We start from the raw sequence: 56,545 nt of genomic DNA, 5'->3' as shown, positions 1-56,545 counted from the left end.
CCTCGTTGTGGAAGATGTGGGCCAGCTCGGCGTTGCGCAGCAGTGCCTTGGACGGGATGCAGCCCACGTTCAGGCAGACGCCTCCCCAGTATTTCTCCTCGACGACCGCGGTGCGCAGCCCGAGCTGGGCGGCGCGGACCGCGGCCGTGTATCCTCCCGGACCCGCGCCGAGAACGACGACGTCATAGTGAGTGCTCATGAGTCGGACCATACCGTCCGTCCGAACTCTCCTCTTCGCTAGACCTCCACCTTGTACGACAGGGTGAGCTCATCAGCGGGAACACCGCGAATTCCCCAGTTGACCTTGGGCATCTCGATGATGGTGAGCTCCAGGTCCTCGGGGTCGTGCGGCCACTTGTCGTAGAGCGCCCGGATCAGCGCCCGCTTGGCGTCGTCGGTGCGCCCGGTGAAGCAGACCACCTCGACGATCAGATAGCGATCGCTCCGCTGGGGGCACACGAAGTCGTCGGCGTCCAGCAGCAGGAACCGGTGGAACCGCTTGTCCTCCGGCAAACCCCACGCGCTCACCAGGCACGACTGCACCAGGTCCGAAATCTCCCGCTGCCGCCCGGACCACACGTCCCTGCGGCCGTACATCTTCACCTGAGCCATGTCGGCCACTATAGAGCTGTGATCCGTATTCTCCTCGCCGACGACGAAGCCATGATCCGCGCCGGGGTGCGCGCGATCCTCGCGACCGATCCATCGCTGGACGTGGTCGCCGAGGCGGGCGACGGCAGGCAGGCCGTCGACCTGGCCATCAGCCATCGACCGGACGTGGCGCTGCTCGACATCCGCATGCCGAGGCTCGACGGGCTGGGCGCGGCCGCCGAGATCCGCAGGGTCGCGCCGGAGACGGCCGTGGTGATGCTCACCACGTTCGGGGAGGACGACTACATCGCCAAGGCGCTCGACGTCGGGGCCGCGGGCTTCCTGCTGAAGTCGGGCGACCCGCGCGAGCTGATCGCCGGGATCCACGCGGTGGCCGACGGCGCGGCCTACCTGTCGCCCAAGGTCGCGCAGAGGGTCATCGCCCAGCTCGCCGACGGCAGGATGGCCAGGGGCGCGCAGGCCCGCGACCGCATCCAGGCGCTCACCCAGCGCGAACGTGACGTGCTCGCCCTGCTCGGCGCCGGACTGTCCAACGCCGAGATCGCGGCCAGGATGCACATTGTGGAGGGCACGGTGAAGGCGTACGTGAGCGCCATCCTCACCCGGCTCGACGTACGCAACCGCGTACAGGCCGCGATCATCGCCCACGAGGCAGGGTTGGTAGCCTGACCCGTGATGTATCGCCTCGTGTTCACGCAGGTCTTGCGACGTTTCGACGCCGAGGCCGTGCACCATCTGACGGTGAGCGCCCTCGCGCTCCTCGCGCGGTTGCCGCTGGTCAAGCGGTTGCTGCATCGCGCGCTCGCGCCGCACGACCCCGTTCTGCGCGTGAGCGCGTTCGGCGTGCACTTCCCCGGCCCGCTGGGGCTGGCCGCCGGGTTCGACAAGGACGCCGCCTGCGCGGAGGCGATCGCGGCGCTCGGCTTCGGGCACGTCGAGGTCGGCACCATCACGGCGCACGCCCAGCCCGGCAATCCGCGCCCGCGCCTGTTCCGCCTCACCAAAGAGCACGCGCTGATCAACAGGATGGGCTTCAACAACGCCGGCGCCGCGGCCGCCGCCCGCCGGCTGCGCCGCGCCCGCGGCGTGCCCGTCGTGGTCGGGGTGAACATCGGCAAGACCAAGGTCGTGCCCGAGTCCGAGGCCGCAGCCGACTACGTGACCAGTGCCAAGGCACTGGCCCCGCTGGCCGACTACCTCGTGGTCAACGTCAGCTCGCCCAACACGCCCGGGCTGCGCAACCTGCAGGCCGTCTCGTTGCTGCGGCCGCTGCTCACCGCGGTCAAGGAGGTCGCGGACAACACGCCCCGCCGCACCCCGCTGCTGGTCAAGATCGCCCCCGATCTGGCCGACGAGGACGTGGACGCGGTCGCCGACCTGGCGCTCGAGCTGGGCCTGGACGGGATCATCGCGACCAACACCACGATCAAGCACACCGGCGAGACCGGCGGACTGTCCGGCCGTCCGCTCAAGGGCCGCTCGCTGGAGGTGCTGCGCCGGCTGCGCGCGAGGGTCGGCGACCGCCTCACGCTGGTGTCGGCCGGCGGGGTCGAGGACGAGGACGACGTCTGGGAGCGCCTCCTTGCCGGCGCGACGCTCGTCCAGGGCTACACGGGCTGGATCTACGGCGGCCCGCTCTGGGCCGCGCGCATCCACCGCCGGCTGGCCAGGCGCGCACGCCGTCACGGCCTGAAGTCGATCACGGAGGCCATCGGCCGCACCGCCTGACGCACTATCGTGGCATGGTGATCGAAGCGGTGGCACTCACAGACGACGTCGTCATGCGCCCGGCCACAGAGGGCGACGCCGCGGCCTTGCTCCGGGCCTACGTCCGCAACCGCGACCACCTGCGGCCGTGGGAGCCCCGCAGGCCCGAGGAGTTCTACACGCTGCGCGGGCAGGCCCGCCGGCTCCAGGACGTGCTGGAGCAGCAGGCCGCGGGCCGGGCGGTGCCGTGGGTCCTGGCCGACGGCGAGGAGATCGTCGGGCGCATGACGCTCAACACCATCGTCCGCGGGCCGTGGCTCAGCGCCGACCTCGGCTACTGGACGGACGCCCGCTACACCGGCCGCGGCCTGGCCTCCAAAGCCGTCGAGGAGGTGTGCCGGATGGCCGACCAGGAGGTGGGCCTGCACAGGATCGCGGCCGGCACACTCCTCCACAACGTCGCCTCGCAGAGGGTCCTGCTCAAGTGCGGCTTCGAGCCGTACGGCGTCGCCCCGCTCTACCTGGAGATCGACGGCAAGTGGCAGGACCACCGGCTGTTCCAGCGCATACTCAACGACCGCCCGGCTTTTTGACGGGCTACATGCTCGGCCGGGTGGACTCCGGGTCGTGCGTCATGGCCTCGATGCGAGCCATCACGTCCGCCACCCGGACGCCGCTCGGACGGTGCGGCCGCCGACGCTGCCACGGGTGCGGCCCCGCGAGCGGGCGATACTCCACCCCGATCGCGTCCAGCCGCCCCAGGTGCTCCTCCAGCCGCCCGGCGAAGCCCTCCTGCCCGGTGCCCGACCAGGCCACCTCGGCGAGCGCGCAAGCCCGCGGCCACATGCGGTAGTCCAGCGTGCGGGCGTCCGGCACCCGCTCGGTCCACAGCTGCGCCTGCGCCCCCACGACCCGCGCGCGCTCCTCGTCGGTCCACGTCTCGGGCGCCGGCTGGAACGCGGCCACGTCCTCGACCGTGATCGCGTCCCCGATGGCCATAGGTTCGTCGGCCGAGGCCGCCTCGGCGTAGTCGAAGTACAGCGGGAACACCGGCGTGGCCACCACGTCGTGCCCGGCGGCCGCGGCACGCCGGCCCACACCCATGCCGCGCCACGGCATCACGACGGTGTCCTGCCGCAACCCGCCGCTGACGAACGCCTCGTCCCACACCACGGCCCGCGCCCCGCGCTCGGCCAGCGCGTCCGCCAGCCGCCGCAGGAACCACGCCTGCAGGTCGTTGGTGGTGGCCAGCCCCAGCGACTCGCGGTACGCCGTGATCTCCGCCGAGCCGGCCCAGTGGTCGAGCACCACCTCGTCGCCGCCGATGTGCACGTAGGGCGTCTCGCCCAGCGCCCCCATCAGCTCGTCGAAGATCGTGATCAGGAACTCCACGGTCGGCGGCAGCGGCGACAGGATCGCGGGCGAGATGCCCCACCGGTCCAGCACGTCGTGCCGCTCCCCGGTGGCACCGAACGCCGGGTAGGCCGCCAGGATCGCCGACGCGTGCCCCGGCACGTCGATCTCGGGCACGACCGTGACGCAGCGCGCCCGGGCGTAGGCCCCGATCTCCGCCAGGTCGTCGAATGTGTAGTAGCCGCCGTGCGGGACGTCGTCGTACGCCTCCGGCTCCCGGTAGTAGTTGATCGCCGTACGCGCGCGGTGCGCGGCGACCTCGTGCAGCAGCGGGTACGCCCGGCTCTCCACCCGCCACCCCTGGTCGTCCACCAGGTGCAGGTGGAGCCGGTTGAGCTTGTGCATCGCCATCAGGTCCACCAGGCGCAGGATCTCCCGCTTGGGGAAGAAATGCCGGGCCACGTCCAGGTGCAACCCCCGCCAGGAGAACCGCGGGGCGTCGTCGATCCGGACCCCGGGCACCAGCCACGAATCCTGTGCGGAGGAACGGTAGGTGGCGTGGGGCAACAACTGGTGCAGCGACTGCGCCGCGTAGAACGCGCCGGCGCGCCCGCCCGCCACGATCTCAATGCCCCGCGAGCCGACCGTCAGCCGGTACGCCTCCTCGCCCAGTGCGGGATCCCGGCGGACGTCGATCTCACCGGAGTCGCCTGGACGCAGGTCCAGCACGGGCAGCGCCAGCCGTACGGCGTCCACGAGGTCGCCGGACACGGTCGCGCCCGCGGTCAGTTCGTAGGAGGCGGACAGGTGGGTGAGCAGCTCAGGGCGAGGAATCATGCTTCGAGATAGTGCTGCAATCCGTTCGCCAGCGCCACTGCGATCCGCTGCCGGAACTTCGGGTCCTGGAACTTGGCCGCCTCGACCGCGTTCCTCATGTTGCCGGACTCGATGAAAATCTTCGGCACCGTCGAGAGGTTGAGCCCGCCCAGGTCGTTGCGGTAGCTCAGGGCATCGCGGCCGATGTAGGTCGAGTACGGCAGGCCGGTGCCCTTCGCGAAGGCGTCGCGTACGGCCAGGCCGAGCCTGTCGGACTTGCCCACGACCTTGTCCACGGGCCCGTTGATCTTCTTGGGGATGATGACGTGGAAGCCGCGGTTGCCCGGGGCCGAGCCGTCGGCGTGCACGGAGATCGCGGCGTCCGCATTGGCCTTGTTGCCGATCGCGGCCCGCTCGGTGATGCACGGGCCGACGCCGTCATTGCTGTCCCTGGTCAGCTTGACCGTGGCGCCGCGGCTCTTGAGGATCTTGGCGAGGCGGGTGGAGACGTCCCACGTGAAGGCGGCCTCGCTGTAGCCGTTGTTCGTGGCGGTGCCCGTCGTGTCGCAGGGCTTCCACTTGGTCAGCACGTTGACCTTGCGGTTGACGGCCGCCGGATCGCGGCGGTTGCCGCCGTTGTGGCCGGGGTCGATGACGACGACCTTGCCGTCCAGCGGTTTGCTCTCCGACGCTCCGTCCTTCGCCGTGGCCTGCCTCTGTGCAGGCGCCTGCTGCTGCACGGCGGTCGCGGGAGCGGCCTGACCCGCCGCGGCGCCACCGGAGCCGGTGCCGCCGCACGCGGAGGCGATCAGGCCGCAGACGGCGAGTACTGACGCTGGTAGAGCACGCATGGGCTCCAACTTACGTCAAACCCGAAACTCGAACCGTCCTTTACGAGAACCCCGGTGCCCCGACCTCCTGACGATCCAGCAGGGCGGCCAGCTCCCGCGCGTCCTCGGCGTCGAGACCGAGAACGACGCGGGGGCGGCCCCACGGGTGGTCGAGGGAGTGGGCGACGTAGCTGGCGACGGATTCGGCGCCGGCGTCGACGCCCCGCCCCCTGCCCGCGCGCCAGTGCCCCCAGGCGCGCTCGAGCTCGGCCGCCGCGCGCTGGGCGCAGGACACCAGTTCCGGATCACGCATGACTGTTCCCCCGGATCAGATCGTGACCGGATGGATCCGGCCACAAATAGCATGACCCTGTCGAGTAAACCGCCGCGCGGCCGCCACGCCACGCTGCTTGACTCAGCCTTGGCGGTTCCCGAACAAGAAACCTGCTCTAGCAGGCTCCCGTACCGGCAGCCTGCTTTGCAGTTTGGTCATTCTCCGAATAAGAAACCTGCCTCGGCGGACTGCCGCCCTACCGTCGTGCGCGGGGTCCGCGCCGTAGCGGCAGCCCACCCCGCAGGTTTCTCATTCCGCTTTTCCGGTGCTGCGGCGGACGATCAGCTCGGGGCGGACCTCGCGCATGCGGGCGACCTTGGCGGGGTCTCCGATTCTGTCGCTCAGCAGTGCGGCGGCCGACCTGCCCATCGCGCGGCGGGGCTGGTCGACCGAGGTCAGCGAGATGTGCCGGGAGGCCGACAGATGCGTGTTGTCGTACCCGACCACGGAGAGGTCTTCCGGCACGCGCAGGCCCAGTTCGTCGGCGGCGGACAGAACGCCGAGCGCGACCACGTCATTGGCGGCGAAGATCGCCGTGGGCCTGGGATCGCGGGTCAGCAGCGCCATCGCCGCCGCCCGGCCGCCGTCCTCGGAGGAGTCCGCGGCCTCGACCATGATGTAGGGCGCCAGCGAGTGCCTGCGCATCGCCACGAGGTAGCCCTCGCAGCGCGACGAGCGCGGCCCCTCGATGTGCGCGATGCGCTTGTGACCGAGCTCGACCAGGTGGTCGATGGCCAGACGGGCGCCGAGCTGGTCGTCGTCGACCACGATGTCGACGCTGTCGAGCTCGATGTCACGTTCCCCTACGACGACGGTCGGCGTGTAGGCGGTGGCCTCGATCAGCGTCTCGCTGGTCGGCGCTATGCCCAGCAGGACCAGCCCGTCGACGCGGAGCTCGAGGAAGGCCTCGACGGCCTCGTCCTCGAACGCCGGGTCCCACTGGCTGTTCCCGATCAGCATGCGCAGGCCGTCGCCGTGCAGGCTCTCCTGCAGGCCGTCGAGGAACTCGGCGTAGAACGGGTTGTGCAGGTCGGCCACGAGCGCGCCGACGAGATGGGTACGTCCTTCCACCAGGCTGCGCGCGACCGCGTTCGGCCGGTAGCCGAGCTCGCGGGCGGCTTGCAGCACCGCCTGGCGCCGGTGCTCACTCACGTGCGGGGATCCGCGCAGCACGAGAGAGACCAGCGATTTCGAGACGCCGGCTCGCTCGGCGACATTGCGGATGGTCGGTCTGGGCCGAGGCAGGGCATCTACCTCTCTGAGCTCAGTAATGGTTGAAGTGTTGACGGGCGGTCCTGACATGTGTCTCCCCCGCGAGGCGGATACGGGCACCTGTCTGACCAAACGATCGAGTTAGCCGCAGGGTACGGCCTCCGTCACTGATTGACGCACGGATGCCGATATTGACCGGATATTCACACGTCAGCCATTCGATACTGTGCAGATGTGACAAGCGGGAAGTCAGCCGAGACGGCACGGCCGGCACGGCGCAGGCTCAGCGTGGACCGCCGTCGCGAGGAGCTCATGGCGGCAGCTCTGGAGCTGTTCAGCACCCGCGACGCGGAGGACGTCTCGATCGACGACGTGGCATCGGCGGCAGGCGCCTCTCGGGCCTTGGTCTACCACTACTTCGGTGGCAAGCAGGAGCTCTACGTGGCCGCGCTGACGAGCGCGGCGGAGCAGCTGGAGTCCCGGTTGCGTCCGCAGAACGGCGGCCGGCCGCTGGACGAGCTGGCCTCCGGGCTCAAGCGTTATTTCGACTTCGTCGAGGAGCACGCGGCCGGATTCGCGGCACTGCTGCGCGGCGGCCCCGCCAACAGGACGGGCGAGGTCGGCGAGATCGTGGACGGCGTGCGGCGGCGGCTTTTCCGCCTCATCCAGAAGCAAATGGGCGTCGAGGAGCCGAGCCCGGTGCTGCGCACGACGCTGCGGTCGTGGATCGCCTCCGTGGAGACGGCGGGTCTCGACTGGCTGGAGCATCGCGACATCGAACGTCCGATGCTCGAACGCATGCTCGTCGAGCACATGGTGGCGCTGCTGGGGGTCGCCGCAACCCATGACAGAGACGTGGCCGCCCTGATGGAGCGCCTGGGGTAGAGGGAACCGGAAGGATGGCGCCGGGCGGGCGGCGCCACACTCTCCGACCGTGGTGGACCGGGCCCAGTCTCAGCCTGGTCCACCCCTCAACCCCCCTGAGGTTCGTGAGTGACGACCCTCCGGTTACTCCGAGCGCTGCTGCGGAATCCCCGCGAGCAGTGCCCGAACCTCGGTCTCCCGGTAACGCCGATGACCGCCCAGGGTGCGAATCGACGTCAACTTGCCCGCCTTGGCCCACCGCGTGACGGTCTTGGGGTCGACCCTGAACATGGTGGCGACCTCAGCGGGCGTAAGCAGTGGCTCGGCCTCGGGTGTACGAGCTGACATTTGTGCGGCCTCTCCTCCGTGTGGACCGGCTTCGCGATCCTGTGACTGCCTTTTGCGCGTGTCACGGATGTCCACCTACGGCCCAGAGCGTGCGGCTTTTCTGAGCCATATGCGGTATCACCCGATGTGACCATACCGCCACGCAGAGCGATTGGCGAGCCCTTCTTTGACCCAACTGCCCGCCCCCGTGGCCATGTCACGCTCGGTGATTCTAGCGACACGGTTCGTGGTATCGCAGTGAAAACGGCAAACTACTCAGTTCGCAGAAGAGAGCAGCCGTGAGACGTGACCTACTCATGCAGGTCAGACGGTCGTATTGGGGTTCAGTTGGCAGATTCCAGCTGTTGCATTGACTTCCACCGGAGGATCACCCTCTGGTACATGGCGTAGGCAAGTTCTTCTTGACCTGTGTCCAGGCCCGTCAGAGCCGCCGAGAGCTCCGCCACCGACTGGTCGGCCTGCAGCGCGTCGTCGTCCATGAGGTGCACGAGGCCGCCGTAGTCGAGCTCGACCAGCGAATGCGGGTGGAACTCCTCCAGCCACCGCGCGATGTCCTCCACGTCGAAGTTGGCAGACACGTCCCCCAGATGCCTGCGCAGCACGTTGAGCGCCCGAGCGGCCCGCCTCCTGGCCTGCGCCATGGAAGTGACGTAAATGAGGTTGCGTCCCGTCGCCGTGGTCTTCACGTCCTGTCCAGGAGTGGCGGAGCCGAGCACCAGCCAGCGCTCGTTCCCATCAAACGGCACGAACCACGATGGCGGCACATGCCACGCCGTAGTGCGGATGTGCGTGCGCAACGCGGACGAGCCGGCCTGCCGCTTGAACCGGTCGAAGTCGTCGGCGATCTGCTCGGCGACGCCCTTGGGCACCAAACGGTCCATCAGCTTCGCGGGAGTGGTCCCGCGCAGCCTTGAGAACGCCAGCCATGAGCGCAGCCGGGTCTGCCAAGGACAGACATAGAGACGGTCTTCAACGCGCCGGAGATAGGCGTTGGGGCTCTCCTGAGCGGGAACGGGTTGAGGGGGCATGCCGAGCAGGCGCATGACCGACTCGCTGTGCTCCGCATTGAGCGCGTTCGCGCGGCGCGGGCGGTCACGTGAGTCGGCATAGTCGGCCCACACCTTGCGCTCGGACTCGGCGAACGCGGTCAGTGGCTCATAGACGCGGAGGTAGGCGGCATAGGGCAGCACGGAGGCATCGTGTCACGAAGCGACCCTGCGTGCACCGTCGTGGCTTACTACGCTGTGAGGTGATCTCCGCCGCAACGGTGCGGCGGACCGGACAGGGAGTCACTACCGTGACCGACGTCTTCGGCTCGTCCCACAAGGACGTCCACGAGCAGGTCGTGTTCTGCGCCGACGAGCAGAGCGGCCTGCGTGCCATCATCGCGATCCACAACACCGCACTCGGGCCGGCACTGGGAGGCACCCGGTTCTACCCGTACGAGAGCGAGCACGCGGCCCTCGCCGACGTGCTCAACCTGGCCAAGGGCATGGCGTACAAGAACGCGCTGGCCGGCCTGGACCTGGGCGGCGGCAAGGCCGTCATCATCGGCGACCCGGCCCAGGACAAGAACGAGGCGCTGCTGCGCGCGTACGGCAGGTTCGTCGAGTCGCTCGGCGGGCGCTACATCACCGCCTGCGACGTCGGCACCTACAGCGAGGACATGGACATCGTCGCCCGGGAGTCGCGTTTCGTGACCGGTCGCACGCTGGCGAACGGCGGCGCGGGGGATTCGTCCATCCTCACGGCGTTCGGCGTGTTCCAGGGCATGCGTGCTTCGGCCGAGCGGGTCTACGGCACACCGTCATTGCACGGCAAGCGGGTCGGCGTCGAAGGGGTCGGCAAGGTGGGTCACCGCCTGGTCGAGCTCCTGCGCGAAGACGGCGCCGAGGTCGTGATCTGTGACGTCAGCCCCAAGGCGATCGAACGTGTCCGCCTGCGGCACCCCGAGGTCGACGTGGTGCCCGACGCCAGGGCTCTGACGTCGGCCGACATCGACGTGTTCGCGCCCTGCGCGCTGGGCGGCGCGCTCGGCGACGACACCGTGGCTCGGTTGAAAGCGAAAATCGTTTGCGGTGCGGCCAACAATCAACTCGCGCACCCCGGTGTCGAGAAGCAACTCGCCGAACGCGGGATCCTGTACGCGCCGGACTACGTCGTCAATTCCGGCGGGGTGATCCAGGTCGCCGACGAGATCAAGGGCTTCAACATGGAACGGGCCAGATCCAAGGCCGCCCAGATCTATGACACGACTCTGAAGATCTTCCGAATCGCGGCTGATGAGGGCGTTCCTCCCGCGGTCGCAGCAGATAGGCTAGCTGAGCGCAGAATGTCGGAAGTCGGGCGTATTAGGGCTATTTGGCTGGGCCACTGACGCCCCACGCCCATACGGCGTACCGAGCTGGGCACAAAACAGGTACGGTAATAGGCGAACGATAGGCTGACGCCCAAAGTCAGGTGGCGTCAGTGTGTGGTGCGTTAGCGACGAGGGGTCGGGGACGACCCCACACGAGGGGGTCGAGCCAATGGGGCGCGGCCGAGCAAAGGCCAAGCAGGTCAAGGTTGCTCGCCAGCTGAAGTACAACAGCGGTGGCACGGATCTTGACCGTCTTCGCGATGAACTCGGGGTCGGAGACTCCAGCCGCAATGACGACGCCGACGACCTCAACGATGAGCTGGCGGATCGCTATGCCGATTACGCCGATGACTATGACACCGGAGACGACGACAGTCGTCCGTCCGGCCGTCGATAGCCACACTCCTGGTTGACGTGGCCGAGGGCCCGGCCGCTCTTCGGCGCGCCGGATCCTCGCTCTCGTTCGTCGGACCTCAGCTCGGATGCGGCCAGGAGCTGCTCGCCGGCAAAGCCCCACGGGCAACCGTGGGGCTTTCGTCACGCTTGCCGGGCAAGAAAGCCGGCGATGAGCGGGGCGATCTCTGGAAGCTTCTCCTCCAGGGCGAAGTGCCCGGTGTCCAACACGTGCACCTCGGCCTCGGGCACGTCGCGCTGGTACGCGTATGCGCCGGGCTCGATGAAGATCGCATCTCCGCCTCCCCAGAGCACCAGCGTGGGCGGGCGGTGCCGGCGCAGCCATGCCTGCCAGGCGGGATAAAGCTCCAGGTTCGACCGGTAGTCGAGCGCGAGCGCCAGCTGTGCTTCCTTGCGTCCGGGCAGGTCGAGGAAGTGCTGGTCGAGCGTCCATCCGTCAGGCGCGATCAGTGACGGGTCCGTGGCGCCGTCCTCGTACTGACTCCGTGTGACCGGCAACGTGAACAGGTCCTCGGCGGGGTCGGCGATGACCTGGCGCGCGATGTCGGACAGGCCCTCGTCGTAGGCGTTGGCGTTCTGCACGATCAAGGCGGCGATCCACTCGGGATGCCGGGTGGCGACCCGGAAGCCCACCGGCCCGCCGAAGTCGAACGCGTACCAGACGAACCGCTCCAGGCCGATCGCCCGTACGAACCCCTCGACCACGTCGGCGAGCCGGTCGAAGGAGTAGACGAAGCCGTCCGGCGCTCGCGTGTGCCCGAAACCGGGGTAGTCCGGCGCGATCAGCCGGTAGCGGTCGCCCAGCGCGTCCATCAACCGCCTGTACTGGTGCGAAGCGGACGGGAAGCCGTGAAGAAGCAGCACCGGCAGCGCGTCTCGCGGCCCCGCCTCCCGATAGAACACCTGAACGCCGTCCACGTCCACGAACCCGTGCCGCACCTGGGGAATGCCCATGACTAATGCCTCTTTCGGTGGATTATGCATTAGTTATAGCGAGAGGCCTCTAATGGGTCAACCCCAAGATGTACCATTAGTCTCCATGGACCTCCTGATCGGTGAGCCGCTCGCGCTGGACCTGGTCAACACCCGCGCCCGCGACTTCGACGCCCTCGACGCGGCCGGGGACTTCCAGACGTGGCTCGCCCGCCAGGCCGACCGGCTCACGCCACCGTCCGCCCCGCTCACGGCCGCCGGGCTGGCCGCCGTCCGCCGCCTGCGCGGCCATGTGGAGTCGGCGCTGAACGCCGTACGCGACGGCGCCGTGCCGCCGGACGCGGCCATCGCCGCGCTCAATGAGGCTGCCCGCGCCGCACCGCCCTACCGGGTGCTGGAGTGGCGGGACGGCAGTTTCCGCACGGGTACGGACCGGGACGGCGACGACCTGGCCCGCCTGCTCGCCCAGCTCGCCGAGGCGGCGGCCGACCTGCTCACCGACTCGGCCGTCGGCCGGATCCGGGGCTGCGAGGGTCCCGACTGCCGCATGGTCTTCCTCCCCGCCCACCCCCGCCGGCGCTGGTGCTCACCCGACCTGTGCGGCAACCGCGTTCGCGTGGCCCGCTACTACCAGCGCCACAAGCCCACCTGACGGGCCGCACCTGAGGCCGGTCTCGCCGAGGGCGGGCACACGCCACCGGCCACGCGGTCAGCGGCCTCCCTGTGGTGCTCTCGCGGTGCCATGCCCGGCCGCCGCGCCGGCAGGCGGGGCGGCATGGACACCGCGGCAGCGCGGGCGGCACGGCCGGCGCGTCAGTAGGCGGGCGGGAGGGGCACCGCGGCAGCGCGGGCGGCACGGCCGGCGCGTCAGTAGGCGGGCGGGAGGGGGCCGGTCAGCGGTAGCGGGCCTGGCCCGTGCCGGGGACGACCTCGCCCAGGACCCACGCCTGCAGGCCGCGCTCACCCAGCAGGCGGATGGCGGCGTCCGCGGAGTCAGCGGCGACGACGGCCGCCATGCCGACCCCCAGGTTGAAGGTGCGGTCCATGTCCTTCTGGGCCACCCGCCCGTGACCGGCCAGCACGCCGAAGATCGGCGGAGGCGTCCACGAGGACCGGTCGAGCAGGGCGTCCAGGTGACCGGGAAGCGAGCGCGACAGATTGCCTTCGATCCCGCCCCCCGTGATGTGCGCGAAAGCGTGCACCCCGGCCGTGCTGCGGGCCAGTTCCAGGCAGTCGAGGGAGTAGATGCGGGTCGGCTCCAGGAGCTCCTCACCCAGCGGCCGCCCCAGCTCGGGAAGCACCGCGTCGAGGGACAACGACGCCTCACGCAGGATGTGGCGGACCAGCGAGTAGCCGTTGGAGTGCACCCCGGAGGAGGCGAGCCCCAGCACCACGTCGCCTTCCTGGACGAGGGCGGGCCCGAGCATGGCGGACGCCTCCACGACCCCCGTGCCGGCCCCCGCGAGGTCGTATTCGTCCGGACCCATCGCCCCCGGGTGCTCGGCCGTCTCGCCGCCCACGAGTGCGGCCCCGGCCAGGCGGCAGCCCTCGGCGACGCCGCCGACGATCTCGGCGACGCGCTCGGGCACCACCTTGCCGCAGGCGATGTAGTCGGTCATGAACAGCGGCTCGGCCCCGCACACCACCAGGTCGTCCAGGACCATGCCGACCAGGTCGATGCCGATGGTGTCGTGCTTGCCGTACTGCTGGGCGATCATGACCTTGGTGCCCACGCCGTCGGTGGAGGTGGCCAGCAGCGGCCGCTCGTAACGCAGCAGGGCAGAGGCGTCGAACAGGCCCGCGAAACCGCTGGCGTCGTCGACCACCTCGGGGCGACGGGACCGCGCCACCTTGTTCTTCATCAGGTCGACGGCCCGCTCACCGGCCGCGATGTCAACGCCGGCGGCCTCGTACGTATTCACGCTTTGGTCTCCAACACGAACTTGCCGACGTTGTCCTGGTCGATGGGGATGGGGTAGGAGCCGTCGAAGCAGGCTCTGCAGAGGCGATCGGCCGGAAGCGTGGTGGCCTTGGTCAGCCCCTCCAGGGAGATGTAGCCGAGCGAGTCCGCGCCGAGCGAGGCACGGATCTCCTCCACCGTCAGCGAGCCCGCGATCAGCTCGGCCCTGGTGGCGAAGTCGATGCCGTAGAAGCACGGCCAGGCCACGGGCGGCGAGGAGATGCGTACGTGCACCTCGCGCGCTCCCGCCTCGCGCAACATCTTGACGATGGCCCGCTGGGTGTTGCCCCGCACGATCGAGTCGTCCACGACCACCAGCCGCTTGCCCTCGACGACCTCGCGCAGCGGGTTGAGCTTGAGTCGGATGCCGAGCTGGCGGATGGTCTGGGAGGGCTGGATGAAGGTGCGGCCCACGTAGGAGTTTTTGACCAGGCCCTGCCCGTAGGGGATCCCGCTCTCCTGCGCGTAGCCGACGGCGGCCGGGGTGCCGGACTCCGGCGTGGGGATGACCAGGTCGGCCTCCACGGGGTGCTCGCGGGCCAGCACGCGGCCGACCTCGACCCTGGTGACCTGGACGCCGCGGCCCGCGATGGTGGTGTCGGGGCGGGCGAGGTAGACGTACTCGAACAGGCAGCCCTTCGGCTCGGCCAGCGCGAAGCGGCGCGATCGCACGCCGCGCTCGTCGATGGTGAGCAGCTCGCCCGGCTCGATCTCGCGGACGACCGTGGCGCCCACGATGTCGAGCGCGGCCGTCTCCGAGGCCACCACCCAGCCGCGCTCGAGGCGGCCGAGCACCAGCGGGCGGATGCCCTGCGGGTCACGGGCCGCGTAAAGCGTCTTCTCGTCCATGAACACGAGCGAGTAGGCGCCCTTGACCTGTGGGAGCAGCTCGGCGGCGGCATCCTCGACGGAGCGGGTGCGGTCCTGGGCCAGCAGCGTGGTCAGGACCTCGGTGTCGGTCGTGGCCCTGGTCGACCCCGGGGCGAGGCGCTGGGCCAGCTCCGGGGTGTTGATCAGGTTGCCGTTGTGCGCGAGCGCGAGGCCACCGACGTCGGTGGAGCTCAGCGTGGGTTGCGCGTTCTCCCACACGCTCGATCCGGTCGTGGAGTAGCGGCAGTGGCCGATGGCCAGGTGGCCGCGGAGGGTGCCGAGCACAGACTCGTCGAAGACCTGGGCGACGAGGCCCATGTCCTTGTAGACGAGAATGCGGCTGCCCTCGCTGACTGCGATGCCCGCGGACTCCTGGCCGCGGTGCTGCAACGCGTACAGCCCGTAGTAGGTCAGTTTTGAGACTTCCTCGCCCGGAGCCCAGACGCCGAAGACGCCACAGGCGTCTTTAGGAGCGCGGTCATGGGGGTCCAGGTCATGGCCGAGCCGGCCGTCGCCCTTCAGCACATGCCTCAGTCTAGGTCGGCCGAATCTGTGCTCGCACCCCGGGGCAATATCACAGTGCGTGGGATGACCTGCCCGCATTGGACCCGTCACGTACGAACTCCCCGGTGACGTTGCGGTTGGCGGCGGAGCCGAGGAAGACGATCAGTGCGGCCAGGTCGTCGGCGGTGGACAGGCGGCGGCTTGGCGTGCGGGCGGCGATCTCGTCGAGGACCGGCTGGGGGATGGGGCGGGAGACGCCGGTGATCGTGAGGCCGGCGACGGCCACGTTCACCAGGATGCCGTCCCTGCCGGCCTCCCAGGCCAGGGCGCGGGCCATGCCGTGCAGGGCCATCTTCGCGGTGCCGTACGGGCCGGGGCCCGGCATGCCCTCCTCGGCCGCCCCCGACGACACGAACACGATCCTGCCGAACTTCCGCCGCCGCATCTCGCGCAGCACGGCCTGGGCGAGCAGGGCGTTGCCGACGACGTTGGCGTGCAGGGCGGCCGTCCACTCCGCGGCCGGCACGTCCTCGAAGGGAACACTGTTGGGCATGATCGTGCCCCAGCGGACGGCGTTCGCGACGAGCGCGTCCACCGGGCCGGCCTCGGCGACGGCGGGCGCGATCGTCGTGTGGTCCTCCAGGTCCAGATGGACGGCCGCCGCTTCGCCGCCTTCCTCCTCGATCCGCTTGACGACCTCGGCCGCCCGGTCCGCGCCGGACTTGTACGTGATCGTGACGCGTGCCCCCGTCTTGGCGTACGCGAGCGCGGTCGCCGCGCCGATGCCCGACGAGCCACCGGTAATGAGCACATGCATGGCAAAATCCCTTCAAAATCTGAATTAGCCGACTAATTAGCCAGCGAACTAGACGCGAGGATCGCCGCGCAAGGGCAGTTCGCTGGCGGTGAAAAGAGCTAGGTCTGCTTGGCGCGGACGAGACGGGCGAGCAGATCGCGCTCGGCGTCGCCGAGGCCGCGCTGAAGGTCCTCGTCCAGCCTGTTCCAGATCTCCTCCACCGGCTCGCGGAGCGCCTTGCCCGCGTCGGTGAGGTGCACCCGGCCCACCCGCGGCCGGCCGGGATCGGGCGCCCGGTAGACGAACCCGGCCCGCTCCAGCCGCTGCAGCGTCTTCGTCACGGTCGGCGGCTCCACGCCCAGTCTGGCGATGAGCTCGCCCTGCGTCAGCCCGTCCTCGCGCCACAGCTGGTTGAGCAGCATCTCCTGTCCCACGTGCAGGCCCAGCGGCGCCAGGGCGGCGGCCAGCTGGTTGCGCTGCGCCTTCATGAGCTTGATCAGTGCGTACGACAGGGTCTCGTCCAGCATGCCCTCATCTTGCCCGCCGCCTCCTGCTTTGGTGCATGGTGACCCAAGTATGGGCGGCCTCTTACCGTGTCGTGTGGTTTAGCCGACGTCCTCCGCGCAAGGGTGAAGTATCCGGCATGCAAACCCGTCGGGAGACGCAGACGTGACCACATCTGGGGATCCGAACGAGCCCCGCCCGGGCAAGGACCCGCGCGAGGAACGTCCGGAAGAGGGCGAGCACGCGACCGAGTGGTGGCGCGAGGGCGGCGCCGCGGAGGACGAGCGTCCAGGGCAGGAGGAACGTCCAGGGCAGGAGGAACGTCCGTCCATGCCCGGACCTCACGAGCCCAGGCCGTACGAGCCGGGGCCGACGGGCGGCGACGAGACCCCGCCTGATTGGTCGTCGGCCGGCCCGCCCGGCGCCGGCCCCACGGGCGGTGTCGTGCCCGAGGAGGAACCGCCGGGCACACCTGACTCTGAGCCCAAGCCGCCGCCCCCTCCCGAGGTGGAGCCCGAGCCGCCGGCACGCGAGGGGGAGGAGCCGATCGCGCCGGCGCCGCCCGTGGTGCCGCGCCCTGACGTGCCGTCCACGCACGAGCCGCGCCCGGCCCACGAGCCCCGGCACCCCGACCTGCCCACCGCGCCCGAGACGCCGGAGCCGGCGGGCGGCGACGACGCCGAGGCGACCCAGGCGTTCCCGATCCCGGGCGCCACCCCGTCATATCCCGGCTGGGAGGGGCCGCCGCCGGAAGAGCCGCCGGGCAGGCCGGCGCCGTCCCGGTACGAACAGGGCGCACAGAGCGGCGGGCCGCCCGTCTCCCCGTACGGGCAGTACGGCGCCCCTTCGCAAGAGCCGCCCAGCGTGCCGGGCACCACCCCGTCCAGCCCGTACGGCGGCCCGCCGGGTTACGGCCCTCCGCATGCGGCCGGACCCCCGTACGGCCGGCCGGGCCCGCCCTACCCGGGGCAGGAGGACAGAACCGGCCAGGGCCTGGCCACGGCCGCGCTGGTCCTCGGTGTGGCCAGCCCCTTCCTGGTGTTCGTCTGCTTCACCGGTTTGATCACGGCGATCCTGTCGATCGTCTTCGGCTGCGTGGCACTCGCCAAGCAGGCGGGCAAGGGCCGCGCCATCGCGGGCATCGTGATCAGCGTCCTCTCCCTGGTCCTCTTCGCGATCGTGGCGCTCTGGTTCTGGAACGTGGTCCAGGACTGTACCGATCCACTCGGCCGGGTCTCCGAGCGCTGCTTCGAGGAGAAGTTTCCCTGGATAAGCGGGACCCGCTAACGCAGCGGCAGATGGGCTGACAGATCGGCGCGGGATCCGCTGGCGGAGACCGCGCCTTTCGCCATGGCCTCCTCCCACGTCAGCCGCCCCAGCGCGAGCTCGATCCAGGTGCGCCCGTCGGTCTCGACCACGTTCGGCGGCGTGCCCCGGGTGTGCCGGGGCCCGGCGACGGCCTGGACGGCGGCGTACGGCGGGACGCGTACCTCGACCGTCCTGCCGGGCGCGGCGGTGGCCAGCTTGTCGAGCAGGTAACGCACCGCCTGCCTGGCCGCGTCACGTTCCGGCCGCAACCCCCGGTCATAGGCGGCCAGCACGGCCGCGACGAGCGCGTCGGGCAGCGCGGACGCCGGCCCGTCGTAGGGAGGCTCGTCGAGGGCGACCAATTGGTCATCGAGGGCCGATTTCAGCTTTTCAGGATCCATCTTGCGTGCCGCCACCTCACTATTGTCTCCCGGGCAGCGTTCATCGAGACGGAGGTCTTCGTTCACCTTCGGTTTCAGCGGCGACCGTAGCCTCCGCGGCGTACAACCGCGCACATATCTGGAGGACCTGTGGCGAACCTCATGGGGGGACGGCAGCCGCTGCCGCTGCTTTCCACCCCGCACAAAGGTGGCCGATCCGCGCTGACCTGTCAGTTCCGCTGCGGCAACGCGTGCGCGCACGACGTCGGCAACACCTCTGACAACGCTTATTTCGGCGATGTGGTGAAGGAGGCGCTGTCGCGCCGCGGCGTGCTGCGCGCCGGAGCCCTGGGCGCTCTGGTGGCGGGCGTGGGCGTGGCCGGGGCGTCCCCCGCGCTGGCCGATGACCCTGAGGCCGCTGCCACCGCTCATGGCCCGTCCGGGAGCGACCTGCGTTTCACCCCTGTGGCGCCGAACAAGGAAGACGCGTTGCGCGTGCCTGACGGCTACAGCTCCTCCGTGGTGGTGCGCTGGGGCGACCCGGTGCTGCCCGACGCGCCGGCCTTCGACTTCGAGAAGCAGACCGCCGACGCCCAGAACAAGCAGTTCGGCTACAACTGCGACTATGTGACGCTGTTCCCGATGGGCCGCGACCGCGCGCTGCTCTGGGTGAACCACGAGTACAGCGACGAGAAGCTGATGTTCCGCGGGTACGCGAGTGGCGCCACCGCGACCGAGGAGCAGATCAAGATCGGGCTGGCCGCGCACGGCGGTTCGGTCGTGGAGATCGAGCGCGAGGGCGCCGGCCAGTGGAAGCTGGTCACCAACGGCCGTCGCCGCTACAACCGCCGCATCACCGCCCAGACCCCGATGAAGTTCAGCGGTCCGGCGGCGGGCAGCGCCCTCCTGAAGACGGCCGCCGACCCCCAGGGGCTCAAGCCGGTCGGCATGCTGAACAACTGCGCCGGCGGCACCACCCCGTGGGGCACGGTGCTGACCGCCGAGGAGAACTTCGACCAGTACTTCGTCAACGCCGACAAGGTCCCCGCGGAGCAGAAGCAGTACGCCACCCGCTACACGCTCACCACCGGCACCCCGTCGAGCAGCCGCCGGTTCGACCGTGTCGAAGAGCGCTTCGACCTGGCCAAGCACCCGAACGAGGCCAACAGGTTCGGCTGGATCGTGGAGATCGACCCGTTCGACCCCGACTCCACGCCGATCAAGCGCACCGCGCTCGGCCGCTTCAAGCACGAGGCCGCGACCACCACGATCGCCAAGGACGGCCGCCTGGTCGCGTACATGGGCGATGACGCGCGCTTCGAGTACGTCTACAAGTTCGTCTCCAAGGACCGCTACATCCCCGGATTCGACCGCCACAACCGGACGTTGCTGGACGAGGGCACCCTGTACGTGGCCAAGTTCACCGGCGACAGCCCGGCGTCCGAGATCGACGGCACGGGCAAGCTGCCCGCCGACGGCCTCTTCGACGGCTCCGGCGAGTGGATCCCGCTGGTCTCGGGCGACAAGTCGTTCGTGGACGGCATGACCGCCGAGCAGGTCCTGGTCTACACCCGCGTGGCCGCCGACAAGGTGGGCGCGACCAAGATGGACCGCCCGGAGGACGTCGAGCGCAACCCGGTCACCGGCGCCGTCTACGTGGCGCTGACCAACAACAGCAACCGCACCGCGGCCCAGGTGGACGAGGCCAACCCGCGTCCCTCCAACAAGCACGGCCACGTGCTGGAGATCGTCGAGCAGCGCAACGACGCCGGCGCGACGAAGTTCGCCTGGTCGCTGCCGCTGGTCTGCGGCGATCCGAACGACGCCGCGACCTACTTCGCCGGCTTCGACAAGTCGAAGGTCTCGCCGATCTCGTGCCCGGACAACCTGGCGTTCGACCGTGACGGCAACCTGTGGATCTCCACGGACGGCAACCAGCTCGGCTCCAACGACGGCCTGTTCGTGATGCCCGTACGCGGCAAGGAGCGCGGCTACCTGCGCCAGTTCCTCACGGTCCCCATCGGCGGCGAGACCTGCGGCCCGATGATCACCCAGGACCAGCGCAGCGTGTTCGTGGCCGTGCAGCACCCGGGCGAGACCGACGGCGCGAGCCCGGAGAGCCCGAGCAGCCGCTGGCCCGACGGCGACCAGCCGCGCCCGTCGGTCGCCGTGGTCTGGCACAACAAGGGCAAGAAGATCGGCGCTTGACCTCAACTTAACTTGAGGAACTAGATTTCCATGCCATGAGCATGGAAATGACCGCTTGGCACCAGCTGTATTCGATGAACAACCGGCCGGAGCGTCGCCCGCTGTCCAGGGCGACGCTCCGTCGCATTGCCGGCTTCGCCCGCCCGCACCGCCGGAGACTGGCACTGTTTCTGCTGCTCAGCGTGGTGCTGTCGGGCCTGGCAGTGGCCGCTCCGCTGCTCGCGGGACGTGTGGTGGACGCGATCTTCAACGCGGAGCCGCTGGACGTGGTCGTCGTGGTGGCCGTGGCGATCGCGGGCCTGGCCCTCGCTGAGGCGGGCCTGGGGCTGGTCAACAGGTGGCTGTCGGCGGGCATCGGCGAGGATCTGATCCTCGACCTGCGTACGGCGGTCTTCGACCACGTGCAGCGCATGCCGATCGCGTTCTTCACCAGGACGCGCACCGGCGCGCTGGTCAGCCGGCTCAACAACGACGTGATCGGGGCGCAGCGGGCGTTCACCGACACCCTGTCCGGCGTGGTCGGCAACCTGGTGACGCTCGCGCTGACGCTCACCGCGATGATCGGCATCTCCTGGCAGATCACGCTGCTCGCACTGCTGCTCCTGCCCGTCTTCGTGCTGCCCGCCCGGCGGATGGGCGTCAGGATCGCCCGCCTGCGCCGCGAGGCCGCCGACCACAACGCGGCCATGGGCACCCAGATGACCGAACGTTTCTCCGCGCCGGGCGCGACGCTGGTGAAGTTGTTCGGCCGGCCCGCGCACGAGTCGGCCGAGTTCGCGGGGCGGGCCAGGCGGGTGCGGGACATCGGCGTGCGCTCGGCCATGACCCAGTCGGTCTTCGTCACCGCGCTGACCCTGGTCTCGGCGCTCGCCCTGGCGCTTGTGTACGGTCTCGGCGGCTTCTACGCGTTGCGCGCTGAGCTGGCGCCCGGCGCGGTCGTGTCGATGGCCATGCTGCTCACCCGCCTGTACGCCCCGCTGACCGCGCTGGCCAGCGCCCGCGTGGACGTGATGAGCGCGGTCGTCAGCTTCGAGCGGGTCTTCGAGGTGCTCGACCTGAAGCCGCTCATCCAGGAGCGGCCGGACGCGAGGAAGGTCCCTGACGGGCCGGTCGCGGTCGAGTTCGAGGACGTGCGGTTCGCGTACCCGTCGGCCGACAAGGTCTCGCTCGCCTCGCTGGAGGAGGTCGCCGCCCTCGACTCGCGAGGCGGTGTCGAGGTGCTGCACGGCGTCTCGTTCCGGGCCGAGCCCGGCCAGATGGTGGCGCTGGTCGGCTCGTCGGGGGCCGGCAAGTCCACGATCGCGCAGCTCCTGCCCCGCCTGTACGACGTCGACTCCGGCGCGGTCCGGCTCGGCGGCGTGGACGTGCGCGACCTGACCTTCGACTCCATCCGCGACACGCTCGGCATGGTCACCCAGGACGGCCACCTGTTCCACGACTCGATCCGGGCCAACCTGCTGCTGGCGCGCCCGGAGGCGACCGAGGAGGAGCTCTGGGACGCCCTCACCAGGGCCAGGCTGGCGACCCTGATCCAGTCGTTGCCCGACGGGCTCGACACCGTGGTCGGTGAGCGCGGCTACCGCCTCTCCGGCGGCGAGCGCCAGCGTCTCACGATTGCCAGGCTGCTGCTGGCCAGGCCCAGGGTGGTGATCCTGGACGAGGCCACGGCGGCGCTCGACTCGACCTCGGAGGCGGCCGTGCAGGCGGCGCTCGGCGAGGCGCTCGCGGGCCGGACCGCCGTGGTGATCGCCCACCGGCTCTCCACGATCCGCGCGGCCGACCTCATCCTGGTGATCGAGGACGGCCGCGTGGTGGAGCGCGGCACGCACACCGAGCTGCTCGCCGCCGGCGGCCGCTACGAGGAGCTCTACCGCACTCAGTTCGAGGACCCCACAGTGGCCGGTGCCGCCGCCTGAGGTTCGTCCGTGTCCGTCCTTCCCCGCAGGGAGTAGAACGCGACCGGGATCGCCGTCAGCACCACCACCGCCGCGATCACCAGCGTGAACTGGTAGGCGTCGAGGAAGGCCGGCAGCGGCGGCAGGTCGCTGCCGCTCTGCCTGGAGGCCAGGATCGCCCCCAGCACGGTGATGCCGAGCAGCCCGAACACCTCGCGTGAGACGTTCAGCATGCCCGAGGCCACGCCTGAGCGGTCCTTGGGCATCCCGCTGAGGATGGTGGCGGTCAGCGGCACCAGCAGGCCGCCGCCGAGCCCGTACAGGATGAACCAGGGGGCCACGTCGGCGTAGTCGCCGTCGGCGCCGACGCCGGAGAGCAGATAGATGGCCGCGCCCATGAGCGCCATCCCGAGCGCCACCGTCGGGCCGATGCCGAGCCGCGCGCTCACCCGCTGGGACAGGATCGCCACTACGGCCATGACCAGGGCCATCGGCACGAACGAGGCACCCGCCTCGGTCGGGGAGAAGCCGAGCACGTTCTGCAGCCAGAGCGCGCTGAAGAAGTAGATCCCGAACACGCCGAACGACCAGATCCCGCTGGTGAGCAGCCCGCCGGTGAACGTCCGGGACATGAACAGCGACATCACGATCATCGGCTCCGCGGCCCGCGCCTCAGCCAGCACGAACGCCACCGCCGCGGCCGCGAACACGCCGAACGCGGCCAGGATCTCCGGCGAGGTCCAGCCGGCCCGCTCGCCCTCGATGAGCGCGTACGTCAGCGCGAACAACGCCAGCGCCGACGTGACCAGCCCGGGCAGGTCGAGGCTGTGGCGCAGCCGTGCGAACGTGGGCCGGACCACCCACAGCGCGAGCCCGAACGTCACCAGCCCGATCGGCACGTTGATCAGGTAGATCCAGCTCCAGTGCAGGTTCTCGCTGATGAAGCCGCCCGTCACCGGGCCGAGCGCCATGGAGAGCGCCCCCGAGGCGCTCCAGATGCCCACTGCCCGGCCGCGCTCGCCGGGCTCGGGGAAGATCTGCCCGATCAGCGCCAGCGCGGTGGGCGTGAGCAGTGCCGCCCCCACCCCCTGCACGGCTCGCGCCGCGATGAGCGCGCCTCCGCTGGTGGCGAGTCCGGCCGCCAGCGACGCCACCGTGAAGACCGCGAGCCCGCCGAGGAACACCCTGCGGGCTCCGAACACGTCCGCGAGCCGCCCGCCGGCCAGCATGAGCCCGGCGAAGACCAGGATGTACGAGCTCACGATCCACTCCAGCCCCGAGATCGTGAGCCCGAGCTCCCGCTGGATGGTCGGCAAAGCGACATTGCCCACGTTGTTGTCGAGATAAGTCATGAAGGTGCCCAAGGTCACCGCGACCAGCGCCCACCAGCGCATGACAAACGCCTCCTATACGCTGTACTTGTACGGCGTACAGTTCAACTTGTACGGCGTATAGTTGTCAACCGTGATGGGAAAACTGACCGCGCAGGCGATCGCGGAGCGCGCCCTGGAGATCGGCGACGCCGAGGGACTCGACGCCGTGACGATCAGGCGTCTCGCCACGGACCTGGGCGTGACGCCGATGGCCCTCTACTGGCACTACAAGAACAAGGAGCAGCTGCTCGTCGGCATGGCCGACCACCTGATCGCCGGCTTCGCGCCCAAGCCGGCCGACGAGCGCCCGTGGCAGGAGCAGCTGCGCGACCTCATGGTGGGCCTGGTCGGGACGCTGCGCGTGCACCCGTGCGCCAAGCACGTGTTCGAGCAGGTCGACGTGATCGCGGTGCCGAACTTCCTGGCCGTCTGGGACCAGGCCCTCCGGCTGGCCCGCACGGCGGGGTTCGGCGTGGAGGAGAGCTGCCTGATCAGCAAATACCTGCTGCAGAGCGCCATCGCCATCGCCGACGCCCCCGTGCACGTCCGGCCCGGTGAGGAGTACATCGTCCGCGCCAAGCGGGCCGGCCTGGAGTCGTTGCCCGTCGAGAAGTACCCGTACCTGGTGGAGATGGCCGGTCCTATGGTCGATGGAATGGACGCGGGGCTGTACGACACGTTCGGCGTCGACCTGGTCCTGAGCGGCATCGAGGCGCTCGCGGCCAGACGCTAGAGTCGTGATCGTGACCTTCGAGCTGATCTGCGAGATCGAACCTCCGACCAAGCCCGATCTGAAGCGCGTCAGGCACCAGATCGGCACGCTCAGCACCATCGCCCACTCGTTCCTCATCCCGGACAACCACATCGGCCGCGCGACCGTGTCGAGCGTCGCCGTGGCGCACGAGGTCCAGGCGATGGGCGGGCGCGGCATCGCCTGCCTCAACTCCCGCGACCGCAACCTGCTGGGCTTCCGCCGCGACCTGCTGACGGCGGCGGCGTACGGGGTGGACCAGTTCCTCTTCGTCTACGGTGACAAGCCGACGAGCGGCAACCGGACCAGCGACCTGACCGTCCGCTCGATGCTCGAGGAAGCCAGGAAGTTCTCGCCCGATTTCCGGCTCGGCGCGGCCGCCGGGCTGCGCCCGCTGCCGGCCTGGAAGCGTACGGCCGACTTCCTGTTCGCTCAGGTCAGCTTCTCGCTGGAGGCCCAGCTGCGCTGGCGCGAGGCCCACCCGGTGGACAAGCCGGTCTACGCCGGCGTGATGGTGCTGGCGAGCGAGCGCCACGCCCGCACCCTCGCCGCCGCGATCCCGGACATCGCCATCCCCGAGGACCTGGTCGAGCGGGTGGCCGCGGACCGCATGGCGGGGGTGGAGGCCGCCTGCGAGCAGGTCCTGGCCCTGCGCGAGTCCGGCGCCTTCGCCGGCGTGCACCTCATCCCGGTCACGCGCTACCGCGACGTGGAGTCGAGGCTGGCCACCGCCCTCTGAGGCCGGGCCAGGGCGGCCATCAGCGTGCCTGCCAGGGCCACCGCGAACAACACCGCGTACGCGTGCTGGAACCCGTCCATCAGCTGCCCCACCGCCACCGGCGACAGCTCGGACAGCGTGCCCGCGTACACCTGGGCCCGCAACCCAGGCCCCACGCTGCTGGTCAGCACGCTGAGCGACACGCCCACGCTGAGCACGACCCCGATGTTCATGACCATGACGCGGAAGCCGTTCACCACACCCAGGCTCTCCTGCGGCAGCGACCGCATGACCTGAGTGGTGTTGCTGGTGAGGAACGTCCCGCTGCCGCAGCCCGCCACGAAAAGCCCGATCCCGATCATCCAGTACGGCGTCCCGGGATCGGCCGTGAGCATCAGCGTGCCGAGCCCGGCGGCGCTCAGCATGGCCCCGCCGATGGACAGCACGTAAGGCGACACGCTCCGGCCCAGCATCCCCACGATGGGCGAGGCCAGCCCGATCCCGGCGGGCACCGGCAACACGCTCAGCCCCGCCTCGAAGGCGTCCAGCCCTCTGGCCGCCTGGAAGTACAGCGCCACCACCAGGATCAACGCCGAGCGTGCCAGCGCGTTGCAGAACGAGGCCAGGTTCGCGTACGCCAGCAACCGCCCGCCGAACAGCCGCATGTCCAGCACCGGATTGGCGGAACGCCGCTCGGCCAGGACGATGGCCGGCAGCAGCAGCGCGAACACCGCCGCCCCGGTCAGCACGACCGGGCTGGACAGCCCGCGGGAACCCGCCTCCGACAGTGCCAGCAGGAGCGCCGACAGCGCCGCGAACAGCAGCACGTTGCCCAGCGCGTCCACCGGCTCCCGCGGCCGCCTGGGCATCTTACGTAAGATCAACGCACCCCAGCCGAGCGCGATCAATCCGGCCGGCACGTTGACCCAGAAGATCCACTGCCAGCCGGCCGCTTTCGCGATCAGCCCGCCCAGCGTGGGCCCGGCCAGCTGCGCCACCGACAACGTGGCCATGTAGACACCCATGCCCTGGCTGAGCCGCTCCGGCGGGAACGCGTCCGTGATGATCACGGTGCCGTTCGCGAGGATCATCGCCGCGCCGATCGCCTGCAGCACCCGCATCCCGACCAGGAACCACACCTCCGGTGAGAACCCGGCGAGCAGCGAGGCCAGGGTGAACAGGGCGAACCCGCTCAGGTACACCTCGCGCCGGCCGAGCAGGTCGGCCACCCGGCCGAAGAACACCAGGCTGGCCGTGTTGACCAGCAGGAACGCCAGCAGGATCCACCCCGACTCCAGCGGGCCGGCGTGGAAGTGCCGCACCACCGTGGGCAACGCGACGTTCAGCGTGCTGCCGGCGATGCCGATGAGGACGAGCCCGAGGCTGGTGACCGAGCACACCCGCCAGGCGTAACGAAGGCGGCTGTCGTCTTGGGGGGTGACCGCGACCATGCCCTCCACTATGACGTACGACGTACGTCCGCTTTGTTGAAGGGCACTGTGTGAGGGAGGCTACCGAGCCCGTTTCTTGAGCCCGTCGAGGTCGTGGATCACCACGCGCCGCCGGCCGGTCTCGATGAGGCCGCGGTCACGCAGGGTGCGCAGGGCCTTGCTGACGGCCTCGCGGGAGGCGCCGGTCCATCCCGCCAGCTCGTCCTGTGACAGCGGCAACGCCACGCGGACACCGCTGTTGGTCTTCTCGCCATAGCGCTCGGCCAGCTCGATCAGCCGGGTCGCCACCCGTCCCGTGGTGTCGAACGCGCCGTACTCGATCCGCTTGCGGTCCGAGTCCCGCAGCCGCTCGGTGACGAGCTTCATGAGCAGCACCGCGATCCGCCCGTGAGTCTCCAGGAACGCCGGGAAGTCGCGCACCACGATCCCGGTGATCGGCTCCAGCGCGGTCACCGTGGCCGAGCGCGGGGAGCCGTCGATGGCCGACATGTCGCCGAGCAGCCCACCGGGGCCGCGCACGGCGAGCACGACCTCGGTCCCGCTGCTCGTGTGCGAGGAGACCTTCACCCGGCCTTCGAGCAGGACGAGCACCCAGTCGGACGTGTCGCCTTCGCTCATCACCGCCGTGCCGCGGTCCCAGCGCCGGATACGGCCGGCCGCGCGCAGGGCTTGTGCTTCCTCGTCGGTGAGCATGGACAGGAACTCACCGGGGTCTGGATTCATGCGCCCGATTATGTCGGTACGTGGGTCCGCTCTTCTACGACAATTCCGTCAGAACGTAGGCGGCCACAGGCTCTTCCTTGCCCTTGAGACTGAGACGCCCCAGCGGATTCACCTTCGCGCCGCGGCCCAGCTGCTTGAGCGTCGTCTCCCCGATGACCACGGTGCCGGGCTCGGCGATGCCCTCGAGCCTGGCGGCCACGTTCACGCAGTCGCCCATCGCGTTGAACCCGCGCAGTTCGGGACTGCCGATGTTGCCGACCAGGGCCGGACCGGTGTTGACGCCGATCCGGAACGTCGGCCACGGGACGTCGTCCACGCGCTTCCACGCCATCTCCTCGGCCACCTCGGCCGCGGCCCGCTGCATCTCCAGCGCGGCCTTGCAGGCGGCCCTGGCGTGCCCGGGCTGCGTGGCGGGGGCGTTGAACAACGCCAGCAGCGCGTCACCGACGAACTGCACGACCGTGCCGCCGTTGTTCAGGATGCAGGGAACGGCGGCCGTGTGGTAGCGGTTGAGCATCTCGACGATCTCGCCGGGCGTGACCTTCTCCGAGAACGTCGTGAAGCCCTTGAGGTCGGCGAAGAGCGCGGTCAGCTCCTTCAGCTCGCCGCCGAGCGCCGCCTGCCCGGGATCGGCCAGGAGCGCGTGCGCCACGTCGGGCGACATGTACTGGTGGAAGAGCGTGTGCAGCTCCCCGTAGAGCCGGGCGTTCTCCAGGGAGATGGACAACTGCCCGGCCAGCGTGGCGGCCAGCGCCTCGTCCTGGCGCGTGCGCCCGACGGGCACCTCCAGCACGCCCGCCAGCTTCCCCTTGACGGTCAAGGGGAAGCCCATCAATTGCTCGCGCCTGACCGGGTCGTCGCCGGTGAAGCGGTAGGAGCGCGAGCCGATCTCCGTCTTGCCGTCCGCCACGAGGGCGATCTTGACGTCGCCGAACGCCTGCCGCACCCGCTCCAGCGACGTGGCCAGCAGCTCCTGCTCGGCCAGGCCGATCTTGGTCTTGGCGCTCACGTCCACCAGCGCGGCCAGGCGCTCGGACAGTTCGCGCTCGTTGGCCAGCGCTTCGCCGGCCCGGTCGAGCACGGCGGCCTGGCCCTCGTTGAGCCGGAACTTGCCCGACAGCCGGGTCGCGGCCAGCGGCTCGCCCCGGCGTACGTGCTCGACCAGCTCCTCAAGGGCCCGGTCATAGTCCTCCTGGATGCGCCGCACGGTCGCCGCCAGCGCCACCGAGTCGAACAGGCCCGCGCTCGACCCCTCCCGCCTGAACTGCAGGTAGGCGCTGTAGGCCACGAAGACGAAGGCCATGGTCAGCAGCAGGTGCCACTCCCACCAGGACAGGGTCCAGTTGAGCTGCGACATCCCGGCGATCATGGCCTCGGCCAGCAGCGCGTACGCCGTGATCAGGCTGATCAGCATGGCCGACGGGCGCCGCCGGTGAATGAGGAACATCATCACGCTTGCCGCGCCGTACAGCAGGACACCCGGAACGGACGCCCAGGCGAACCAGGAGAGCGGCTCTTTGGCGGGCGCGTCACTCAGCGGCGTCAGCCCGGGGATCAGCGACGCCAGCCCCCAGACGATCATGAAGCCGAAGAGCACCGCGCGGATGAAGTGCTGGGAGCCCAGCACGCGCTTGGCCGCCTGCTCGCCCAGCGGCAGAGCCGAGGCGAACGCGAAGACGGCCGCGATCGAGAGCCCGACCTGCTGGCCCAGGTCGAACCCCATCGAGCCGGTCGGCAGGATGATCTGCGGGGTGGCCAGGCCGTGCATGAAGAAGAACCCGGCGCTGCTCAGGAAGACCATGGACACCAGGAACAGGCGGGCGTCCTGGCGCCGTCGCGACGCCTCGCTGATCATCACGCCGAGCACCACGTTGATCCCGGCCACCGCGATGATCATCCAGAAGTGGCTGGGGTTGTGGTGCCACATGATGTTGGTCTGCGGCTGGGCGAGCAGCAACCAGAGGCCGAGCAGCGGCAGGGCCAGGTGAATCCCCCAGACCACACCGCGGACGGGTTGCGTGGCGGGAGGCAGGTAGGGGGAGGGATCGGCGGTTGACACAGACCGATTATCCATGCGACATCGCCACCGCCAATGCGTCGTTTTACTCACCCAGGTCGAAGACAAACGGTCAATCAGTCAGTAACGGAATGTTTCGTGACAGATACGTTATGTAGTTATTGTCACCCCTTGGAACGGTTGAAACGTGAATCTCATGCACAACATGAGCAACACTCGTTCGTTCCTGGAAGGACAATGCCGTGGCCATCAAGGTTCGCGGTGGGCGTACGCTCACCCTCGCCACTGTCGGAGCGCTCGCCGCCTCGCTCCTCGCCGTCGGTGGCGTCGCCACCGCATCGTCGGCGGCCGGTGAGGTGCACGCCTGCGTGCACAAGAAGTCCCGCTACGCCCGCATCGTCAACCCGACTTCGAAGTGCAGGAAGACGGAGGAGCGGATCCTGATCGGCGGCGAGTCCACGACCGTCCAGCAGAACGGCTCAGGCCCGCAGGGCCCGCAGGGCCCCAAGGGCGAGACCGGCCCGGCCGGCCCTCAGGGCAAGCAAGGCCTCCAGGGCCCGGCCGGCCCAGCCGGCCCTCAGGGTCCGAAGGGCGACCAGGGCCCGAAGGGCGAGCAGGGTCTTCCGGGCAAGAACGGCGAGGACGGCAAGGACGGCCTGCCCGGTGCCAAGGGTGAGAAGGGCGACCGCGGACCCCGTGGTTACAGGGGACCGGAGGGGCCGAAGGGCGAGCCGGGCGACGGTGGCACGTACACGACCTACACCAAGACCGCGTCCCTGAGCTCGATCGGTTCGGCCACGGCTTCCTGTGAGAAGGGCGGCGTGGCGACCGGCGGCGGCTTCTCCTTCGGCACGCTCAAGAACGCCGTGGTCATGACCAGCGCCCCGGACGGCAACGGCAAGGGCTGGATGGTCGCCGTGGCCAAGGACGACAACGGCGGCGGCAACGACGGCCCCAATGGCGCCGCCCCACAGGGCACCCCGGCCCCGCAGGGTGCCTCCGCGTCGCAGGGCAGCGGCAACAACGGCACCTCCGTCAGCGGCACCGTCTACGTGATCTGCATGAAGAAGCAGTAACGCGAAGAGGCCGGCACGGGAACCCCCGGGCCGGCCCTCCGAGCAACCGTCAGCCGAACAGCGCGGGAAGCGCCGCCGAGTGCGTTTCCCGCAGCTCCTCCACCGTCACCTCGAACGCGCCCTCGACGACGAGCGCCGACCCCCCGGTGTACCCGAGCCCGTAGCACGGCACATCATGCCGCCCGCACAACGACGCGAACTCGTCGTAAGCCTCCGGCCGCACCACGACCAGCGCCCGCGCCGCCGACTCGCTGAACAGGCAGGTGAAGGCGTCACCGGGCAGCGCCACGGTCGCCCCGACGCCCCGCGCCAGGCACGACTCGGCCAGCGCCACGGCCAGCCCGCCGTCCGACAGGTCGTGCGAGCCTTCGAGCAGCCCTCTCTTGGCGGCCTCCACCAGCACGGTGGCGAGCGCCTGCTCCGCCGCCAGGTTCGCGTGCGGCGGCAGTCCGCCCAGGTGGCGGTGCATGACGTGCGCCCACTCCGAGCCGCCGAACTCCTCGCGCGTGTCCCCGAGCAGCACGACCCGCAGCCCGTCGGCGACGAACCCGGACGGCACCCGCTTGGCCACGTCCTCGATGACCCCCAGCACGCCCACGACCGGCGTCGGGTTGATGGCCGTCGCGCCCGTCTGGTTGTAGAAGGACACGTTGCCGCCGGTGACCGGCACGCCCAGCGTCCTGCAGGCGTCCGCCAGACCGCGCACGGCCTCGGCGAACTGCCACATGACCTCCGGGTCCTCGGGGGAGCCGAAGTTGAGGCAGTTGGTGACGGCCAGCGGCTTGGCGCCGGTCACGGCCACGTTCCGGTACGCCTCCGCCAGCGCGAGCTGCGCCCCCGCGTACGGGTCCAGCTTGGCGTAGCGGCCGTTGCCGTCCGTGGACAGTGCGATGCCCGCGGTCGTCGGCTCAGCGCCGGCCATGACCTCGGCGATCCGCAGCATGCCCGCGTCCGCCGGCTGGGCGAGCACGGTGTTGGAGCGCACGTAGCGGTCGTACTGGGAGGTCACCCACTCCTTGGAGGCCAGGTTGGGCGAGCCGAGCAGCTGCAGCAGGGTGGCCCGCAGGTCGGCGGGCCGCTCCAGCCGGTCGGGGGTGTCGGCGTTGAGCGCGGCCTGACCGACCGGCTCGTGGTAGGGGCGCTCGTAGACGGGCCCCTCGTCGGCGGCGGTGCCCGGCGGGATGTCCACGATGACCTCGCCGTCCCACGTCATGACCAGGCGCCCGGTGTCGGTGACCTCGCCGATGACGGTGGCCGGGACGTCCCACTTCTCGCAGATCGCCATGAACGCCGGGATGTCGTCCGGCCGGACGACGGCCATCATGCGCTCCTGCGACTCGCTCATGAGGATTTCCTCGGGCCGGAGCGAGGGGTCGCGGAGCGGAACCAGGTTGAGGTCGACCTGCATGCCGCCGGTGCCCTTGGCGGCCAGCTCGGTCGTGGCGCACGAGACGCCGGCCGCGCCGAGGTCCTGGATGCCGACGACCACGTCGGCCGCGTAGAGCTCCAGGCAGCACTCGATGAGCAGCTTCTCCATGAACGGGTCGCCCACCTGCACGGCGGGCCGCTTGGCCTGCGACTCGTCCTCGAACGTCGCCGACGCCAGCACCGAGGCCCCGCCGATGCCGTCGGGGCCGGTGGACGCGCCGAACAACACGACCTTGTTGCCGGGCCCGGGCGCTGTGGCGAGCTTGATCTGGTCCTTGCGCAGCAGGCCCACGCACAGGGCGTTGACCAGCGGGTTGCCGATGTAGCAGGGGTCGAAGACGACCTCGCCGCCGATGTTGGGCAGGCCCAGGCAGTTGCCGTAGTGGCTGATGCCCTCGACCACGCCCGGCAGCACCCGGCGCGTGTCCACGGCGTCCGCGCCGCCGAAGCGCAGCGAGTCCATGACCGCGATCGGGCGCGCGCCCATCGACATGATGTCGCGGACGATGCCGCCGACGCCGGTGGCGGCGCCCTGGTGCGGCTCGACGTAGGAGGGGTGGTTGTGCGACTCGATCTTGAACGTGGCCGCCCAGCCGTCGCCGATGTCCACCACGCCGGCGTTCTCGCCCATGCCCACGAGCAGCGCCTCGGACTTGGGCGCCTTGGTGGCGAACTGCCGCAGATGCACCTTCGACGACTTGTACGAGCAGTGCTCCGACCACATGACGCTGTAGATCGCCAGCTCGGAGCCGGTGGGACGGCGGCCCAGGATCTCCTTGACCCGGTCGTACTCGTCCTGCTTCATCCCCAGCTCGGCGAAGGGCATCGGCTCGTCGGGGGTCTCCGCCGCCCGCTTCACACTGTCCGCGCTCATGCGTTCACCAGCTTCTTGAGGATGGAGGTGAAGAAGCCCAGGCCGTCGGTGCTCGGCGCGCCGACCAGCTCCTCGACCGCGTGCTCGGGATGCGGCATGAGACCGACGACGTTGCCGGCCTCGTTGCGGATGCCCGCGATGTCGTTGAGCGAGCCGTTGGGGTTGCCGATGTAGCGCACGACCACCTGGTCGTTGGCCTCCAGCGTGGCCAGCGTCTCGTCGGAGGCCACGTAGCGGCCCTCGCCGTGCTTGATCGGCAGCACGATCTCCTGGCCGGGCGCGTACGCGTTGGTCCACGCGGTGGCCGTCTGCTCGATCCTGAGCCGCTGGTCACGGCAAACGTAGTGGAGCGAGGCGTTGCGGGTCAGGGCCCCCGGAAGCAGGTGCGCCTCGCACAGGATCTGGAACCCGTTGCACGTGCCGAGCACGGGCAGCCCCGCCTTGGCGGCCGGGATGAGCTCGTCCATGAGCGGCGCGAAGCGCGAGATGGCTCCGCAGCGCAGGTAGTCGCCATAGGAGAAGCCGCCGGGCAGGAACACGGCGTCCACTCCCTTCAGGTCGTGGTCGGCGTGCCACAGCGGCACCGCCTCCGCGCCCACGAGGCGTACGGCCCTGGCGGCGTCCTGGTCGTCGAGAGTTCCGGGAAACGTGACTACGCCCACACGGGCAGCGCTCATGACAGTCGTCCCCTCCGAGGAATGCGCGCGCACGCGCCACCGTCTGTTCGCGGTGGACGGTGGCGGTCTACTCAGGTTATCGGGTGCTGTCGCGTGGTCCGCATCGGCTGGTACGCACGCGAGGGAGTGCCGTCGCCTGGAGGAGCGGCGGGAGCGCAGCGACCAGAGCGGAGTCTGGCGAACTAGCCTGCCTCCACGGAGTGGAGGCGATGAACACAGTCAGACGGCTGCCAGCTGCCGCGGACGAGTGTCGGCCCCGTCGCCCGGGTCGAGCAGCTTGCGCAGGTGGACCGTGGTGCCACGGCCGGGCGTGATGCCGAAGGAGATCTCGTCGACCACGGAGCGCATGATCAGCAGGCCGCGGCCGTTCTCGGTGTCGGGCGGGGGAAAGTGCGGCGGGATCGACGGCACCCCGTTGCCGTTGTCCGCCACCCGCACGTCGCACTGGCCGGAGCCGATCGACGCCGTCACCTCGTAGCGGTTGGCGGGTCCCCCGTGCCGCACCGCATTGGAGCACGCCTCGGAGACGGCGAGCAGCATGTCGGAGATGCAGGTCTCACTCACGTTGAGTGAGCGCATGGCATCGCCTAGCACTCGCCTGACCATCGGTATGCCGATCGCATCCCGAGGCAGTGCCAACGAGAACTCAATATCCACCGGACTCCTCCGGGCGCCAGAATGTCACCTGGAGTAGGTTTCCCTGTGAAATCGGGGCTAACCGCAAAATCACGCTGTTGTTATTTAGTGTTGGCATGCCCGTGGCATTGTGGCACGTCCGAACCCCGCTTTAAGCGCCTAGGGGGAAATCAGGCCGCCATATCTTCCCTCTACCCCTCGACCCGGACGCTGTAGTCCTCGATCACCGTGTTGGCCAGCAAAGTCTCGGCCATCTTGCGCACCTCGGCGAGCGCCGCCTCGTCGGCCGGGCCTTCGAGCTCGACCTCGAAACGCTTGCCCTGGCGGACGGCCGCGACGCCAGAGAAGCCGAGCCTGGGCAGCGCCCGCGCGATCGCCTGGCCCTGCGGGTCGAGGATCTCGGGCTTCAGCATGACGTCCACGATGACGCGTGCCACTGCGTTCCTCCTGCATACGGGTGGAGTTGGGAAAGCCAGCCTACCGGTGGCGTGTGGCCGGGGGCACAACGGGAACGGCTAGGACATGGGGCTTGCGCACAGGACTGTGATGTCTGCCACCATGGCCCCAAACGAGTACGAACCACCACCACATGGTTCTTGCTTTAGAAGGCCGGTCTAAGGTGGCAACCCCGTCGAGACCGGCCCTGAGACCACAGGAGTGGCACGTGACAGTCGACGCCTCTCGTGGTGCTGAAGCACCTCCCGAGCTCGTCCAGCTGCTCACCCCAGAGGGAGAGCGGGTCGAGCACCCGGACTACGACATCGACCTGACGCCGGAGGACGTCCGGTCGCTCTACCGCGACCTTGTTCTCGTCCGTCGCATCGACCTGGAGGCCGTGGCGCTGCAGCGCCAGGGTGAGCTGGGCATCTGGGCCTCGCTGCTGGGCCAGGAGGCGGCCCAGATCGGCTCAGGGCGCGCGCTCACCGACGTGGACATGGCCTTCCCCACCTACCGTGAACACGGCGTGGCCTGGTGCCGCGACGTGGACCCGGTGAAGCTGCTCGGCCTCTTCAGGGGCGTCAACCACGGCGGCTGGGACCCGAAGGAGCACAACTTCCACCTCTACACGATCGTGATCGGCAGCCAGACGCTGCACGCGGTCGGGTACGCCATGGGGATCCAGCGCGACGACGCCACCGCCGCCACGATCGTCTACTTCGGCGACGGCGCCACCTCGCAGGGCGACGTGAACGAGTCGTTCATCTGGGCGAGCGTGTTCAACGCGCCTATCGTGTTCTTCTGCCAGAACAACCAGTGGGCCATCTCCGAGCCGCTGGAGAAGCAGACCCGCATCCCGCTCTACCGCCGCGCGTCCGGCTTCGGATTCCCGGGGATCCGGGTGGACGGCAACGACGTGTTCGCGTGCCTGGCGGTCACGCGCAAGGCGCTGGAGGCGGCACGCACCGGGCAGGGGCCGACGCTCATCGAGGCGTTCACGTACCGGATGGGCGCGCACACCACCACCGACGACCCGACGCGTTACCGCGTGGCCAGCGAGCTGGAGGCGTGGAAGCTCAAGGACCCGATCGAGCGGGTGAAGGCCTACCTGTTCAGGAACGAGCTCGCCGACCAGGCGTTCTTCGACTCCATCGAGGCCGAGGCCGACCAGCTGGGCGCCGACCTGCGCAGGAGGTGTCTGGCCATGCCCGATCCCGAGCCGCTCGACATCTTCGACCACGTCTACAGCGAGCCACACGCCCTGATCGACCGGGAGCGCGCCCAGTTCGCCGCGTACTTGGAAGGTTTCGAGCGATGACCGTACTCAGCCTGTCCAAGGCGCTGAACGAAGGCATGCGCAAGGCCATGGAGGACGATCCCAAGGTCCTCATCATGGGCGAGGACGTCGGCAAGCTGGGCGGCGTCTTCCGGGTCACCGACGGCCTGCAGAAGGACTTCGGCGAGGACCGCGTCATCGACACGCCGCTGGCCGAGTCCGGCATCATCGGCACCGCGATCGGCCTGGCGCTGCGCGGTTACCGGCCGGTGTGCGAGATCCAGTTCGACGGCTTCGTCTTCCCGGCCGCCGACCAGATCATCACGCAGCTGGCCAAGATGCCGATGCGGTCCCTGGGGGCGATCAAACTGCCGGTGGTCGTCCGCATCCCCTGCGGCGGCGGCATCGGCGCGGTGGAGCACCACAGCGAGTCCCCCGAGGCCTACTTCACCCACACCGCCGGACTGCGCGTCGTCGCCTGCTCCAACCCGGCCGACGCGTACACCATGATCCAGCAGGCCATCCGCAGCGACGACCCGGTCCTGTTCTTCGAGCCGAAGCGTCGCTACTGGGAGAAGGCCGAGATCGACACCACGTCCACCGACTGGTGGACGCCGCTGCACGCGGCCAAGGTCGTCCGGCCGGGGGCCCATGTGACGCTGCTGGCGTACGGTCCCATGGTCAAGACGTGCCTGGAGGCCGCCGCGGCCGCCGAGGACGACGGGCGTTCGCTGGAGGTCGTGGACCTGCGCTCGCTCAACCCGCTGGACGAGCCCGTGGTCATGGACTCCGTACGCCGGACCGGGCGAGTCGTGGTCGTCCACGAGGCGCCCGTGAACAGCGGGTTCGGGGCCGAGCTGGCGGCCAGGATCACCGAGCAGTGCTTCTACCACCTGGAGGCCCCCGTCCTGCGGGTCGGCGGCTTCTCCACCCCCTACCCCCCGTCGAAGCTGGAGGAGCACTACCTGCCCGACCTGGACCGGGTGCTCGACGCCGTCGACCGCACCTTCGGGTACTGAGAGGGGGCTCCGCATGCGACGTGAGTTCAAGCTCCCGGACGTCGGGGAGGGCCTGACCGAGGCGGAGATCGTCCGCTGGCATGTCAAGGCGGGCGACGACGTCAAGGTCAACCAGATCGTCGTGGAGATCGAAACAGCCAAGTCGATCGTCGAGCTGCCGATCCCGTGGGACGGGGTGGTGGCCGGCCTGCTGGCGGAGGAAGGCCAGACGGTCGACGTGGGCGTGCCGATCATCGCCGTCGACACCACCGAGGAAGGCGCCCCCGCAGCCGCCGCTCCTCCCGAGGACACCGGCACCACCGACCAGCCTGAGGCCGCCGACCGGGCCGGCGCCACCGCCCGGGGCGCGGCGCTGGCCGACGACATGGTCCCCAAGCCTCCGGCGGAAGGCGCCGTCGAACCCGGCGCCCACGGCAGCCCGGCACCCAAGGAGGAACGCCAGTCGGTCCTGGTCGGCTACGGCGTCAAGACCGGTGCGACGAAACGCCGCCCCCGCAAACGCCCCCCGACCGACGTTCCGCCACCCTCGGTGGCCAACCCGTCCCGGGTGGCGGTGGACGGCGGCCGCTCCACCGCACCACCTGCACCGACCGCGGCCCCCTCCGAGGCCCCTGAGGACAGGGCCCCCGCCACGGGCGGGGTGGCCGTGCTGGCCAAGCCCCCGGTCCGCAAGCTCGCCAAGGACCTGGGCGTGGACCTCACCACGATCACCGGCACGGGGCCACAGGGCTCGATCACCCGTGAGGACGTCCACGCGGCGGCAGAGGCGCCGACAGCCGCCTTCGAACGGCCGCAGCCGCGCGAGCTGGAAGAGCGCATCCCCATCAAGGGCGTGCGCAAGATGACCGCCGCCGCCATGGTCACCAGCGCCTACACGGCCCCGCACGTCACCGAGTTCCTCCAGATCGACGTGACGAGGACCATGGAGGCCGTGCGCCGCCTGCGGGCCCTGCCCGACTTCGCCGACGTCAAGGTCTCCCCGCTGCTTCTGGTGGCCAAGGCGGTCCTGACGGCGGCCCGCCGCCACCCGATGATCAACTCTTCCTGGGACGAGGAGGCCCAGGAGATCGTCATCAAGCATTACGTGAACCTGGGCATCGCGGCAGCCACCCCCAGGGGCCTGGTGGTGCCCAACATCAAGAACGCCCACACCCTGTCGCTCCCCGACCTGGCCCAGCACCTGGCCCAGCTGACGGAGACGGCGAGGGCAGGCCGCACCCAGCCCGCCGAGATGGCCGGCGGCACGATCACGATCACCAACGTGGGCGTGTTCGGCGTGGACACCGGCACCCCCATCCTGAACCCGGGCGAGGCCGCGATCCTGGCCTTCGGCCAGATCCGGGACATGCCATGGGTGGTGGACGGCGAGCTGGCGGTCCGCAAGGTGACGACCTTGTCGCTCTCCTTCGACCACCGGATCGTGGACGGCGAGCTGGGCTCGCTGTTCCTGCGCGACGTGGGCGCGATGCTGGAGGACCCGCTCACCATGCTCGCCTGGAGCTGACCGCCAAGCCGAGACCGATCAGGTGGCGGTGACCGCCGGGAGGACCCCTCTCCCGGCGATCACCGCGGGGCCGGCACGAGAGCACGTTCGCTCTCCGCGGTGGGCCCGTGCGATGCGATCCACACGGGCGCTCCCATGACGTCTGAGACAGCACAAGCCCGGTCTGATACACCGTCTTCGAGAACGTGGGCCAGAAAGGAATGTCGATAGGGTTGCCCGCATGATTCGCCACATCGTGCTGTTCACGTGGACCGACGACGCGACCGACGAGCAGAAGGCCACGGTGACGGCCGAGCTGCGCAAGCTGCCCGGCGCCATCCCGCAGCTGCGCTCCTACACGGTGGGCCCGGACGCCGGCATCACCCAGGGCAACCACGACTACGCGGTGGTGGCCGACTTCGACAGCGTCGAGGACTTCCTGGTCTACCGCGACCACCCGCAGCACCAGGCCGTGATCGCCCAGCACATCAAGCCCATCCTGGCGACGCGGGCGGCCGTGCAGCTGAGCGTCTAGATCTCCGGCGGGTTGTTCTCCCGGTGCATCAGCCTGTCGTCGGAGGTGCGGCCCCGCCTCGGGGCCAGCACGATGCTCAGCACGATGCCCACGCCGCCGACGATCATGAAGATGATCCCGACGACGTCCATGTGGACCGCCGGTCCGAACACGTCGGGCTCGATCGCGAACCTCAGGATGGCGCCGAGCGTGAGGAAGAAGATGCTGACCCCGACACCCATGACGACCTCCAGGCAAATGGCGAGTATGCCGACGGTCATACCCGTCTAACGGAGATCACACCCATCAAGCCAAGCATGACAGCGGCCGGCCGCCGTTGTAGGTGATCATGTCGAGCACCGCGGTGGCAAGGTCGATCGGCGCGCCCAGCGGCTGCCCGTCGAGCTCCGCGTAGGCCCGGTGCAGGTTGCCCACGATGCGCTCGGAGTCCAGCAGCCCGCCCCACTCGCCGAGATCGGTCTCCCTGGCCGTGTCCAGTGGCGACAACCCGGCCTCCTTGCCCCGCCTGGCCGTCTCCTGCACAAACCTCAGGTAACCCTCCACGCGGTCGTACACCTCGGGGCCGCACACCTCGCCGTGCCCCGGCACGATCGTCTCCGCACCGAGCTCTCTGAGCCGCCCGAGCGTCTCGATCGCGCCCGCGACCGAGCCCATCATCACGAACGGCGTGCCGCCGTTGAAGACGAGGTCGCCGGAGAACAGCAGCCGCCGCTCCGGGATCCACACGTACGAGTCGTTCGTCGTGTGCGCGGCCACGCCCGCGTGCCTGACCTCACACCGCAGGTCGTCGGAGTGCACGGTGACCCCGTCGGTGTAGGTGAGGAACGGCGGCGTCAGCTCCATCTCACCCCACTCCACGTCCGGTGACCACGCGGCGAGGTACGTGGGAGGGCCGTCGGCGAGGATCTGGGCGCGCACGCCCTCGTGCCCGACGATCGTGGCCTCCGGGAACAACCAGTTGCCGAACGTGTGGTCGCCGTGATGATGGGTGTTGATCAGCGTGGTGATCGGCCGGTCGCTGACCTTGCCGATGGCCTCGCGGAACAACCGCGTGCGCCGCTCGGTCGAGCAGGCGTCGACGCAGATCACGCCGCGCCGCCCGGCCAGGAAGCCGGTGTTGTTGATCCACCAGCTTCCGTCGGGCTGGATGTAGGCGTAGACGCCGTCGGAGACCTCTTCGACGCGCGGCGGCGGCAACGGATGGTCATGTGCGGATGAGCTCATGCCGTGAAACGTACTCCGCCGGAGTCTCGCCGACTGTGTCCTCTACGGCAGAACGCCCGCACGAGGGCGGGCGTTCTGTGGGGTGGGCAGCGGTCAGAAGGCCTCTTCGGGCAGCTCCATGAGCTCCTGGCCGGTCGAGGCGAGCACGCGCCGCTCGGCGGTCAGCCGCGGCAGCACGGTCTTGGCGAAGAACGATGCCGCGCCGACCTTGCCCAGGTAGAACGGGTCCTCGCCGTCGCTCAGCTTGGTCAGCGCCACCTCGGCCTGGCGCAGCAGCAGCCAGCCGATCACCAGGTCGCCCAGCGCCAGCAGGAACCTGGTGCTGTTGAGGCCCACCTTGTAGACCTCGGCCGGGTTCTCCAGCGAGCCGAGCGCCCAGCCCGCCATGGTGTCGCCCATGGTCTTGACCTCGGAGGCGGCCTCGGCGAGCAGCTTGCGCTCCTCCTTCAGCCGGCCGTTGCCCGCGTCGGAGCCGGCGAACGCGTTGATCTCGCCGAGCAGCGAGCCGATCGCCGCGCCCTGGTTACGCAGGATCTTCCTGAAGAACAGGTCGAGACCCTGGATGGCGGTCGTGCCCTCGTACAGGGAGTCGATCTTCGCGTCGCGGATGTACTGCTCGATCGGGTAGTCCTGCAGGTAGCCCGAGCCGCCGAGAGTCTGCAGCGAGCGGGAGAGCAGCTCGTACGACCGCTCCGAGCCGACGCCCTTGACGACCGGCAGCAGCAGGTCGTTCATGTCGTGCGCGTGCCGGTCGTCCGGGTCGATCAGGATCGCGTCCTGGAACGTGGCCGTGTAGAGCACCAGCGCCCGCATGCCCTCCGCGTACGCCTTCTGCAGCATGAGCTCGCGCCGCACGTCCGGGTGGTGGGTGATGGTCACCCGCGGGGCGCTCTTGTCGGTCATCTTCGTCAGGTCCGCGCCCTGGACCCGGCTCTTGGCGTACTCCAGGGCGTTCAGGTAGCCCGTGGACAGCGTGGCGATGGCCTTGGTGCCGACCATCATGCGGGCGTGCTCGATCACCATGAACATCTGCTTGATGCCCTCGTGCGCCTCGCCGACCAGCCAGCCGACCGCCGGGTGCTTCTCGCCGAAGGTCAGCTCGCAGGTCGTGGAGACCTTCAGCCCCATCTTCTTCTCGACGTTCGTGACGTAGACGCCGTTGCGCTCGCCCAGCTCGCCGGTCTCGAGATCAACGTGGAACTTCGGCACCAGGAACATCGACAGGCCCTTGGTGCCGGGACCGTGGCCCTCAGGGCGCGCCAGGACGAGGTGGAAGATGTTGTCGGTCATGTCGTGCTCGGCGCTGGTGATGAAGCGCTTGACGCCCTCGATGTGCCAGCTGCCGTCGGGCTGCTGCACAGCCTTGGCCCGCCCGGCGCCCACGTCGGAGCCGGCGTCCGGCTCGGTGAGCACCATGGTGGCGCCCCAGTTGCGCTCGATGGCCAGCTCGGCGAAGCGCTTCTGCTCCGGGGTGCCGACCTTCCACAGCGTGTAGGCGAAGTTGGGGCCGGCGGCGTACATGTAGAGCGCCGGGTTCGCGCCCAGCACCATCTCGGCCGTCGACCAGGCCAGGCTGCGCGGGATGCCGGGTCCGCCGAGCTCGGTGGGCAGGTCGAGGTGCGCCCAGCCGCCGTCGACCAGCGCCTTGTACGACTTCTTGAAGCCCTCGGGGATCTCGACACTGCTGGTCGCCGGGTCGAAGACGGGCGGGTGCCTGTCGCCTTCCTCGAAGGAGTCGGCGAGGACTCCGGTGGCCAGCCTGTTGACCTCTTCGAGAATGCTCCGCGCGACATCCTCGTCCACTTCCGCAAAGGGCCCTGTGCCGAGGATCTCGCGGCGCCCGAAGACCTCGAAGAGGTTGAATTCCAGGTCGCGAACGTTGCTCTTGTAGTGGCCCATGGGTGTAGATCTCCTTGAACCGGGGGCTTGTGTACTCGTCAGTAACCTTATCTGAAATGCTACCCGCGAGTAACCCCAGTCATGCATGGCATGCTCGTCTCCATGGACGCCGAAGAACTCGCCTCCAGGTGGCGGGAGCGACTGGAATCCTGGGCCATCCCCGAGGAGATCCTGGCCAAGGCACCCGCGGATCCGTGGAGCCACTCGCCTGAACGATTCGGCACGCGTACGGATCGGGCGCTGGCCGAGCCCGATGACGGTCCCACCATGACGCGGCTGGCCGAGGCCCTGCCCGACCAGGGCATGCTCCTCGACGTGGGGTCGGGCCCGGGTGCTTCCTCACTGCCGCTCGCCCGGCGCATCGGTCACCTCTACGCGGTGGACACCTCGGCTCCCATGCTGGAGGGGCTCACGCTCAGGGCGGACAAGCTAGGCGTGCCGGTCACGACGATCGAGGGGCGCTGGCCGGACGTGGCGGACCGGGTGCCGGTGGCCGACGTGTCCATCTCCGCCCATGTGGTCTACAACGTCCCGGACCTGGCCGACTTCCTGCGGGCGCTCGACGGTCACACCCGCGGCCGGGTGGTGCTGGAGCTGCCGCATCGCCATCCCATGAGCTGGATGACGCCGCTGTGGCAGCACTTCCACGGGGTCGACAGGCCCGTACGACCGATCGCGGAGGACTGCGTGGCGCTGGCGGCGGCGCTCGGCTACCCCGTGCGGGTGGAGGAGAGGGAGGCTCCACTGGAACGTTTCACGTCGCTGGAGGAGCTGGCGGAGAGCGCTTGCCGGCGGGTCTGCCTCGATCCGTCCAGGGCGGCGGAAGTGGCGGAGACGGTGCTGGAGCTCGGCATGTGGCCGGTGCCCAGGGACCGGTGGGTCACCATCTGGTGGGACTGACACCAGCTTGACGTTTTCGGTGGTGTCGGGTTGGGTGGCGTCATGATCGAAATCCATGGCATCACCATTGACGCCGCCGACCCCTATGAGATCGCCAGTTGGTGGAGCAAAGCGACCGGGCTGCCCCTGGGAGAGGGTGACAAGCCGGGCGACGACGAGGTGATGCTGCGGACCGAGCGGGATCCGTTCCTGCTGTTCATCCGCGTGCCCGAAGGCAAGACCGTGAAGAACCGGTTGCACCTCGACGTCAACGGCACCGAAGGAAGGACCAGGGACGAGGAGGTGGAGCGGCTGATCGGGCTGGGGGCGACCGTCTATGACGACCTTCGCCAGCCCGATGGCAGCGGCTGGGTGACGATGCGTGACCCGGAGGGCAACGAGTTCTGCGTGTGCCGGAGCCAGGCCGAACGGGAGGCGGGGACCGCCTGACGACGTATGCGGGTCACTGGGCGGAGCGCGCCCGGCCCTGCATCGTGAGCGTCAGGATGCCGGCGATCAGGTAGACCAGCGCGCCGTGCCACAGCGCGTCCACGGCCGAGCCGAACACCCCTTCGCCGTCCAGGACCAGCTGCACCGGGTAGTCCAGCACCGCCGTGATGCCCGCGGGCAACAGCGAGAACTTCCACGGGTGCCGCAGCGACCACACGCGGGCCTGGCGGGTCACCCGATCGCCCTCGTTCGGCTTGGCCACCGCTCCGATCGCGGCGATCAGGGCGAACAGGCTGATGCCGAGGCCCAGCGCCCACACCAGATCGCCAGTGCCTGTGAGCGCCCCTAGACCGAAGCTGACCGCGCCCACCGCGCCGCCGCCGATGGCGGCGGCCTTCCAAGGGGCGCCACGCAGGGCGGCGCCCGAAAGCGAGACCTCATCGCGTCGACTGATTTCGTTCATGTGGTAATCGTGCCTTTTGGGATCCCTTGGGGGCATCGGGGACGGACCCTGAGCTGTCCCTGACATGATTTGGACATGCGGGAAATCGTCATCGTGCCCCTTGGCGTGGGGGATCAGGCGCGGCTGCGCGAGGTGCGGCTGCGGGCTCTGCGGGACGCGCCGGACTCTTTCTGGGCCACCTATGAGAGTGAGGCCGAGTTCCCGGCGGAGAAATGGGCCGAGTGGCTGAGAGATCCGCAGTCGCAGTGGTGGGTGGCCGCGACCGGCGACGGTGTGGACGTGGGGCTCGTGTGCGTGCGCCTGGAGGAGTCCGGGGCCCATCTGGTGTCCATGTGGGTGGCGCCGGAGGCCAGGGGCGCGGGCGTGGGCTCGCGACTGGTCGACGAGGCCGTCGCCTGGGCCCGTGCCGCCGGGGCTGAGGAGATGCGGCTCTGGGCCGTGGACGGCAACCATGCCGCCCGCGCCCTTTATGCCCGCAAGGGATTCGTGCCGAGCGGGAAGGTCGGCGTGATCGCCCGGGAGTCCGGGCCCGACCTCCTGGAGTCGCACTACGTGCTGTCCCTGCTCTTCCGCCAGGCCCGCAAAGAGGACGTGCCCGCGATCGTGGCCATGCTGGCCGACGACCCGCTCGGCGCGCAGCGCGAGGGCGACCCCGCCGACGAGCGTTACCTGGCCGCCTTCGACCGGATCGACGCCAACCCCTACGACGAGCTGATCGTGGCCGAGCGGGACGGGAAGGTGGTGGGCACCATGCAGCTCACCTACCTGGCCGGGCTGTCGCGGCTGGGCGCCGAGCGGTGCCAGATCGAGGCCGTCAGGGTCGCCGCCTCCACGCGCGGCCAAGGGCTCGGGCGCAAGATGATCCAGTGGGCGATCGACCGGGCCCGCGCCCGCGGCTGCGCCATGGTGCAGCTCACGTCCGACAAGTCACGCGACGACGCCCACCGCTTCTACGACTCCCTCGGCTTCACGGCCTCCCACGAGGGCTACAAGCTCAAGCTGGGCTGACCTCGACCAGGTTGTCGTGGTAGCCGGGGCCCTTGCCCATGTCGGCGTCCCGCTCGGCCACGACCGCGTTCGGGTTGGCGCCGCCGGGGCTGAGCTTCGGCCAGCGGCCCTTTGGCGAGGCCACCACACCGGCCGCGACCCGGTCGCTGATCTCCACGTCGGCCAGGAACTCGCCGCCGTCGTTGTGCACCCGTACCCGCTGACCGGACACCAGCCCGCGGGCCGCCGCGTCGGCCGGGTTGACCAGCACCACCGGGTCCTTGGCGCGCCGCCGCAGCTCGGGGTTGTTGCCGAAGATCGTGTTGAGGAACGTGTGCGCGGCCGGTGTGACCAGCGCCAGCGGGTACGGCGAACGCTCCGCCTGGGCCGTGTGGGGCGGGATGTACGCCTGCCCGGCCCGCGGGAAACGCAGCCGCCCCGACGGCGTCGGGAAACCGTCGGCGAAGGGGATGAATGGCTTGGGATAGTTCATCCGCACCCAGCCCTCCTTGCGTAGCCGGTCAAGCGTGATGCCCTCCAGCGACGGATGCCCGCTGGACAGCAGCTGCTCGGCCAGCTCCAGGTCCGAGTCGTACAACGACGGCTCGGTCAGCCCCATGTGCGCCGCCAGCCGCCGGAACGTCTCCGTCGTCGACAGGCACTCGCCGGCCGGCTCTACGGCAGGCTCGTTCCACAGCAGGTACATGTGCCCGTATCCGGCGTGCAGGTCGTAGTGCTCGGTCTGCATGGTGGCCGGCAGCACGATGTCGGCGTAGTCGACGGTGTCGGTCGGGAACTGCTCCATGACGACCGTGAACAGGTCCTCGCGGGCGAGCTGCCGCCTGATCGCGTTTCCGTCGGGGGTCGAGCCGAGCGGGTTGGCCGCGTACACCCACAGGCACTTCACGTCATCGAGTTGCGAGGCCAGCTTGGTCATGACCAGCGTGCGGACCGGCTTGGCCAGCAGGTCCTCGCGCGTGTCGATGTCGAGGTGCACGTGACCGCTGGTGGAGTAGGCGATGCCGCCGCCGGGGTGGCGCCAGTCGCCGGTGACGCCGGGGATCGCGCCGATCGTGCGCAACGCCGTGCCGCCGCCCGCGTGCCGCTGGATGCCCATCGTGGCGCGGATGGCGGTCGGGCGGGTGTGGGCCAGCTTCATCCCCAGACTGTGGATGTCCGCGGCCGGGATGCCGGTGATCTCCGACACTTTTCCGACCGGGTGGCGCAGGATCTCCTCGCGGAACTCCGGCCAGCCCTCGCTGTGCTCGGCCAGGAACTCCTCGTCCTGCGCGTTCTCCGCCAGCACGACGTTGAGCAGGCCGAGCGCGAGGGCCGCGTCCGTGCCCGGCCGGATCGGCAGGTATTCGTCGGCCTGGTCGGCGGTCCTGGTGCGGATGGGGTCGATGGCGACCACGTGCGCGCCGTTCGCCCGGGCATCCTGGATGAACTTCCACAGGTGGTGGCCGCTGGTCAGCGTGTTGGTGCCCCAGAGCAGGATCAGCTTGGCCAGCGCGAGATTCTCCGGGTCCATGCCGGCCGGGGTGCCGTTCGTCCGGTGCAGGCCGCTGCCGCCGGCCGCCGCGCAGATGTTGAGGAAGTGCTTGGAGGCGCCGAGCACGTTCCAGAACCGCCGGCCCGCCACACCCTCGCAACCCTGCAGGTAGCCGAGCGTGCCCGTGCCCAGATAGGGCCAGATCGCCTCGCCGCCGTGCTCCTCGACGATGGCACGCAGCCGTACGGAGATCTCCTCCAGCGCCTCCTCCCACGTGATGCGCTCGAACTGGCCTGAGCCCTTGGGCCCGGTGCGGCGCAGCGGGTGGAGAATGCGGTCGGCGGCCTGCGTGTGCTCCAGGTAACGGTTGACCTTCACGCAGAGTGCGCCCCGCGTGTACGGGTGGTCGGGGTTGCCGCGTAGCTTGACCGCCTTGCCGTCGTCGACGGTCACGATCCAGGAGCACGTGTCCGGGCAGTCCAGCGGACATGCCCCCAAAACCTTGAGTTCGCCCGACATGGGACTCAGCTTACGTCGCGGAATCTGAGTGAACTGCTGGAGCTCCACCGTGTAGCTTTGCTGCGCGGCCTCTCGATTGACGACACTGGAAGCTAGAGATCGTACGGTCCGGCCGGGAAGGTGCAGAATCGCTGACGGTGGCCGAAATCAGGGAAAGAGATGACGCGGCGGACCTCGCGGAGGAGGACCCAGCCGTGGCCGAGTCGCGCGCGGACAACGACGTCTACGTCGTAGAGCCGCTGCTGCCCCAGCGCCTGCGGCGTCCTTCCGACCTGCTGCGCTTCTTCGCCACGCTGATCGTGCTCGGCGCGGTCATTCTGCTCGCCCTCGTCGCCAAGCAGACGCTCATCGGCCTCGAGGCCGACGTGAAGGAAGGCGCGGAGCTCGTACCGCTGCTCCCCAGGATCGCGGCCTTCCTCGGCGGCGCGGCCGTGCTCGTGGTGCCCGCGGCGTTCGCCGTCGAGCGGGTCTTCCACCGCGACGGCCTGCGGGTCGCCGAAGGGCTGATCGCCGCCATCATCGGCATGGCCGGGTCGTTCCTGCTCGGGCAGTGGCTCGTCGGCGGCAACCTCGACGACCTGCGTGTGCTGCTGACCGGCGATCGGGACATCGAGCCGCTCAACACGCTGCTCACCTCGGTCGTCGCGTACGCCACCGCCGTCCGCATCTCGCGCCGCCCCACCTGGCGCATGCTGATGTGGACCACGATCGCCCTGTACATCCTGGCGTTCTTCTCCGGCCGGCAGATCACGCTCCCGAGCGCCATCGTCACCGTGGTCGTCGGCATGGCCATCGGCTACGCCACCCTGTACGGCGTCGGCAGCCCCAACACCAGGCCCCCGGGGAGCGCCGTGGTGTCCGCGCTACGCAAGCTGTCGTTCGTGGTGGTGTCGGCCCGGCGGGTCGAGGACGACTACCAGGGCAGCCGCCGTTACGCCATCGGGCTCAAGGACGGCAGCAGCCTCGACGTCACCGTCCTCGACCGTGACCGGCAGGTGGCCGGGCTGCCGTACCGGCTGTGGCGGCGCATCAGGCTCAACTCCGAGACCAGGCGCCGGGCCATCAGGTCGCTCAGGGCCGAGCTGGAGCGCGAGGCGCTCATGGCGTACGCCGCCCAGGCGGCCGGCGCGAGCACGCCCCGGCTGCTCGGCACCAGCGAGATCGGCACCGAGGCCGCGCTGCTGGCGTACGAGCACATCGAGACGCGCCCCCTCGACGAGGTGCCCGACGCGGAGATCGACGACGAGCTGCTCGCCCAGATCTGGGAGCAGGTCGAGCTGCTGCAGATCCAGCGCCTGGCGCATCGGCGGCTCACCGGCGACAGCATCCACCTCGACCGGGCCGGACGCGTCGTGCTGACCGACGCGCGCAGCGGCGAGATCGCCGCCGGCGACCTGCTGCTCCGGCTCGACGTCGCCCAGCTGCTGACGTACTTGGCGCTGCGTGTCGGTCCCGAGCGCTCGGTGCGGGCCGCGGCCGCCGTGATGGGCCCCGAGGCGCTGGCCGCCGCCATGCCGCTGCTCCAGCGCATCGCGCTGACCAGGGAGACCCGCTCGGCCCTGGCCAAGGAGAAGCAGCTGCTGGCCGCGCTGCGTGAGCAGATCGTCGCGCTCAAGCCGGTAGGCAAGGTCGAGGAGGTACGCCTCGAACGGTTCCGCCCGCGCACGCTGATCACGATCATCGCCAGCACGATCGCCGCGTACATCGTGCTCTCCCAGCTCAGCGAGGTGAACGTCTACCAGGTGATCACCACGGCCAACTGGGCTTGGTCCGGGCTGGCGCTGGTCGCCGCGTTCGTCAGCTTCGTGGCCGCCGCGCTGATGTTGCGGGGATTCGTGCCCGAGCCGCTGCCGCTCTGGCGTACCGTGCTCGTGCAGTTCGCGTCCTCGTTCGTCAAGCTCGTCACGCCGCCGGCCGTGGGCGGGGTCGCGATCAACACGCGCTACCTGCAGAAGCGCGGCATCACGCCGGCGAGTGCGGTGGCCAGCGTGGGCGCCTCGCAGCTGATCATGCTGGTCTTCCACATCTCGCTGCTGCTGCTCTTCGCCTACATCACCGGCTCGACCACCACCACCTCCTTCACGCCGTCGCGCGGGCTGGTCGTGGCGCTGCTGGCGGTCGCGCTGCTGGTCGTCGTGGTGCTGGGCGTGCCGCCGGTGCGCCGGATGATCACCTCGCGGCTGCGCAAGCTGTTCGGCAACGTGCTGCCGCGGCTGCTCGACGTGCTGCAGTCGCCGCTCAAGATGATCGAGGCGGGCGTGGGCACCCTCATGATCACCCTCGCGTTCGTGGCCTGCCTGCACGCCTGCGTGGCGGCGTTCGGCGGTGAGATCAGCTTCACCGCCGTCGCCGTCGTCTACCTCACGGCCAACGCGATCGGCTCGGCCGCGCCCACGCCCGGCGGGCTCGGCGCGGTCGAGACCGCACTCATCCTGGCGCTGATCGCGGCAGGCGTGCCGCAAGCGGTGGCCACGTCCGCCGTGCTGCTGTACCGGCTGCTCACGTTCTGGCTGCCGGTGCTGCCCGGCTGGGCCTCCTTCACCTACCTCCAGCGGCACGAGGCCCTGTGAATCATCGCCGGGACGACGAAGTGGGCCCGGCGATCTTGTCTATGGCCTGCAGCTCGTCCTCGGTGAAGGCCGGGCCGTCGACGCAGGCCACGTTGTCCTCCAGCTGCTTCACGCTGCTCGCGCCGATGAGCACGCTCGTCACCCTCGGGTCCCTGAGCGTCCACGACAACGCCATCTGAGCCAGCGTCTGCCCCCGGCCCCTGGCGATCTCGTTGAGACCGCGCGCCAGCTCCGCATCGACGCGGTCGGGGGAGAGGAAGCGGCTGGTGGCGGCCCGCGAGTCGGCCGGCACCCCGTCCAGATAACGGTCGGTCAGCACGCCCTGTGCCAGCGGCGAGAACACGATGCAGCCCATCCCCGCCTCCTCCACCGCGTCCAGCAGCCCGTCCTCGATCCATCGGTTGATCATCGAGTACGACGGCTGGTGGATGAGCAGCGGCGTGCCCAGCTCCCGCATGATCCGCGCCGCCTGGGTGGTCTGCTCGGCCGAGTAGTTGGAGATCCCCGCGTACAGTGCCTTGCCCGAGCGCACCGCCCGGTCCAGCGCGCCCATGGTCTCCTCCAGCGGCGTCTCCGGGTCGGGACGGTGGCTGTAGAAGATGTCCACGTAGTCCAGGCCCATCCGCTCGAGCGACTGGTCGAGGCTGGCCAGCAGGTATTTGCGGGAGCCCCACTCGCCGTAGGGGCCGGGCCACATGTCGTACCCGGCCTTGGTGGAGATCACCAGCTCGTCCCGATATTTGCGGAAATCTTCGTGCATGATCCGGCCGAAGTTCTTCTCCGCCGAGCCGTACGGCACGCCGTAGTTGTTGGCCAGGTCGAAGTGCGTCACTCCGAGGTCGAACGCCCGCCGCAGGATCGCCCGGGAGTTCTCGATCGGCCGGTTGTCGCCGAAGTTGTGCCACAGGCCCAGCGAGACCGCGGGCAACTTCAGCCCGCTGCGGCCACTGCGGTTGTACGGCTGGCGCTCGTAGCGCCGCTCGTCGGCCTGATACGTCATGACGTGCCTCTCTCGATGATCCAGGACAGCGCGAACGCCTCCTCGCGCCAGGCGTCGTACCGGCCGCTGCGCCCGCCGTGGCCCGCCCCCATCTCCGTCTTCAGCAGGAAGGGGCCGCCCTGCGCGGTCGACCGCAGCCGGGCGATCCACTTCGCCGGCTCGTGGTAGAGGACGCGGGTGTCGTTCAGGCTCGTGATCGCCAGGATCGGCGGGTACGGCCTGCCGTCCACGTTCTCGTACGGGGTGTAGCTCTTCATGTAGGCGTACACGTCCGGGTTGTGCAGGGGGTCACCCCACTCGTCCCATTCGATCACGGTCAGCGGCAGCGATGGGTCGAGAATGGTGTTGAGCGCGTCCACAAACGGCACCTCGGCCACCACACCCGCGAACTCCTCCGGCGCCAGGTTCGTCACCGCGCCCATCAGCAGGCCGCCAGCCGAGCCGCCCCTGGCGATGATCCGCTCGCTCCAGCCGGTCGCCTTCAGGTGCCTGGCCACGGCCACGAAGTCGGTGAAGGTGTTGCGCTTCCTGGTGAGCTTGCCCTCCTCGTACCAGCGGCGGCCCATCTCGCCACCGCCCCTGACGTGCGCGACGGCGAAGACGAACCCCCGATCCAGCAACGACAACCTCGGCACCGAGAAGCTCGGGTCGATGGAGGTCTCGTAGCTGCCGTACCCGTACAGCACGGTCGGGGCGGGCTTGCTCGCGTCCTTCCGCTTCACGATCGACACCGGGACCTTCGTCCCGTCCTCGGCCGTGGCCCACTCCCTGAACTGCTCGTAGTCGGCCGGGTCGTAGCCGCCGAGCACCGGGCGCCGCTTGAGCAGGATGAGCTCGTGGGTGTCCAGTTCGTAGTCGTACACGCTGGGCGGGGTGACCATGCTCGTGTACGCCAGCCGGAGCCGCTTGGTGCTGAACTCCGGGTTGCCGGCCGGGCCGACGTCGTAGAGCGGCTCGGGGAAGTCGATCTCGTACGCGTTCCGCTCGGCCGCCTCGACGCGCTCCCGCCAGTCCGAGATCGTGCTCGGGTACGGCAGGATCCGCAGGCCCGTCAGCCCGTCGCGGCGGAAGTGCACCACGGCGTGGTCCTGGAACGCGTCGATCTCCAGGAGCCTGGTGTCGTCGCGGTGCGCGATGATCGGGGTCCAGGCGCCCGGATCGTCGAGCGGGGCCGTGGCGAGCTCGAAGTTCTCGGCGTTCTCGTTGTGCAGGATGTAGAAGAAGTCGCCGGCGTGCTCGACGCTGTATTCCATCCCGGTCGTCCGGGGCCGGACGACACGGAACTCGCCGGTGGGGTCGGTCGCGTCGAGGATGCGTACCTCGCTCGTGATCTTGCTGCCCGCGCCGAGCACCAGATAGCGCTCGCTACGCGTCAGCCCGATGCCGACCCAGTAGCGCTCGTCGGTCTCCTCGTAGACCAGCACGTCCTCCTCGGTGCCGAGGGTGTGCCGGTAGACCTGGTACGGGCGCCAGGCGTCGTCCACGCGCGTGTAGAAGAACGCCGAGCCGTCGGCCGACCAGGCGCCTCCATAGAAGATGTCGCTGATCTCGTCGGGCAGGAGCTCACCCGTCTCGAGGTTCTTGAACCTCAAGGTGAAACGTTCGTCGCCCTTGTAGTCGGTCGAGTAGGCCAGCATCGTGCCGTCAGGCGTGACGGAGCTGGTGCCGATCGAGAAGAACGGGCTGTCGTCGGCGAGCTCATTGCCGTCCAGGATCACCCGCTCACGGTCGAGCTTGACGCCTGGGGTGATCTCAGGTGGCGCCTCGCTGTCCGCGGGGACGCGGCAGGAGACCGCGTACTGCTTGCCCTCCTCGGTGCGGCTGAAGTACCACCACGCGCCCTTGCGGCTCGGCACCGACAGGTCCGTTTCCTGGGTGCGGCCCTTGATCTCCTGGAACACCTGCTCCTGGAGATCGGCGAGGTGAGCGGTCTGCTGTTTGAGGAACTCGTTCTCCGCCTCCAGGTATGCCTTGGTCTCGGGATCTTCCTTGTTGCTCAGCCAGGCGTACTCGTCGACGAAGGTGTCGCCGTGGTGGGTACGCTCAGTCGGGATCTTCTTCGCCAGTGGCGGCGTGTTGCTGCTCACGTGGGGAGTCTATGTTCGGTCGTGATCGTTCTGTGTCCATAGAAGATGACGAACCGTCCCGAGCGGTCTGAGAGCGCTGCTAATCTTTAAGAGCCGACGCGGTGCGGCGCAACCCACTCCTCCTTCACTCCGGTGATCTTGGCGTGTTGTGCGCGTTGTACCAGAAGCCCAGTCAATTTGACAGGGATTCGGGCGGCTGAAAGAATTAAGACATAACGCAAGACGCAAGACCGAAACGAAGCGCTGGAAAACGCGTCCGTTTCTTGAGAACTCAACAGTGTGTTAAAAGCCAGTGCATGTGCATCACATGTATGACCCCGTCATATTTGACGGTTTTGCTTGGATGATTCATCCGGACAGACATTGTTTGGAGAGTTTGATCCTGGCTCAGGACGAACGCTGGCGGCGTGCTTAACACATGCAAGTCGAGCGGAAAGGCCCTTCGGGGTACTCGAGCGGCGAACGGGTGAGTAACACGTGAGCAACCTGCCCCTGACTCTGGGATAAGCCCGGGAAACTGGGTCTAATACCGGATATGACCGCCTTCGGCATCGGATGGTGGTGGAAAGTTTTTCGGTTGGGGATGGGCTCGCGGCCTATCAGCTTGTTGGTGGGGTAGTGGCCTACCAAGGCGACGACGGGTAGCCGGCCTGAGAGGGCGACCGGCCACACTGGGACTGAGACACGGCCCAGACTCCTACGGGAGGCAGCAGTGGGGAATATTGCGCAATGGGCGGAAGCCTGACGCAGCGACGCCGCGTGGGGGATGACGGCCTTCGGGTTGTAAACCTCTTTCAGCAGGGACGAAGTTGACGTGTACCTGCAGAAGAAGCGCCGGCTAACTACGTGCCAGCAGCCGCGGTAATACGTAGGGCGCAAGCGTTGTCCGGAATTATTGGGCGTAAAGAGCTCGTAGGTGGCTGGTCGCGTCTGCCGTGAAAGCCCGCAGCTTAACTGCGGGTCTGCGGTGGATACGGGCCGGCTAGAGGTAGGCAGGGGCAAGTGGAATTCCTGGTGTAGCGGTGAAATGCGCAGATATCAGGAGGAACACCGGTGGCGAAGGCGGCTTGCTGGGCCTTACCTGACGCTGAGGAGCGAAAGCGTGGGGAGCGAACAGGATTAGATACCCTGGTAGTCCACGCTGTAAACGTTGGGCGCTAGGTGTGGGGGTCTTCCACGATCTCCGTGCCGGAGCTAACGCATTAAGCGCCCCGCCTGGGGAGTACGGCCGCAAGGCTAAAACTCAAAGGAATTGACGGGGGCCCGCACAAGCGGCGGAGCATGTTGCTTAATTCGACGCAACGCGAAGAACCTTACCAAGGTTTGACATCACCCGGACAGGTCTAGAGATAGATCCTTCTTCGGACTGGGTGACAGGTGGTGCATGGCTGTCGTCAGCTCGTGTCGTGAGATGTTGGGTTAAGTCCCGCAACGAGCGCAACCCTTGCTCCATGTTGCCAGCACGCCTCTTCGGGGGTGGTGGGGACTCATGGGGGACTGCCGGGGTCAACTCGGAGGAAGGTGGGGATGACGTCAAGTCATCATGCCCCTTATGTCTTGGGCTGCAAACATGCTACAATGGCCGGTACAGAGGGTTGCGATACCGTGAGGTGGAGCGAATCCCTAAAAGCCGGTCTCAGTTCGGATTGGGGTCTGCAACTCGACCCCATGAAGTCGGAGTCGCTAGTAATCGCAGATCAGCAACGCTGCGGTGAATACGTTCCCGGGCCTTGTACACACCGCCCGTCACGTCACGAAAGTCGGCAACACCCGAAGCCCGTGGCCCAACCCGTAAGGGGGGGAGCGGTCGAAGGTGGGGCTGGCGATTGGGACGAAGTCGTAACAAGGTAGCCGTACCGGAAGGTGCGGCTGGATCACCTCCTTTCTAAGGAGCATTTTCACGCGGTCTCGGCGAACGCCCGGGACGCGTGACAGCTCACTAGTGGAGCACTGGCTACTCAGCAGGGATGCATTGCCTGTCCGTTAGTACCGCCGCTGGTGACAGCGGAGTGGGAACGGGGATTGCGGGAGTGCGTGCCGGTTGGACACACTGTTGGGTCCTGAAGGAACGGGCATGGCTCGTCTTCTTCGGACACAGGACCGGTGAACAGCTCGCGTTGCGGGCTGGGATCCGGTTGCTGTTTGTTGTTTGAGATTTGCATAGTGGACGCGAGCATCTTTGTGGCCAAGTTTTTTAGGGCACACGGTGGATGCCTTGGCATCAGGAGCCGATGAAGGACGTGGGAGGCTGCGTTAAGCCTCGGGGAGTCGCCAACCAGACGTTGATCCGGGGATGTCCGAATGGGGAAACCTAGCACCAGTCATGTGGTGTTGCCTCCGCCTGAATGTATAGGGCGGTTGGTGGTAACGCGGGGAAGTGAAACATCTCAGTACCCGTAGGAAGAGAAAACAAGAGTGATTCCGTGAGTAGTGGTGAGCGAAAGCGGATGAGGCTAAACCGGGCGTGTGTGATAGCCGGCAGGCGTTGCACGTTCGGGGTTGTGGGACCTTCTTGGAGTGGCTGCCGCTGCTCCGGGCAGTGATAAATCGATGGGGTAGTTGAAAGCTCTGGGAAGGGCTGCCGTAGACCGTGAGAGCCGGGTAGGCGAAACCTTGTCGACTGCTGGAGGGGATCCCAAGTAGCACGGGGCCCGAGAAATCCTGTGTGAATCTGCCAGGACCACCTGGTAAGCCTAAATACTCCCTGATGACCGATAGTGCACGAGTACCGTGAGGGAAAGGTGAAAAGTGCCCCGGTGAGGGGTCGTGAAATAGTACCTGAAACCGTGTGCCTACAAGCCGTAGGAGCTTAGCCGTTCTTCGGGACGGCTGTGATGTGACTGCGTGCCTTTTGAAGAATGAGCCTGCGAGTTATGGTGTGTGGCGAGGTTAACCCGTGTGGGGTAGCCGTAGCGAAAGCGAGTCTGAAGAGGGCGTTTGAGTCGCATGCTGTAGACCCGAAGCGGAGTGATCTACGCATGGGCAGGTTGAAGCTCAGGTAAGACTGGGTGGAGGACCGAACCCACCAGGGTTGAAAACCTGGGGGATGATCTGTGTGTAGGGGTGAAAGGCCAATCAAACTCCGTGATAGCTGGTTCTCCCCGAAATGCATTTAGGTGCAGCGTTGCGTGTTTCTTGCCGGAGGTAGAGCACTGGATGGCCGATGGGCCCGACAAGGTTACTGACGTCAGCCAAACTCCGAATGCCGGTAAGTGAGAGCGTGGCAGTGAGACTGCGGGCGATAAGGTTCGTAGTCGAGAGGGAAACAGCCCAGATCACCGACTAAGGCCCCTAAGCGTGTGCTAAGTGGGAAAGGATGTGGAGTCGCAGAGACAACCAGGAGGTTGGCTTAGAAGCAGCCACCCTTGAAAGAGTGCGTAATAGCTCACTGGTCAAGTGATTCCGCGCCGACAATGTAGCGGGGCTCAAGCACACCGCCGAAGTCGTGGCACTCAGACCTATGCGGTCTGGGTGGGTAGGGGAGCGTCGTGCAGCCGGCGAAGCAGCAGAGTGATCTAGTTGTGGAGGCTGTGCGAGTGAGAATGCAGGCATGAGTAGCGAATCGAGGGTGAGAAACCCTCGCGCCGGATGACCAAGGGTTCCTGGGGCAGGCTAATCCGCCAGGGTAAGTCGGGACCTAAGGCGAGGCCGACAGGCGTAGTCGATGGACAACGGGTTGATATTCCCGTACCCGCTTCAACGCGCCCATATCGAACCCCTTGATACTAAGAGTCCTTAAGTCCGCTGGTCCTTCGGGACTGGTGTGAGGCTGAACGCTCGGCCTGATGGGGTAGTAGGTAAGCGATGGGGTGACGCAGGAAGGTAGTCCAGCCCAGGCGATGGTTGTCCTGGGGTAAGCATGTAGCCCGTGTTGTAGGCAAATCCGCAACACGTTGAGGGTGAGATGTGATGCCGAGCCGATTGTGGTGAAGTGGATGATCCTATGCTGCCGAGAAAAGCCTCTAGCGAGTGTTGTGGCGGCCCGTACCCTAAACCGACTCAGGTGGTCAGGTAGAGAATACTAAGGCGATCGGGTGAACTGTGGTTAAGGAACTCGGCAAATTGCCCCCGTAACTTCGGGAGAAGGGGGACCTCTGCTGGTGATCAGGCTAGCTCTGTGAGCTGGTGGGGGTCGCAGTGGCCAGGGGGAAGCGACTGTTTACTAAAAACACAGGTCCGTGCGAAGTCGTAAGACGATGTATACGGACTGACGCCTGCCCGGTGCCGGAACGTTAAGGGGACCGCTTAGCCAGCTTCGGTTGGCGAAGGTGAGAACTTAAGCGCCGGTAAACG

General features: G+C 68.7%; 50 protein-coding genes, 2 rRNA genes and 1 pseudogene (2 of these 53 only partly in view). 24 read left to right on the top strand and 29 right to left on the bottom strand.

Annotation, left to right across the window (positions count from 1 at the left end; translation table 11 throughout):
- On the bottom strand, positions 1 to 199 hold the beginning of the coding sequence (gene lpdA / locus EDD27_RS40215) for a dihydrolipoyl dehydrogenase (protein ID WP_127937037.1). It extends 1,181 nt beyond the left edge of the window; 199 of the gene's 1,380 nt are visible here — the first part of the coding sequence; its start codon is at positions 197 to 199; the stop codon falls past the left edge of the window.
- A gap of 38 nt (positions 200 to 237) precedes the next feature.
- Entirely contained in the window at positions 238 to 612 is a 375-nt protein-coding gene (locus tag EDD27_RS40210; protein ID WP_127937036.1) for a tautomerase family protein, read from the bottom strand.
- Positions 613 to 630: 18 nt separating this feature from the next.
- Between EDD27_RS40210 and EDD27_RS40205 the strand changes: the two genes are divergently transcribed.
- From EDD27_RS40205 to EDD27_RS40195, 3 genes are read left to right on the top strand one after another with little or no spacing between them, the layout of a single operon-like run.
- Entirely contained in the window at positions 631 to 1,281 is a 651-nt protein-coding gene (locus EDD27_RS40205; RefSeq protein ID WP_127937035.1) for a response regulator, read from the top strand.
- Positions 1,282 to 1,287: 6 nt separating this feature from the next.
- Positions 1,288 to 2,340: a quinone-dependent dihydroorotate dehydrogenase gene (locus EDD27_RS40200; protein ID WP_206641866.1), complete on the top strand. Its 1,053-nt coding sequence runs from the start codon at positions 1,288 to 1,290 to the stop codon at positions 2,338 to 2,340.
- 14 nt (positions 2,341 to 2,354) lie between these two features.
- Positions 2,355 to 2,912, top strand: a complete 558-nt coding sequence (locus EDD27_RS40195) for a GNAT family N-acetyltransferase (RefSeq protein WP_127937033.1) — start codon at positions 2,355 to 2,357, stop codon at positions 2,910 to 2,912.
- A 4-nt stretch (positions 2,913 to 2,916) separates the two neighbouring features.
- Here EDD27_RS40195 and EDD27_RS40190 read toward each other — a convergent pair whose 3' ends face one another.
- From EDD27_RS40190 to EDD27_RS40175, 4 genes are all read right to left on the bottom strand, one after another.
- Positions 2,917 to 4,509 carry a beta-N-acetylhexosaminidase gene (locus EDD27_RS40190; protein ID WP_127937032.1) on the bottom strand — a complete coding sequence of 531 codons (1,593 nt, stop codon included), beginning with the start codon at positions 4,507 to 4,509 and terminating at the stop codon, positions 2,917 to 2,919.
- Positions 4,506 to 5,339 (bottom strand): N-acetylmuramoyl-L-alanine amidase, encoded by an 834-nt coding sequence (locus tag EDD27_RS40185; RefSeq protein WP_127937031.1) that lies wholly within the window; start codon positions 5,337 to 5,339, stop codon positions 4,506 to 4,508. Before EDD27_RS40185 ends, EDD27_RS40190 begins: the two co-directional genes overlap by 4 nt.
- 40 nt (positions 5,340 to 5,379) lie before the next feature.
- On the bottom strand, positions 5,380 to 5,631 hold the full coding sequence (locus EDD27_RS40180; protein WP_127937030.1) for a hypothetical protein: 252 nt from the start codon (positions 5,629 to 5,631) through the stop codon (positions 5,380 to 5,382).
- A gap of 270 nt (positions 5,632 to 5,901) precedes the next feature.
- Positions 5,902 to 6,954, bottom strand: a complete 1,053-nt coding sequence (locus EDD27_RS40175; RefSeq protein WP_241564517.1) for a LacI family DNA-binding transcriptional regulator — start codon at positions 6,952 to 6,954, stop codon at positions 5,902 to 5,904.
- Between the two features lie 144 nt (positions 6,955 to 7,098).
- On the opposite strand from EDD27_RS40175, the gene EDD27_RS40170 reads away from it, so the two are divergent.
- Entirely contained in the window at positions 7,099 to 7,749 is a 651-nt protein-coding gene (locus tag EDD27_RS40170; RefSeq protein WP_241564516.1) for a TetR/AcrR family transcriptional regulator, read from the top strand.
- 123 nt (positions 7,750 to 7,872) lie between these two features.
- Here the strand turns inward: EDD27_RS40170 and bldC are convergent, their stop codons facing one another.
- Both bldC and EDD27_RS40160 read right to left on the bottom strand, forming a co-directional pair.
- A complete protein-coding gene (bldC, locus tag EDD27_RS40165) occupies positions 7,873 to 8,076 on the bottom strand; it encodes a developmental transcriptional regulator BldC (protein WP_013133571.1) in 204 nt (67 codons plus the stop codon).
- A 323-nt stretch (positions 8,077 to 8,399) separates the two neighbouring features.
- A complete protein-coding gene (locus EDD27_RS40160) occupies positions 8,400 to 9,266 on the bottom strand; it encodes a DUF8083 family protein (protein WP_127937029.1) in 867 nt (288 codons plus the stop codon).
- 107 nt (positions 9,267 to 9,373) lie between these two features.
- Here EDD27_RS40160 and EDD27_RS40155 point away from each other — a divergent pair, with 107 nt between their 5' ends.
- Both EDD27_RS40155 and EDD27_RS40150 read left to right on the top strand, forming a co-directional pair.
- Complete coding sequence (locus EDD27_RS40155; protein WP_127937028.1) at positions 9,374 to 10,453, top strand: Glu/Leu/Phe/Val family dehydrogenase; 1,080 nt, start codon at positions 9,374 to 9,376, stop codon at positions 10,451 to 10,453.
- Between the two features lie 151 nt (positions 10,454 to 10,604).
- Entirely contained in the window at positions 10,605 to 10,832 is a 228-nt protein-coding gene (locus EDD27_RS40150) for a DUF3073 domain-containing protein (RefSeq protein WP_127937027.1), read from the top strand.
- A 140-nt stretch (positions 10,833 to 10,972) separates the two neighbouring features.
- Here EDD27_RS40150 and EDD27_RS40145 read toward each other — a convergent pair whose 3' ends face one another.
- Positions 10,973 to 11,803: an alpha/beta fold hydrolase gene (locus EDD27_RS40145; RefSeq protein WP_127937026.1), complete on the bottom strand. Its 831-nt coding sequence runs from the start codon at positions 11,801 to 11,803 to the stop codon at positions 10,973 to 10,975.
- 85 nt (positions 11,804 to 11,888) lie between these two features.
- Here EDD27_RS40145 and EDD27_RS40140 point away from each other — a divergent pair, with 85 nt between their 5' ends.
- Positions 11,889 to 12,434, top strand: a complete 546-nt coding sequence (locus tag EDD27_RS40140; protein ID WP_206641865.1) for a CGNR zinc finger domain-containing protein — start codon at positions 11,889 to 11,891, stop codon at positions 12,432 to 12,434.
- 241 nt (positions 12,435 to 12,675) lie between these two features.
- On the opposite strand, the gene purM is transcribed toward EDD27_RS40140, so the two are convergent.
- The 4 genes from purM to EDD27_RS40120 form a co-directional block, all read right to left on the bottom strand.
- Positions 12,676 to 13,704: a phosphoribosylformylglycinamidine cyclo-ligase gene (gene purM / locus EDD27_RS40135; RefSeq protein WP_127937024.1), complete on the bottom strand. Its 1,029-nt coding sequence runs from the start codon at positions 13,702 to 13,704 to the stop codon at positions 12,676 to 12,678.
- Positions 13,701 to 15,137: an amidophosphoribosyltransferase gene (purF, locus tag EDD27_RS40130; RefSeq protein ID WP_127937023.1), complete on the bottom strand. Its 1,437-nt coding sequence runs from the start codon at positions 15,135 to 15,137 to the stop codon at positions 13,701 to 13,703. The genes purM and purF overlap by 4 nt, the downstream gene beginning before the upstream one ends.
- Positions 15,138 to 15,186: 49 nt before the next feature.
- A complete protein-coding gene (locus EDD27_RS40125) occupies positions 15,187 to 15,933 on the bottom strand; it encodes an SDR family NAD(P)-dependent oxidoreductase (RefSeq protein ID WP_127937022.1) in 747 nt (248 codons plus the stop codon).
- 98 nt (positions 15,934 to 16,031) lie between these two features.
- Positions 16,032 to 16,439: a MarR family winged helix-turn-helix transcriptional regulator gene (locus tag EDD27_RS40120; RefSeq protein ID WP_127937021.1), complete on the bottom strand. Its 408-nt coding sequence runs from the start codon at positions 16,437 to 16,439 to the stop codon at positions 16,032 to 16,034.
- Positions 16,440 to 16,581: 142 nt separating this feature from the next.
- Here EDD27_RS40120 and EDD27_RS40115 point away from each other — a divergent pair, with 142 nt between their 5' ends.
- The gene (locus EDD27_RS40115) at positions 16,582 to 17,703 is read left to right on the top strand and encodes a DUF4190 domain-containing protein (RefSeq protein ID WP_127937020.1); all 1,122 of its coding nucleotides are present in this window, start codon (positions 16,582 to 16,584) and stop codon (positions 17,701 to 17,703) included.
- On the opposite strand, the gene EDD27_RS40110 is transcribed toward EDD27_RS40115, so the two are convergent.
- Positions 17,700 to 18,125 (bottom strand): sterol carrier family protein, encoded by a 426-nt coding sequence (locus EDD27_RS40110; protein ID WP_127941286.1) that lies wholly within the window; start codon positions 18,123 to 18,125, stop codon positions 17,700 to 17,702. The genes EDD27_RS40115 and EDD27_RS40110 overlap by 4 nt on opposite strands.
- Before the next feature lie 141 nt (positions 18,126 to 18,266).
- On the opposite strand from EDD27_RS40110, the gene EDD27_RS40105 reads away from it, so the two are divergent.
- A complete protein-coding gene (locus tag EDD27_RS40105; RefSeq protein ID WP_127941285.1) occupies positions 18,267 to 20,312 on the top strand; it encodes a PhoX family protein in 2,046 nt (681 codons plus the stop codon).
- A gap of 35 nt (positions 20,313 to 20,347) precedes the next feature.
- A complete protein-coding gene (locus EDD27_RS40100; protein ID WP_127937019.1) occupies positions 20,348 to 22,228 on the top strand; it encodes an ABC transporter ATP-binding protein in 1,881 nt (626 codons plus the stop codon).
- Here EDD27_RS40100 and EDD27_RS40095 read toward each other — a convergent pair.
- Positions 22,189 to 23,601 carry an MFS transporter gene (locus tag EDD27_RS40095; RefSeq protein ID WP_127937018.1) on the bottom strand — a complete coding sequence of 471 codons (1,413 nt, stop codon included), beginning with the start codon at positions 23,599 to 23,601 and terminating at the stop codon, positions 22,189 to 22,191. The two genes, EDD27_RS40100 and EDD27_RS40095, sit on opposite strands and share 40 nt — an antisense overlap.
- A 73-nt stretch (positions 23,602 to 23,674) precedes the next feature.
- Between EDD27_RS40095 and EDD27_RS40090 the strand changes: the two genes are divergently transcribed.
- Positions 23,675 to 24,313, top strand: a complete 639-nt coding sequence (locus EDD27_RS40090; RefSeq protein ID WP_241564901.1) for a TetR/AcrR family transcriptional regulator — start codon at positions 23,675 to 23,677, stop codon at positions 24,311 to 24,313.
- A gap of 10 nt (positions 24,314 to 24,323) precedes the next feature.
- A complete protein-coding gene (locus EDD27_RS40085; protein ID WP_206641864.1) occupies positions 24,324 to 25,070 on the top strand; it encodes a methylenetetrahydrofolate reductase in 747 nt (248 codons plus the stop codon).
- On the opposite strand, the gene EDD27_RS40080 is transcribed toward EDD27_RS40085, so the two are convergent.
- From EDD27_RS40080 to EDD27_RS40070, 3 genes are read right to left on the bottom strand one after another with little or no spacing between them, the layout of a single operon-like run.
- Positions 25,031 to 26,500, bottom strand: coding sequence for an MFS transporter (locus EDD27_RS40080; protein WP_127937016.1), 1,470 nt, complete (start codon positions 26,498 to 26,500; stop codon positions 25,031 to 25,033). The two genes, EDD27_RS40085 and EDD27_RS40080, sit on opposite strands and share 40 nt — an antisense overlap.
- Positions 26,501 to 26,560: 60 nt before the next feature.
- Positions 26,561 to 27,223: a Crp/Fnr family transcriptional regulator gene (locus EDD27_RS40075; RefSeq protein ID WP_127937015.1), complete on the bottom strand. Its 663-nt coding sequence runs from the start codon at positions 27,221 to 27,223 to the stop codon at positions 26,561 to 26,563.
- Positions 27,224 to 27,257: 34 nt separating this feature from the next.
- Positions 27,258 to 29,282, bottom strand: coding sequence for an adenylate/guanylate cyclase domain-containing protein (locus EDD27_RS40070; protein WP_241564515.1), 2,025 nt, complete (start codon positions 29,280 to 29,282; stop codon positions 27,258 to 27,260).
- Between the two features lie 200 nt (positions 29,283 to 29,482).
- Between EDD27_RS40070 and EDD27_RS58060 the strand changes: the two genes are divergently transcribed.
- Positions 29,483 to 30,316: a collagen-like protein gene (locus EDD27_RS58060; RefSeq protein WP_206641862.1), complete on the top strand. Its 834-nt coding sequence runs from the start codon at positions 29,483 to 29,485 to the stop codon at positions 30,314 to 30,316.
- A 49-nt stretch (positions 30,317 to 30,365) separates the two neighbouring features.
- On the opposite strand, the gene purL is transcribed toward EDD27_RS58060, so the two are convergent.
- From purL to purS, 4 genes are all read right to left on the bottom strand, one after another.
- Positions 30,366 to 32,618, bottom strand: a complete 2,253-nt coding sequence (gene purL, locus EDD27_RS40060; protein WP_127937014.1) for a phosphoribosylformylglycinamidine synthase subunit PurL — start codon at positions 32,616 to 32,618, stop codon at positions 30,366 to 30,368.
- Positions 32,615 to 33,295 carry a phosphoribosylformylglycinamidine synthase subunit PurQ gene (gene purQ, locus EDD27_RS40055; RefSeq protein ID WP_127937013.1) on the bottom strand — a complete coding sequence of 227 codons (681 nt, stop codon included), beginning with the start codon at positions 33,293 to 33,295 and terminating at the stop codon, positions 32,615 to 32,617. The genes purL and purQ overlap by 4 nt, the downstream gene beginning before the upstream one ends.
- Before the next feature lie 219 nt (positions 33,296 to 33,514).
- Positions 33,515 to 33,901: an ATP-binding protein gene (locus EDD27_RS40050; RefSeq protein ID WP_127941282.1), complete on the bottom strand. Its 387-nt coding sequence runs from the start codon at positions 33,899 to 33,901 to the stop codon at positions 33,515 to 33,517.
- A 221-nt stretch (positions 33,902 to 34,122) separates the two neighbouring features.
- Complete coding sequence (purS, locus tag EDD27_RS40045) at positions 34,123 to 34,368, bottom strand: phosphoribosylformylglycinamidine synthase subunit PurS (RefSeq protein ID WP_127937012.1); 246 nt, start codon at positions 34,366 to 34,368, stop codon at positions 34,123 to 34,125.
- 227 nt (positions 34,369 to 34,595) lie between these two features.
- Here purS and pdhA point away from each other — a divergent pair, with 227 nt between their 5' ends.
- The 4 genes from pdhA (at position 34,596) to EDD27_RS40025 (ending at position 38,682) form a co-directional block, all read left to right on the top strand.
- Positions 34,596 to 35,687: a pyruvate dehydrogenase (acetyl-transferring) E1 component subunit alpha gene (gene pdhA / locus EDD27_RS40040; protein WP_127937011.1), complete on the top strand. Its 1,092-nt coding sequence runs from the start codon at positions 34,596 to 34,598 to the stop codon at positions 35,685 to 35,687.
- Positions 35,684 to 36,664, top strand: a complete 981-nt coding sequence (locus tag EDD27_RS40035) for an alpha-ketoacid dehydrogenase subunit beta (RefSeq protein ID WP_127937010.1) — start codon at positions 35,684 to 35,686, stop codon at positions 36,662 to 36,664. Before pdhA ends, EDD27_RS40035 begins: the two co-directional genes overlap by 4 nt.
- Positions 36,665 to 36,677: 13 nt before the next feature.
- Positions 36,678 to 38,168 (top strand): dihydrolipoamide acetyltransferase family protein, encoded by a 1,491-nt coding sequence (locus EDD27_RS40030; protein ID WP_127937009.1) that lies wholly within the window; start codon positions 36,678 to 36,680, stop codon positions 38,166 to 38,168.
- Between the two features lie 220 nt (positions 38,169 to 38,388).
- On the top strand, positions 38,389 to 38,682 hold the full coding sequence (locus EDD27_RS40025; RefSeq protein WP_127937008.1) for a Dabb family protein: 294 nt from the start codon (positions 38,389 to 38,391) through the stop codon (positions 38,680 to 38,682).
- Here EDD27_RS40025 and EDD27_RS40020 read toward each other — a convergent pair.
- The 3 genes from EDD27_RS40020 to EDD27_RS40010 form a co-directional block, all read right to left on the bottom strand.
- Entirely contained in the window at positions 38,679 to 38,942 is a 264-nt protein-coding gene (locus EDD27_RS40020; protein ID WP_241564513.1) for a hypothetical protein, read from the bottom strand. The two genes, EDD27_RS40025 and EDD27_RS40020, sit on opposite strands and share 4 nt — an antisense overlap.
- A 25-nt stretch (positions 38,943 to 38,967) precedes the next feature.
- Positions 38,968 to 39,906, bottom strand: coding sequence for an MBL fold metallo-hydrolase (locus tag EDD27_RS40015; RefSeq protein WP_127937007.1), 939 nt, complete (start codon positions 39,904 to 39,906; stop codon positions 38,968 to 38,970).
- A gap of 93 nt (positions 39,907 to 39,999) precedes the next feature.
- Positions 40,000 to 41,805, bottom strand: coding sequence for an acyl-CoA dehydrogenase (locus tag EDD27_RS40010; RefSeq protein ID WP_127937006.1), 1,806 nt, complete (start codon positions 41,803 to 41,805; stop codon positions 40,000 to 40,002).
- Positions 41,806 to 41,907: 102 nt separating this feature from the next.
- Here EDD27_RS40010 and EDD27_RS40005 point away from each other — a divergent pair, with 102 nt between their 5' ends.
- Both EDD27_RS40005 and EDD27_RS40000 read left to right on the top strand, forming a co-directional pair.
- Positions 41,908 to 42,705 carry a class I SAM-dependent methyltransferase gene (locus tag EDD27_RS40005; RefSeq protein WP_241564512.1) on the top strand — a complete coding sequence of 266 codons (798 nt, stop codon included), beginning with the start codon at positions 41,908 to 41,910 and terminating at the stop codon, positions 42,703 to 42,705.
- A gap of 42 nt (positions 42,706 to 42,747) precedes the next feature.
- Complete coding sequence (locus EDD27_RS40000; protein ID WP_127937004.1) at positions 42,748 to 43,134, top strand: VOC family protein; 387 nt, start codon at positions 42,748 to 42,750, stop codon at positions 43,132 to 43,134.
- A 13-nt stretch (positions 43,135 to 43,147) separates the two neighbouring features.
- Here EDD27_RS40000 and EDD27_RS39995 read toward each other — a convergent pair whose 3' ends face one another.
- On the bottom strand, positions 43,148 to 43,597 hold the full coding sequence (locus EDD27_RS39995; protein WP_164903994.1) for a hypothetical protein: 450 nt from the start codon (positions 43,595 to 43,597) through the stop codon (positions 43,148 to 43,150).
- A 75-nt stretch (positions 43,598 to 43,672) separates the two neighbouring features.
- Here EDD27_RS39995 and EDD27_RS57245 point away from each other — a divergent pair.
- Positions 43,673 to 44,086: pseudogene (locus tag EDD27_RS57245) on the top strand (N-acetyltransferase family protein); the annotation flags it as partial.
- A 120-nt stretch (positions 44,087 to 44,206) separates the two neighbouring features.
- Positions 44,207 to 44,605 carry a GNAT family N-acetyltransferase gene (locus EDD27_RS57240; protein ID WP_241564900.1) on the top strand — a complete coding sequence of 133 codons (399 nt, stop codon included), beginning with the start codon at positions 44,207 to 44,209 and terminating at the stop codon, positions 44,603 to 44,605.
- Here the strand turns inward: EDD27_RS57240 and EDD27_RS39985 are convergent.
- Positions 44,592 to 46,595 carry a molybdopterin-containing oxidoreductase family protein gene (locus EDD27_RS39985; RefSeq protein ID WP_127937002.1) on the bottom strand — a complete coding sequence of 668 codons (2,004 nt, stop codon included), beginning with the start codon at positions 46,593 to 46,595 and terminating at the stop codon, positions 44,592 to 44,594. The two genes, EDD27_RS57240 and EDD27_RS39985, sit on opposite strands and share 14 nt — an antisense overlap.
- A gap of 137 nt (positions 46,596 to 46,732) precedes the next feature.
- On the opposite strand from EDD27_RS39985, the gene EDD27_RS39980 reads away from it, so the two are divergent.
- The gene (locus tag EDD27_RS39980; protein ID WP_241564511.1) at positions 46,733 to 49,165 is read left to right on the top strand and encodes a lysylphosphatidylglycerol synthase transmembrane domain-containing protein; all 2,433 of its coding nucleotides are present in this window, start codon (positions 46,733 to 46,735) and stop codon (positions 49,163 to 49,165) included.
- A gap of 1 nt (position 49,166) precedes the next feature.
- On the opposite strand, the gene mgrA is transcribed toward EDD27_RS39980, so the two are convergent.
- On the bottom strand, positions 49,167 to 50,165 hold the full coding sequence (mgrA, locus tag EDD27_RS39975) for an L-glyceraldehyde 3-phosphate reductase (protein ID WP_127937001.1): 999 nt from the start codon (positions 50,163 to 50,165) through the stop codon (positions 49,167 to 49,169).
- Positions 50,162 to 52,252: a S9 family peptidase gene (locus EDD27_RS39970; protein ID WP_127937000.1), complete on the bottom strand. Its 2,091-nt coding sequence runs from the start codon at positions 52,250 to 52,252 to the stop codon at positions 50,162 to 50,164. Before EDD27_RS39970 ends, mgrA begins: the two co-directional genes overlap by 4 nt.
- A gap of 364 nt (positions 52,253 to 52,616) precedes the next feature.
- Here EDD27_RS39970 and EDD27_RS39965 point away from each other — a divergent pair.
- Positions 52,617 to 54,137, top strand: a 16S ribosomal RNA gene (locus tag EDD27_RS39965).
- 298 nt (positions 54,138 to 54,435) lie between these two features.
- Positions 54,436 to 56,545 (top strand): 23S ribosomal RNA (locus tag EDD27_RS39960) (it continues 995 nt past the right edge of the window).
- Together the 16S and 23S rRNA genes form the textbook arrangement of a ribosomal RNA operon.

The organism is Nonomuraea polychroma, from assembly GCF_004011505.1.
In the GTDB taxonomy this organism is placed as follows: Bacteria; Actinomycetota; Actinomycetes; order Streptosporangiales; family Streptosporangiaceae; genus Nonomuraea; species Nonomuraea polychroma.
Note: the sequence above shows the minus strand (reverse complement) of the source record. Positions and strands in the feature narration are given on the sequence as shown.

Bases quoted from the DNA above. Each gene is read 5' to 3' on its own strand.
- EDD27_RS40100 (WP_127937019.1), top strand. From the start codon at position 20,348: ATGAGCATGGAAATGACCGCTTGGCACCAGCTGTATTCGATGAACAAC.
- EDD27_RS40090 (WP_241564901.1), top strand. From the start codon at position 23,675: ATGGGAAAACTGACCGCGCAGGCGATCGCGGAGCGCGCCCTGGAGATC.
- EDD27_RS40210 (WP_127937036.1), bottom strand. From the start codon at position 612: ATGGCTCAGGTGAAGATGTACGGCCGCAGGGACGTGTGGTCCGGGCGG.
- EDD27_RS40005 (WP_241564512.1), top strand. From the start codon at position 41,908: ATGGACGCCGAAGAACTCGCCTCCAGGTGGCGGGAGCGACTGGAATCC.
- EDD27_RS40035 (WP_127937010.1), top strand. From the start codon at position 35,684: ATGACCGTACTCAGCCTGTCCAAGGCGCTGAACGAAGGCATGCGCAAG.
- EDD27_RS40025 (WP_127937008.1), top strand. From the start codon at position 38,389: ATGATTCGCCACATCGTGCTGTTCACGTGGACCGACGACGCGACCGAC.
- EDD27_RS40180 (WP_127937030.1), bottom strand. From the start codon at position 5,631: ATGCGTGATCCGGAACTGGTGTCCTGCGCCCAGCGCGCGGCGGCCGAG.
- EDD27_RS39985 (WP_127937002.1), bottom strand. From the start codon at position 46,595: ATGTCGGGCGAACTCAAGGTTTTGGGGGCATGTCCGCTGGACTGCCCG.
- EDD27_RS40190 (WP_127937032.1), bottom strand. From the start codon at position 4,509: ATGATTCCTCGCCCTGAGCTGCTCACCCACCTGTCCGCCTCCTACGAA.
- EDD27_RS40000 (WP_127937004.1), top strand. From the start codon at position 42,748: ATGATCGAAATCCATGGCATCACCATTGACGCCGCCGACCCCTATGAG.
- EDD27_RS40140 (WP_206641865.1), top strand. From the start codon at position 11,889: ATGGACCTCCTGATCGGTGAGCCGCTCGCGCTGGACCTGGTCAACACC.
- EDD27_RS40195 (WP_127937033.1), top strand. From the start codon at position 2,355: ATGGTGATCGAAGCGGTGGCACTCACAGACGACGTCGTCATGCGCCCG.
- EDD27_RS40185 (WP_127937031.1), bottom strand. From the start codon at position 5,339: ATGCGTGCTCTACCAGCGTCAGTACTCGCCGTCTGCGGCCTGATCGCC.
- EDD27_RS40030 (WP_127937009.1), top strand. From the start codon at position 36,678: ATGCGACGTGAGTTCAAGCTCCCGGACGTCGGGGAGGGCCTGACCGAG.
- EDD27_RS40105 (WP_127941285.1), top strand. From the start codon at position 18,267: ATGGGGGGACGGCAGCCGCTGCCGCTGCTTTCCACCCCGCACAAAGGT.
- EDD27_RS40010 (WP_127937006.1), bottom strand. From the start codon at position 41,805: ATGGGCCACTACAAGAGCAACGTTCGCGACCTGGAATTCAACCTCTTC.
- EDD27_RS40150 (WP_127937027.1), top strand. From the start codon at position 10,605: ATGGGGCGCGGCCGAGCAAAGGCCAAGCAGGTCAAGGTTGCTCGCCAG.
- EDD27_RS40080 (WP_127937016.1), bottom strand. From the start codon at position 26,500: ATGGTCGCGGTCACCCCCCAAGACGACAGCCGCCTTCGTTACGCCTGG.
- EDD27_RS57240 (WP_241564900.1), top strand. From the start codon at position 44,207: ATGCTGGCCGACGACCCGCTCGGCGCGCAGCGCGAGGGCGACCCCGCC.
- purL (WP_127937014.1), bottom strand. From the start codon at position 32,618: ATGAGCGCGGACAGTGTGAAGCGGGCGGCGGAGACCCCCGACGAGCCG.
- EDD27_RS40125 (WP_127937022.1), bottom strand. From the start codon at position 15,933: ATGCATGTGCTCATTACCGGTGGCTCGTCGGGCATCGGCGCGGCGACC.
- bldC (WP_013133571.1), bottom strand. From the start codon at position 8,076: ATGTCAGCTCGTACACCCGAGGCCGAGCCACTGCTTACGCCCGCTGAG.
- EDD27_RS40200 (WP_206641866.1), top strand. From the start codon at position 1,288: ATGTATCGCCTCGTGTTCACGCAGGTCTTGCGACGTTTCGACGCCGAG.
- purQ (WP_127937013.1), bottom strand. From the start codon at position 33,295: ATGAGCGCTGCCCGTGTGGGCGTAGTCACGTTTCCCGGAACTCTCGAC.
- EDD27_RS40110 (WP_127941286.1), bottom strand. From the start codon at position 18,125: ATGGATCCTGAAAAGCTGAAATCGGCCCTCGATGACCAATTGGTCGCC.
- EDD27_RS40145 (WP_127937026.1), bottom strand. From the start codon at position 11,803: ATGGGCATTCCCCAGGTGCGGCACGGGTTCGTGGACGTGGACGGCGTT.
- EDD27_RS40095 (WP_127937018.1), bottom strand. From the start codon at position 23,601: ATGCGCTGGTGGGCGCTGGTCGCGGTGACCTTGGGCACCTTCATGACT.
- EDD27_RS39995 (WP_164903994.1), bottom strand. From the start codon at position 43,597: ATGAACGAAATCAGTCGACGCGATGAGGTCTCGCTTTCGGGCGCCGCC.
- EDD27_RS40020 (WP_241564513.1), bottom strand. From the start codon at position 38,942: ATGACCGTCGGCATACTCGCCATTTGCCTGGAGGTCGTCATGGGTGTC.
- EDD27_RS40175 (WP_241564517.1), bottom strand. From the start codon at position 6,954: ATGTCAGGACCGCCCGTCAACACTTCAACCATTACTGAGCTCAGAGAG.
- EDD27_RS40050 (WP_127941282.1), bottom strand. From the start codon at position 33,901: ATGGTCAGGCGAGTGCTAGGCGATGCCATGCGCTCACTCAACGTGAGT.
- mgrA (WP_127937001.1), bottom strand. From the start codon at position 50,165: ATGACGTATCAGGCCGACGAGCGGCGCTACGAGCGCCAGCCGTACAAC.
- EDD27_RS40015 (WP_127937007.1), bottom strand. From the start codon at position 39,906: ATGAGCTCATCCGCACATGACCATCCGTTGCCGCCGCCGCGCGTCGAA.
- EDD27_RS40120 (WP_127937021.1), bottom strand. From the start codon at position 16,439: ATGCTGGACGAGACCCTGTCGTACGCACTGATCAAGCTCATGAAGGCG.
- EDD27_RS40075 (WP_127937015.1), bottom strand. From the start codon at position 27,223: ATGAATCCAGACCCCGGTGAGTTCCTGTCCATGCTCACCGACGAGGAA.